This is a genomic window from Streptomyces sp. NPDC107454 (assembly GCF_055582885.1).
Genome location: NZ_JBVJPA010000036.1, coordinates 1 through 53,774, shown reverse-complemented (window position 1 = coordinate 53,774; position 53,774 = coordinate 1). Strand labels below are relative to the sequence as shown.

40 protein-coding genes, 10 pseudogenes and 1 riboswitch are annotated in these 53,774 nt (G+C 67.6%); of the genes and pseudogenes, 17 read left to right on the top strand and 33 right to left on the bottom strand.

All coding sequences use genetic code 11. From position 1 onward, the window contains the following. Positions 1-94: 94 nt before the first annotated feature. The 3 genes from ACZ69M_RS49620 to ACZ69M_RS49610 form a co-directional block, all read right to left on the bottom strand. Positions 95-325, bottom strand: a complete 231-nt coding sequence (locus tag ACZ69M_RS49620) for a hypothetical protein (RefSeq protein ID WP_470060295.1) — start codon at positions 323-325, stop codon at positions 95-97. Between the two features lie 798 nt (positions 326-1,123). Further along, positions 1,124-2,158 carry an alcohol dehydrogenase catalytic domain-containing protein gene (locus ACZ69M_RS49615; RefSeq protein ID WP_470060294.1) on the bottom strand — a complete coding sequence of 345 codons (1,035 nt, stop codon included), beginning with the start codon at positions 2,156-2,158 and terminating at the stop codon, positions 1,124-1,126. Positions 2,159-2,200: 42 nt separating this feature from the next. After that, positions 2,201-3,394, bottom strand: a complete 1,194-nt coding sequence (locus ACZ69M_RS49610; RefSeq protein WP_470060293.1) for an FAD binding domain-containing protein — start codon at positions 3,392-3,394, stop codon at positions 2,201-2,203. Positions 3,395-3,525: 131 nt separating this feature from the next. On the opposite strand from ACZ69M_RS49610, the gene ACZ69M_RS49605 reads away from it, so the two are divergent. Beyond that, entirely contained in the window at positions 3,526-5,343 is a 1,818-nt protein-coding gene (locus ACZ69M_RS49605) for a helix-turn-helix domain-containing protein (protein WP_470060292.1), read from the top strand. A 55-nt stretch (positions 5,344-5,398) separates the two neighbouring features. Here ACZ69M_RS49605 and ACZ69M_RS49600 read toward each other — a convergent pair whose 3' ends face one another. From ACZ69M_RS49600 to ACZ69M_RS49580, 5 genes and pseudogenes are all read right to left on the bottom strand, one after another. After that, positions 5,399-7,210, bottom strand: coding sequence for a phosphatidylglycerol lysyltransferase domain-containing protein (locus ACZ69M_RS49600; protein WP_470060297.1), 1,812 nt, complete (start codon positions 7,208-7,210; stop codon positions 5,399-5,401). Between the two features lie 5 nt (positions 7,211-7,215). Continuing rightward, the gene (locus ACZ69M_RS49595; RefSeq protein ID WP_470060291.1) at positions 7,216-7,938 is read right to left on the bottom strand and encodes a translation initiation factor IF-2; all 723 of its coding nucleotides are present in this window, start codon (positions 7,936-7,938) and stop codon (positions 7,216-7,218) included. Positions 7,939-8,063: 125 nt separating this feature from the next. Beyond that, complete coding sequence (locus ACZ69M_RS49590; protein WP_470060290.1) at positions 8,064-9,170, bottom strand: sensor histidine kinase; 1,107 nt, start codon at positions 9,168-9,170, stop codon at positions 8,064-8,066. Positions 9,171-9,386: 216 nt separating this feature from the next. Beyond that, positions 9,387-9,674 carry an Lrp/AsnC family transcriptional regulator gene (locus tag ACZ69M_RS49585; RefSeq protein WP_470060296.1) on the bottom strand — a complete coding sequence of 96 codons (288 nt, stop codon included), beginning with the start codon at positions 9,672-9,674 and terminating at the stop codon, positions 9,387-9,389. A 24-nt stretch (positions 9,675-9,698) separates the two neighbouring features. Continuing rightward, a pseudogene (locus tag ACZ69M_RS49580) lies at positions 9,699-9,848 on the bottom strand (Lrp/AsnC family transcriptional regulator); the annotation flags it as partial. 63 nt (positions 9,849-9,911) lie between these two features. Here ACZ69M_RS49580 and ACZ69M_RS49575 point away from each other — a divergent pair. Together ACZ69M_RS49575 and ACZ69M_RS49570 are read left to right on the top strand one after the other, a co-directional pair. Then, positions 9,912-10,643 carry an AzlC family ABC transporter permease gene (locus ACZ69M_RS49575; protein ID WP_470060289.1) on the top strand — a complete coding sequence of 244 codons (732 nt, stop codon included), beginning with the start codon at positions 9,912-9,914 and terminating at the stop codon, positions 10,641-10,643. After that, a complete protein-coding gene (locus ACZ69M_RS49570) occupies positions 10,636-10,965 on the top strand; it encodes a branched-chain amino acid transporter permease (protein WP_470060288.1) in 330 nt (109 codons plus the stop codon). The genes ACZ69M_RS49575 and ACZ69M_RS49570 overlap by 8 nt, the downstream gene beginning before the upstream one ends. Positions 10,966-11,068: 103 nt before the next feature. On the opposite strand, the gene ACZ69M_RS49565 is transcribed toward ACZ69M_RS49570, so the two are convergent. Further along, complete coding sequence (locus ACZ69M_RS49565) at positions 11,069-11,494, bottom strand: nitroreductase family deazaflavin-dependent oxidoreductase (RefSeq protein WP_470060287.1); 426 nt, start codon at positions 11,492-11,494, stop codon at positions 11,069-11,071. 375 nt (positions 11,495-11,869) lie between these two features. Between ACZ69M_RS49565 and ACZ69M_RS49560 the strand changes: the two genes are divergently transcribed. Beyond that, a complete protein-coding gene (locus tag ACZ69M_RS49560) occupies positions 11,870-12,619 on the top strand; it encodes a cyclase family protein (RefSeq protein WP_470060286.1) in 750 nt (249 codons plus the stop codon). A 27-nt stretch (positions 12,620-12,646) separates the two neighbouring features. On the opposite strand, the gene ACZ69M_RS49555 is transcribed toward ACZ69M_RS49560, so the two are convergent. Next, entirely contained in the window at positions 12,647-13,297 is a 651-nt protein-coding gene (locus tag ACZ69M_RS49555) for a response regulator (protein WP_470060285.1), read from the bottom strand. A gap of 14 nt (positions 13,298-13,311) precedes the next feature. After that, entirely contained in the window at positions 13,312-14,436 is a 1,125-nt protein-coding gene (locus ACZ69M_RS49550) for a sensor histidine kinase (protein WP_470060284.1), read from the bottom strand. Between the two features lie 131 nt (positions 14,437-14,567). Between ACZ69M_RS49550 and ACZ69M_RS49545 the strand changes: the two genes are divergently transcribed. Both ACZ69M_RS49545 and ACZ69M_RS49540 read left to right on the top strand, forming a co-directional pair. Continuing rightward, a complete protein-coding gene (locus tag ACZ69M_RS49545) occupies positions 14,568-15,293 on the top strand; it encodes a class I SAM-dependent methyltransferase (protein WP_470060283.1) in 726 nt (241 codons plus the stop codon). A gap of 53 nt (positions 15,294-15,346) precedes the next feature. After that, positions 15,347-15,973, top strand: coding sequence for a DedA family protein (locus tag ACZ69M_RS49540; protein WP_470060282.1), 627 nt, complete (start codon positions 15,347-15,349; stop codon positions 15,971-15,973). Between the two features lie 489 nt (positions 15,974-16,462). On the opposite strand, the gene ACZ69M_RS49535 is transcribed toward ACZ69M_RS49540, so the two are convergent. The 4 genes from ACZ69M_RS49535 to ACZ69M_RS49520 all read right to left on the bottom strand — a co-directional run bounded on the left by ACZ69M_RS49535 (position 16,463) and on the right by ACZ69M_RS49520 (position 18,951). Beyond that, positions 16,463-16,888 (bottom strand): ATP-binding protein, encoded by a 426-nt coding sequence (locus tag ACZ69M_RS49535; RefSeq protein WP_470060281.1) that lies wholly within the window; start codon positions 16,886-16,888, stop codon positions 16,463-16,465. A gap of 184 nt (positions 16,889-17,072) precedes the next feature. Further along, positions 17,073-17,609, bottom strand: coding sequence for a MarR family winged helix-turn-helix transcriptional regulator (locus ACZ69M_RS49530; RefSeq protein WP_470060280.1), 537 nt, complete (start codon positions 17,607-17,609; stop codon positions 17,073-17,075). A gap of 20 nt (positions 17,610-17,629) precedes the next feature. Further along, complete coding sequence (locus tag ACZ69M_RS49525) at positions 17,630-18,802, bottom strand: FAD binding domain-containing protein (protein WP_470060279.1); 1,173 nt, start codon at positions 18,800-18,802, stop codon at positions 17,630-17,632. Then, entirely contained in the window at positions 18,790-18,951 is a 162-nt protein-coding gene (locus ACZ69M_RS49520; protein WP_470060298.1) for a hypothetical protein, read from the bottom strand. Before ACZ69M_RS49520 ends, ACZ69M_RS49525 begins: the two co-directional genes overlap by 13 nt. On the opposite strand from ACZ69M_RS49520, the pseudogene ACZ69M_RS49515 reads away from it, so the two are divergent. Together ACZ69M_RS49515 and ACZ69M_RS49510 are read left to right on the top strand one after the other, a co-directional pair. Then, a pseudogene (locus tag ACZ69M_RS49515) lies at positions 18,952-19,512 on the top strand (MsnO8 family LLM class oxidoreductase); the annotation flags it as partial. Positions 19,513-19,556: 44 nt separating this feature from the next. Then, entirely contained in the window at positions 19,557-20,558 is a 1,002-nt protein-coding gene (locus ACZ69M_RS49510; RefSeq protein ID WP_470060278.1) for an oxidoreductase, read from the top strand. A gap of 267 nt (positions 20,559-20,825) precedes the next feature. On the opposite strand, the gene ACZ69M_RS49505 is transcribed toward ACZ69M_RS49510, so the two are convergent. The 3 genes from ACZ69M_RS49505 to ACZ69M_RS49495 form a co-directional block, all read right to left on the bottom strand. After that, positions 20,826-22,259, bottom strand: coding sequence for an amino acid permease (locus ACZ69M_RS49505; RefSeq protein ID WP_470060277.1), 1,434 nt, complete (start codon positions 22,257-22,259; stop codon positions 20,826-20,828). 260 nt (positions 22,260-22,519) lie between these two features. Continuing rightward, positions 22,520-23,578 (bottom strand): threonine aldolase family protein, encoded by a 1,059-nt coding sequence (locus ACZ69M_RS49500; protein WP_470060276.1) that lies wholly within the window; start codon positions 23,576-23,578, stop codon positions 22,520-22,522. Between the two features lie 301 nt (positions 23,579-23,879). Then, positions 23,880-24,992, bottom strand: coding sequence for an alkene reductase (locus tag ACZ69M_RS49495; RefSeq protein WP_470060275.1), 1,113 nt, complete (start codon positions 24,990-24,992; stop codon positions 23,880-23,882). A gap of 488 nt (positions 24,993-25,480) precedes the next feature. Between ACZ69M_RS49495 and ACZ69M_RS49490 the strand changes: the two genes are divergently transcribed. Both ACZ69M_RS49490 and ACZ69M_RS49485 read left to right on the top strand, forming a co-directional pair. Next, a complete protein-coding gene (locus tag ACZ69M_RS49490; RefSeq protein WP_470060274.1) occupies positions 25,481-26,002 on the top strand; it encodes a pyridoxamine 5'-phosphate oxidase family protein in 522 nt (173 codons plus the stop codon). A 308-nt stretch (positions 26,003-26,310) separates the two neighbouring features. Next, positions 26,311-27,441 carry a DUF3500 domain-containing protein gene (locus tag ACZ69M_RS49485; RefSeq protein ID WP_470060273.1) on the top strand — a complete coding sequence of 377 codons (1,131 nt, stop codon included), beginning with the start codon at positions 26,311-26,313 and terminating at the stop codon, positions 27,439-27,441. Between the two features lie 19 nt (positions 27,442-27,460). Here the strand turns inward: ACZ69M_RS49485 and ACZ69M_RS49480 are convergent, their stop codons facing one another. From ACZ69M_RS49480 to ACZ69M_RS49420, 13 genes and pseudogenes are all read right to left on the bottom strand, one after another. Beyond that, positions 27,461-27,784 carry a hypothetical protein gene (locus tag ACZ69M_RS49480; protein ID WP_470060272.1) on the bottom strand — a complete coding sequence of 108 codons (324 nt, stop codon included), beginning with the start codon at positions 27,782-27,784 and terminating at the stop codon, positions 27,461-27,463. A 60-nt stretch (positions 27,785-27,844) separates the two neighbouring features. After that, entirely contained in the window at positions 27,845-28,033 is a 189-nt protein-coding gene (locus ACZ69M_RS49475; RefSeq protein ID WP_470060271.1) for a serine dehydratase beta chain, read from the bottom strand. A gap of 14 nt (positions 28,034-28,047) precedes the next feature. After that, entirely contained in the window at positions 28,048-28,437 is a 390-nt protein-coding gene (locus ACZ69M_RS49470; RefSeq protein WP_470060270.1) for a hypothetical protein, read from the bottom strand. 131 nt (positions 28,438-28,568) lie between these two features. After that, a pseudogene (gene lipA / locus ACZ69M_RS49465) lies at positions 28,569-29,517 on the bottom strand (lipoyl synthase). A gap of 1 nt (position 29,518) precedes the next feature. Continuing rightward, positions 29,519-30,815 (bottom strand): annotated as a pseudogene (gene glyA / locus ACZ69M_RS49460) (serine hydroxymethyltransferase). Positions 30,816-30,817: 2 nt separating this feature from the next. Beyond that, entirely contained in the window at positions 30,818-31,192 is a 375-nt protein-coding gene (gene gcvH, locus ACZ69M_RS49455; RefSeq protein WP_470060269.1) for a glycine cleavage system protein GcvH, read from the bottom strand. Between the two features lie 25 nt (positions 31,193-31,217). Beyond that, positions 31,218-32,318, bottom strand: coding sequence for a glycine cleavage system aminomethyltransferase GcvT (gene gcvT, locus ACZ69M_RS49450; RefSeq protein WP_470060268.1), 1,101 nt, complete (start codon positions 32,316-32,318; stop codon positions 31,218-31,220). Between the two features lie 32 nt (positions 32,319-32,350). Beyond that, positions 32,351-35,208 (bottom strand): annotated as a pseudogene (gene gcvP, locus ACZ69M_RS49445) (aminomethyl-transferring glycine dehydrogenase). A gap of 150 nt (positions 35,209-35,358) precedes the next feature. Then, positions 35,359-35,451, bottom strand: a riboswitch (glycine riboswitch). Between the two features lie 819 nt (positions 35,452-36,270). Then, entirely contained in the window at positions 36,271-37,665 is a 1,395-nt protein-coding gene (locus ACZ69M_RS49440) for a substrate-binding domain-containing protein (protein WP_470060267.1), read from the bottom strand. Further along, on the bottom strand, positions 37,646-38,680 hold the full coding sequence (locus ACZ69M_RS49435; protein WP_470060266.1) for an ABC transporter permease: 1,035 nt from the start codon (positions 38,678-38,680) through the stop codon (positions 37,646-37,648). The genes ACZ69M_RS49440 and ACZ69M_RS49435 overlap by 20 nt, the downstream gene beginning before the upstream one ends. Beyond that, positions 38,677-39,705 (bottom strand): ABC transporter permease, encoded by a 1,029-nt coding sequence (locus tag ACZ69M_RS49430; protein WP_470060265.1) that lies wholly within the window; start codon positions 39,703-39,705, stop codon positions 38,677-38,679. The genes ACZ69M_RS49435 and ACZ69M_RS49430 overlap by 4 nt, the downstream gene beginning before the upstream one ends. After that, complete coding sequence (locus ACZ69M_RS49425; RefSeq protein WP_470060264.1) at positions 39,702-41,267, bottom strand: sugar ABC transporter ATP-binding protein; 1,566 nt, start codon at positions 41,265-41,267, stop codon at positions 39,702-39,704. The genes ACZ69M_RS49430 and ACZ69M_RS49425 overlap by 4 nt, the downstream gene beginning before the upstream one ends. Positions 41,268-41,278: 11 nt before the next feature. Beyond that, entirely contained in the window at positions 41,279-41,698 is a 420-nt protein-coding gene (locus ACZ69M_RS49420; RefSeq protein WP_470060263.1) for a hypothetical protein, read from the bottom strand. A 1,509-nt stretch (positions 41,699-43,207) separates the two neighbouring features. On the opposite strand from ACZ69M_RS49420, the pseudogene ACZ69M_RS49415 reads away from it, so the two are divergent. The 3 genes and pseudogenes from ACZ69M_RS49415 to ACZ69M_RS49405 form a co-directional block, all read left to right on the top strand. Beyond that, a pseudogene (locus tag ACZ69M_RS49415) lies at positions 43,208-43,567 on the top strand (transposase); the annotation flags it as partial. Positions 43,568-43,989: 422 nt separating this feature from the next. Next, the gene (locus tag ACZ69M_RS49410) at positions 43,990-45,639 is read left to right on the top strand and encodes an IS4 family transposase (protein WP_470060262.1); all 1,650 of its coding nucleotides are present in this window, start codon (positions 43,990-43,992) and stop codon (positions 45,637-45,639) included. 255 nt (positions 45,640-45,894) lie between these two features. Beyond that, a pseudogene (locus ACZ69M_RS49405) lies at positions 45,895-46,047 on the top strand (IS110 family transposase); the annotation flags it as partial. A 108-nt stretch (positions 46,048-46,155) separates the two neighbouring features. Here ACZ69M_RS49405 and ACZ69M_RS49400 read toward each other — a convergent pair. Next, complete coding sequence (locus tag ACZ69M_RS49400) at positions 46,156-48,012, bottom strand: ricin-type beta-trefoil lectin domain protein (RefSeq protein ID WP_470060261.1); 1,857 nt, start codon at positions 48,010-48,012, stop codon at positions 46,156-46,158. Positions 48,013-48,495: 483 nt separating this feature from the next. Between ACZ69M_RS49400 and ACZ69M_RS49395 the strand changes: the two are divergent. From ACZ69M_RS49395 to ACZ69M_RS49380, 4 genes and pseudogenes are all read left to right on the top strand, one after another. After that, positions 48,496-49,418, top strand: a pseudogene (locus ACZ69M_RS49395) (sugar ABC transporter substrate-binding protein); the annotation flags it as partial. Next, positions 49,418-49,914: pseudogene (locus tag ACZ69M_RS49390) on the top strand (PfkB family carbohydrate kinase); the annotation flags it as partial. The pseudogenes ACZ69M_RS49395 and ACZ69M_RS49390, both read left to right, overlap by 1 nt. After that, positions 49,897-50,944, top strand: a pseudogene (locus ACZ69M_RS49385) (aldo/keto reductase). The pseudogenes ACZ69M_RS49390 and ACZ69M_RS49385, both read left to right, overlap by 18 nt. Further along, a complete protein-coding gene (locus ACZ69M_RS49380) occupies positions 50,935-51,636 on the top strand; it encodes a FadR/GntR family transcriptional regulator (RefSeq protein ID WP_470060260.1) in 702 nt (233 codons plus the stop codon). The pseudogene ACZ69M_RS49385 and the gene ACZ69M_RS49380 overlap by 10 nt, the downstream one beginning before the upstream one ends. A gap of 132 nt (positions 51,637-51,768) precedes the next feature. Here ACZ69M_RS49380 and ACZ69M_RS49375 read toward each other — a convergent pair whose 3' ends face one another. After that, complete coding sequence (locus tag ACZ69M_RS49375; protein ID WP_470060259.1) at positions 51,769-53,304, bottom strand: hypothetical protein; 1,536 nt, start codon at positions 53,302-53,304, stop codon at positions 51,769-51,771. Between the last annotated feature and the right edge of the window lie 470 nt (positions 53,305-53,774).

Genomic DNA, 53,774 nt, shown 5'->3' with positions numbered 1-53,774 from the left:
AACATCACCCGCAGCCGCCTCGGACGCCTCACTCGCCAGGGCTTCCTCACCCAGCCGGGACGAGGCCGCTACCAGAAACGGACTTAAGGCCCTCTCAGGGCTGGCCGAAGGCGGCCACGGAATCGAAGCGCAGCTCGAACAGCACACGGCGTTCGTCGCGGCCCGACTCACACGGCGGGCAGGCGCCCCGACTGCAGCCGTACTTGGCCCGCAACCGGTCCAGCTGTGCGCTCACGCGCGCTCCCTCGACCGGGTCGTCCTCGGAGATCTCCCGGACGACCGTGGCCTTGATGCCCAGCCAGTGATGGGCGTCGTGAGGGTTCATCAGCAGAAACGACGCCGTCGGAGTGCTGCGCAGTCATGCCACCTGCTTTCGGTGCGACGCCAGGTTGAGCAGGACCCTGTCATCCTCGTAGTCGAACCACACCGGCGTGAGGCCGGGCCGCCCCCTGCCCCCGGGTGACCGTTGTCACCAGCCCGTCGAGCAGCTGTCTGTACGCGGGATCGAAATCACCGAGACCGCGCACCGCGGCGCGAGCACCGATCTCGAACGGAAACGCCTGCCTCCGATTCGCGACCTCGCGGCTGCGACACGGTGATCGACATCGCACGGCTCCCTGGCCTCGCGGACTCTGCCATCACCGACGATAAAGGGTGGAGCCCTCCGTCACGGATGGGGCGGTGACCACTCATTTCTCAGATCGCTTGCGGCTCTCCATGAGCCGCGACGGACGGTGTCAGGACGGGACCTGCCCAAGCCGCGGCACCCGCACCGGCGCCGTGCGGCCAGAGCGGGTCACGCAACACCTCGCCGCCGCGCTGACGCATGGGCGACGGCACGGTAACGGGCCTGTGAACGATTCCGCCAGTGCAGGTCAGGCAATTGTTCAGCCCATGGGAGGAGTGTCTGAACAACTCCTCCGGCGACGAATATCGGTGTCCGGCGCCGGCGCACACCTGCGGCGCACGAGCAGGAGAACGTTCATGAACTTTGTGGCGGGTGCCGCAGAAACAGATCGGGAGGTGACCGACGGCGTCATCCCGACGCCGAGCCGTGATGCGACGCCATCAAGCCGAGCCCGTAGGGGAGGCACGGACCCGGCTTGATGGCGGTAACGGGTTTTCAGTTGTTGGTGAGGACCACCTTCAGGGCCCCTGTCTCGGCGCTGCGGGTGAACACGTCATAGCCCTGCATCGTCTCATCGAGGGGGAGACGGTGGCTGATGAGCTGGGTGGCGTCGAGTGCGCCGGTGGCGATTGAGTTCATCAGCTGGGGGATGGTCAAGCCGGACGGGATGCCGGTGGTGATGGTGATCTGCTTGGCCCAGAGCTTTTCGAGGTGGAGGGTGGCCGGGCCTTCGTGGACGCCGATGTTGGCGATGCGGCCGCCGGAGCGGACCAGGTCGGCGGCGAGTTCGAAGGCGTCCGGGAAGCCGACGGCCTCGATGGTGACGTCGGCGCCGTAGCCGTCGGTCAACTTGCCGACGAGGTCGTGGACCTCGTCCTCGCCGACGGCGTGGGTGGCGCCCAGCTTGAGGGCCATCTCGCGGCGGGCGGGGGTGCGTTCGACGACGACGATGTTGCGGGGGGAGAAGAGCTTGGCGGTCGCGGTGGCGGACAGACCGACGGGTCCGGCGCCGATGATGACGACCGTATCGCCGGGGCGTACCTGGCCGTTGAGGACGCCGACCTCGTAGCCGGTGGCGAGGATGTCGGTGAGGAACAGCACCTGCTCGTCGGTGAGCGCGTCGGGGATCTTGTAGACGGAGTTGCGGGCGAAGGGGATGCGGGCGTACTCGGCCTGTACGCCGTCGATGGTGTGGCCGAGCGCCCAGCCGCCGTGCACGCACTGGCCGTACATGCCCGTCGTGCAGAAGCGGCAGTAGCCGCAGGCGCTGACACAAGCCGCAAGGATCCGGTCGCCAGGCTGGACGTTCGTCACGGAGGAACCGACCTCCTCCACCACCCCGGTGGCCTCGTGGCCGAGAACGGTACCCGGCTTCACCGTAGGCACGCCGCCCTTGATGATGTGCGAGTCGGTCCCGCAGATCGTGGAGTGCGTGACACGCATGAGGAGGTCGGTGTTCTCGATCAGCGCCGGCATCGGGTGATCCCGGTATTCGATCTTCCCCGGGCCGTCGTAGACGAGTGCCTTCATGTCCAACTCCTTTGTTGAATGCTGGTGCAGTGGTACCGGGCGTCAGATGCCGGGCCCGTAGAGGCCGAATCGCAGGTCCGGGTCGCCCGGGGTCCAGGTGTTCGCGACCTGGGAGCGGTGTCCCATCTGCGCGACGCGGTCGATCAGTTGGTTGCCCAACTGCAGCTGGGCCGGTTCCCAGCGCTTGAGGGCGGTGGGGATGTCGCCGCCGGCCGCGAGCAGGTGCTCGTGGAGGGTCCAGGCGTCGTCGGCGGCCTTGGCCGTGCCGGCGGCGGCGTGCGGGCGGGCGGCGAAGGCGGCGTCGCCGATGATCGCCACCCGGCCCTCGGCCATCGCGGGGATACGGGTGTCGAACACGACCTGCAGGTAAGGCTGTTGGGTCCGTACGACCGTCTCGGCCGCCGCCGGTGCCAGCAACTCCTCGGCAGTCGCACGCAGTTCGTCGACGAACCGCTGCTGCACCTGGCCGGGGTGGACAGACACAGGGCACTCGAAGCCCCGCAGGTCGGTGGTGAGTTCATCGAGCACGGGGCCGGCCTGGACGTTTCGGTACCAGACGTAGTTGAGCAGCCGGTGCCCCTCCTCGATGCCCCCGTCCAGGCCGGGAATCGGGTACAGGACGATGTGCGTGTCCCGGGCCACGCTGTACGTCAGTGCCCCGCCCAGCAGCCTCCGCGTCTCCTCGCTCACCTCGCCCTCCGGGACGGTGCCACGCCAGCCCACGTATCCGGAGTACTCGCGCTGCAGATCGGGGAAGAGCCGCTTGCGGGCGGTGGAGGTGATGCCGTCGGCGAAGACCACCAGGTCGGCGGTCTCGGTCCGGCCGGAGACGAACCGCAGCGTCACGCTGTCGGCGTCCTGGTCGAAGCCCGCGCAGAACTCACCCAGGTGGTAGCGGTCGGTACCGAAGTCCTGGAGCAGCGCGCGGTAGATCGTCCCCCAGGACGAGTAGCGCCACTCGACCGGGTCCTCGTGCAGCACCTCGTTGCTCGTGCCCAGGTGGCGTACCCGGCGGGTCACCGTACTGAGCTCTTCGATGCGGCGGGCACTGCGTTCACCGAACCACTTCATGGTGGTGGGCTGGAGCACGATGCCGCCGCCGCGGTTCTCCAGAAGTGCCGGTGTGCGCTCGTAGATATCGACGGTAAAGCCCAACTCGCGCAGCAGCAGTGCGCTCGTCAGCCCTCCTATGGATCCGCCGACCACTGCGGCGCGCAGTCCCTCGTAGCTGTCCACCGTGGATTCCTCTCGCCCGGGGGTGGTGGACAACATCGTGACTCCGCGCGTGCCGCTCCATACATGTGTGAGAACACAGTAAATTGCCGTTATCGTAGGCAGCAGCACAGCTCGCATGTGAGGAGCCAGCAATGTCGTCGTCTCCGATCTCCACCCCTCCGGATCTCCTGCGCTGGATGAGCGCCATCGATGAGCTGGCCATCGCGGTGAACCAGCAGCGGGACCTGCCCGCCCTGCTCCAGCAGATCGCCCAGGCCGCCTGCACACTGCTGGGCTATGAGAGCGCGGCTGTGCTGCTGGCCGACAATGACCGCACGGTCCTGCGGATCGAGGGCTCCTGGGGGTTGAGTGAGAGCTACCTGCGGTTGGTGAACGAGGAGTCACCGCTGCTGCTGGCGCCCGAGGGCACCTTCGTCGGCAGCCCGTCACGGCGGGCCTTCGTCGAGGACACGCCCGTCATCATCGAGGACATCGCCCACGACCCCTCCTACGGCCCGTGGGCCAAGGCCGCCCAGGAACACGGCCACTACTCCATGGCAGCTGTCCCGCTGCGAAACCAGGGCGAGACGGTCGGCACCATGAACGTCTACGGCGGCGATCCGCGCCGCCTCGGACCTGGTGGCCTGGAACTGCTGCAGATCCTCGCCAGCCATGCCGGCATCGCCCTGGAGACCAGCGCCCAGCTGGAGCGTGACCGCCGCCGGGTACGCGAACTCAGCTCCCTGAACGAACTGCTCAGCCAGCACGCCGCCATCCACGACCGGTTCATCGGCGTCGCCCGGCGCGGTGGCGGTATCACCGACATCGCGACCGCCCTGGCCGAGATCACGGACCGGGCCGTCGCCGTCCAGGACCTCTCCGGGCAGACCCTGGCCGCCGTGCCTCGCGCCGGGGTCTCGGTGCGCCCGCCCGATTGGCTCTCCCGGCTCCCGGAGCACGGTGCCGACTCATTGCTCGACCTCCTCGCGCATGCCGCCCCGGTGGTGTCCTCCGAGTCCTTCCCCGGCCTGCTCGCCGGGCCGGTCCGGGTCGGAGAGGAGACGCTCGGCGTGCTCTGGCTGGCCGGGGGGACCGAAAAGGAAGACCTCCACCTGCGTGCCGTCGAGCAGGCCGCCGTGGTCCTCGGCCTGGAGATGCTGCGTCGCCGGGCGGTCACCGATGCACAGTGGCAGCTCAGGGGCGACTTGGTCGCGGAACTGGCGGGCGGGACCTTTACCGACCTTGACGCGTTGATCGCGCGCGCCGACCGGCTCGGCAGCGACTTGCGGCTGCCGCAGCGCGTCCTGGCCGTGTGCCATGAGGAGTCCGAACGGGGCGGGGAACCAGCAGGCGGTACCGCCCACTTGCTGCGCCTGGTCCAGTCCCTCGACCTGGCCCGCCCCAGGCCCAGACCACTGCTCGCCCTGCGCGACGGCGCAATTGTGGTTGTCGCTCCGGCGGCCGACCCGCAGGGGGTGGAGGACTTCGCCCGGCACATCCGCAGTGTTGCAGCCCAGGCCATGGAATGCGGCGTGCGCGTCGCGGTCAGTGAGACGTGCCCGACGCCCGACCAACTGCCCGGCGCCTTCCGCCTTGCCCTCGGCCTGCTGCGGCTCGTCCCGTACGCGCCCGACGAAGACATCCTCACGGTGGCGTCGGCGGGCATGATCGGCATGCTGCTGGCGGACGTCGACCCGCAGCACATGGGTGTCCTCGCCGAACGCTGGATCGGCCCGCTGCGTGACTACGACCGACGTCGCAGCAGTGACCTTGTCGCCACTCTGCGCACATATCTGACCCATGACCTGAACACCAACGCCACCGCTGAGGCCCTGTTCATCCATCCCAACACTGTCGGCCTGCGCGTCAAGCGCATCGAGGGTCTGCTCGGCGTCTCCCTCACCAGAGTCGGCGACCTGACCACCCTGCGTGCGGCACTTGCCATCCACGACATCACCCGGCACTTCTGAGCCGTGGCCGGCCACAACCGTTCATGGCAAGACTGTTCGGTGGCACAGTTCTTCTTCAGCCGGCGCGCCCGCCGTCATCTAGGAGGTCGTGAGTGCACGCGCGTGCCGACGCGGTGCGGCGCAGGAGGGCGAAGTTGACGAAGCCCTCTGCCTGCATGGCGGCGAAGCCGATGCGCGGCAGGTCGGCCGATGCGCGGTAGACGACGAAGCGGGGTTCCCAGCGGGGCTGGAACTTCGCGTTGAACTTGTACAGGGACTCGATCTGGAACCAGCGGGAGAGGAAGACCAGCAGTCCGCGCCAGGCGCGCAGCACCGGGCCCGCGCCGAGCTTCTCGCCACGCGCGAGTGCCGAGCGGAACATCGCGAAGTTGAGCGACACGCGCGTGATGCCGAATTTCGGTGCCGCCTGGAGGGCAGCCACGATGAGGAGTTCGTTCATGCCGGGGTCGGCCGAACGGTCGCGGCGCATCAGGTCCAGGGAGGCGCCGTCCTCGCCCCAGGGGACGAAGTGCAGGATCGCCTTCAGGTCGCCGTACTTCCCGGGCTGGTCGTCCGCCTTGTGGGCGGTGGCGATGAGGCAGTCGCCGTCGGAGGGGTCGCCGATGCGGCCGAGCGCCATGGAGAACCCGCGCTCGGTGTCGGTGCCGCGCCAGTCCTCGGCGGCGTCTCGGATCCGCTCCAGCTCCGCCTCACCGAGGTCACGTACACGTCGTACCCGGGTTTCGTAACCGGCGCGCTCGATGCGCTTGACCATCTGGCGCACGTTGCGCATCGCGCGGCCGGCGAGGGAGAAATCCGCTATGTCCACCACCGCCTCGTCGCCCAGTTCCAGGGCGTCGAGGCCGGTCTCGCGGGCCCACACCTCGCCGCCCGTCTCCGAGCAGCCCATGACGGCCGGCGTCCAGGAGTGGGCCTTGGCCTCGTCCATGAACCGCTCGATGGCGCCCGGCCAGGCCTCGACGTCGCCGATGGGGTCACCGCTGGCGAGCATCACGCCGGACACGACCCGGTACGTCACCGCCGCCTTGCCGCTGGGCGAGAAGACGACCGCCTTGTCGCGGCGCAGCGCGAAGTGGCCGAGGGAGTCGCGGCGGCCGTGCTTCTCCAGCAGCGCACGCAGGCGTGCCTCGTCCTCCTCCGTCAGGCGCGCGGCCGGGTGCTCGGGCCGGAAGGCCAGGTAGATCGTCGTGACCGCCGTCAGCAGGCCGAGGGCGCCCAGGGAGAAGGCGACGGTCGAAGAGGCACGGCCGGTGTAGGCGATGGGGCCCTCGAAGCCGAACAGGCCGTAGATGACGTGTGCGATGCGGTCGGCCAGGCTCGGGTCGCCGACGATCTGTTGGCCGTGGACGCTGACGATGACCAGGCCGAGGGCGAGGGAACCGGTGCCCATGAGGACGAAGTTGGCCAGCGCGCGCCACCTGCTGCGCGGGTCGGGCAGCGCCGCGAACTCGCGTCGGTGGCGGATCAGCAGAGCCAGCAGAGCCAGCGAGAGGAGCATCCCGAACACGGAGTGCCGGTGGGCGAATTGCGACACGGTGCCGACCGCAAGCAATGCCACGGCCGCTCGCCAGGCTCTGCGCTTACGACGACGCAGGCCGTGCGCGAGGAGGAGCAACAGCAGGCCGGCGCTGAGCGAGAGCGCGGCCGCGAACGGTCCGAGCGCGCCCGGCAGCACTTCCGCAATCGCATGCATCCGGCTGAGCCGGAAACGTGGGAAGACACCGGCCAGTACGTCTGACAGCCCCACGAACACGCAGGCCCTGGCGATCAGGGCCGGCACGGCATCGGGCCGTGGGCCGCGCACCACACGCGGCAGCCCAGGGCGCGGTGCCTCGGGCGATGTCTGCGGGGTGACGGAGTCGGTCACGGTGTTCACCGCATCACTCCGCCCTGGCGGTCCTGCTGGCGGTCGGAGACGACGGGTGGGCGTTGCAGATGCCAGACATGGGCTGGGCGCAGGCCGGCCCGCACGGTCCGCCGGCCGGTGGCGTAGCTGCCCCGGTAAGCGGCCATGACCTCGTCCACAGCGGCACGTTGACGTCTTCTGGACTTCGACGCGAACAACGCACGGATCATGGGCATGCCGGGATGGGCGGAGTAGCTCAAAATGCCACCGGGGTTCAGCAGTTCCATATACCGGCTCATCGTGCGCTCGGCCTGGAGGGGAGCGAGGGCGCGTAGCGGCCGTCCGGCGACGATCACGTCGTAGCGCTGCGTGGTGTCGAGTTCACCGCCACACGTTCGGTGCGTCTTCACCTGCCGTAGTCCGACCGTTAGATCCGGGCGGGCGGCCAGGAGGGCGTGCAGCTGCTTGACGGCACTCGGGTGGGCTTCGTCGATGTCCAGACGACTGTCGCGTGGCAGCCGGGCTATCAGCATGCGGCCCACGGCGCCTGGGGCAGCGCTCGTGAACAGGACCGTCAGAGGACGGGATGACAGCACTGCCACGGGACTGGTCAGCACACGGGCGATGGTCTTGTTTTGAGAAGTGGACCAGGCGGTCCGCAGGTCGCGGGCGGTATCGATCAGAAACATCCAGCCCTCGGCCTGACGCTGCGCCAGGACACGTGCGTGTGAGGTCGTCCAGTCGTTCATAGCCGCGATGCTAGGGACCCGTCCCTTCCCGCGGATCAGTCCTTGTGCGACGGTCGCCCCCTACGAAAGTGGGAGATACGGCGGATCGCCTGGGCGGACTGCGGCGTCGCCGATCGCGACACGGATCATGTGGAGGTGCTGCCGTTCTGCCCTGCGTCGGCGCGGTGAGGGATGCGAGCCGAGACCCGCCAGGCACCGGCGCCGGCTGGTCCGGCATTGAGGTGACCGCCGAGGGTGGTGACGCGTTCCCTCAGCCCGACGAGCCCATAGCCAGAGCGGACGGAGTCGACTTCTCCGAGCGCACCGGCCGTGTTGGTGACCTCTACCAGCGTGGCAGGCGGCCGGTAATCGACACGTACGGTCACGAACGCGCCGTCGGCGTGCTTGCGGGTGTTGGTCAGGGTTTCCTGGACGATGCGGTACACCGCCAGACGGTGGGCGGTGGGAGCCTGTTCGGGGCGGCCGTGGGTCATCTTTCCGACGCGCTGGCCGGCGGCGCGGGCTTCATCCACCAGTTCCTGCACATCTCGCACGACAGGAACCAGCGCGGCAGACGCCTCTGCGGTGCCGGACGTGTGCAGAGCACCGAGTACGTCGCGCAGGTCGGTCAGTGCCTGGGTGGATGTGGTGCGCAGCAAACCGAGTCGCTCGGCGACCGGCGCGGGTACTGTGTGGCTCTTCGTGGCCAGCACACCGGTGTGCAGGGCGATGAGGCTGAGCCGGTGCGCGAGGACATCGTGCATCTCCGCGGCGATACGGGATCGCTCCGTGGCACGCGCCGCTTCTTCGCGCAACCCCGTCTCGACGCGCAGATGCTCCATCTCGGACTCCATCGCCCGCATCAGGCGACGGCGATTGCCGAGCCACAGTCCGGTGACGTAGGCAAAGGACAACACGAACAGTCCGGACACGTACCCTTGGCCTGCCCAGATCCGGGTTGCCGGATGGCCGAGCAGGTTGGCGGTCAGTGCGACGGCGGCGCAGCCCGCCGCCATCCGCATCCGGCGGCGCACAGCCAGGTCGAACAGGGCGACTGCCAGCAGCGGCAGTGTGAGCCATCCCCACCACGCGGTGCCTGCTGTCACCAGAAGTGGTGCGACACGCCCGCGCAGCCCTGGCACAAGCAGGGCCGTACCGCACACCACCGCCGAAGCGATGACCGGGGTCAGGTACTGGCCACGGCCGTTGACCGACGCACCGTTGATGACGGCGATCACCACAAAGAACGCCACGATTGCAGCGCGCCCGAGAGCCGCTGACCACCTTGAGATCGTGTTCCTGTCCACCGTCACGATCCTAGGCAGACTCCCCTCTCGTTCCGTCCGACCATGGGTGATGCTCACCCTCTACCTTCGTAGGGGGTATGCGTGGCACAACGACGGATCCAGCGCCGGACACGGCTGCTGCCTGACTCCCGGTGACGGGATGACCGGACCTCGGAAGTTGCGCTACGGCGACGTGTTCTTGATCGTCTTCATGGTGAGATGCGAGACCACGCGCAGGACTGTCGGGAGTCCGCAGAGTTTGCGGGTGAGGAAGGACTCGTATGCGGCATGGTCCTGCACGCGGACACGCAGGAAGTAGTCGGGACGGTCGAAGAACCGGCGGACCTCAGTGACCTCGTCCCAGGAGGCGACGGTCTTCTCGAACTCCTCCACCGTATTGCCGTCGGTGGCACGGACCTCGACGTCGACGAGGACCTCCAGAGCCCGACCCACGCTCGGCTGATCGATCACGGCGCGGTATCCGGTGATGACACCGGCCTCCTCAAGCCGTCTGACGCGCCTCAGACACGGTGGCGGGGTCAGGCCGACCCGTCTGGCCAGCTCTATGTTGCTGAGCCGACCGTCCTGCTCGAGTTGAAACAAAATTGCGCGATCGATCGGGTCAAGAGCATTTTTGTTACCCATGGCCTCAATGTACCGGAACATTTGGAAATCATATTCCATCGCATTTCTTCTATTGTTTCTCCCATGGAGATATCCCTGGCTCAGCCCCAGGAACCCTGTACCGATCCCGAGCGGCGCGTGGCGCTGGCCGCGCTCAAGGACTCGGCCTCCGTAGGACTGGGCTTCCTGCCGCTGGGCATTGCGTTCGGGGCATTGGTCGTGCAGTCCGGACTCGCTTGGTGGTGCGCGAGCCTCTTCGCCGCCCTGATCTTCGCCGGTTCCTTCGAGTTCCTGCTGATCGGTCTGGTGGCAGCTGTCGCTCCGCTGGCCACCATCGGGCTGACGGCACTCCTGGTGAACATCCGGCACGTCTTCTACACGCTCTCGTTTCCGCTCGACCGGATTCAGGGATTCCTGGGCAAGGCCTACGGGACCTTCAGCCTGTGCGACGAGGCGTTCGCGCTCGCCACGGCACGGCAGGCACGTTCGTGGTCGGGGCGCCGGATCCTGTGGCTGCAGGGGTATCTCCACTTCTACTGGGCGGCCAGTGCCACGCTCGGTGCCCTCCTCGGCTCGCTGATACCGGCCGGAGTGCGAGGGCTGGACTTCGCGTTGACCGCGCTCTTCACCGTGCTGGCCGTCGACGCCGTGCGCGACGCCCGGCACGACATGACCACCCCCGGCCTGGCCCTGATCAGCGCGCTGGTCGCCCGCGTCGTCTTCCCTGGCCAGATGCTGCTCGCCGGGTTCGTACTGTTCACAGGTGCCCTACTGATGCATCGGGCCGTACTGTGCCGGAAGGGCCGCCATGCCTGACGTCCGCTACGTTCTGGCCGCCGTCGCCGTCACGGTGGCCGTCACCTGGGGCCTGCGCGCACTGCCCTTCACGGTGCTGGGGCCCTTGCGATCCAGCTCGGTCGTCCACTACCTCCGTGGTCGCATGCCGGCCGGCGTCATGGTGATTCTGCTGGTCTACTGCCTGCGGGACACACACGCCACGGTCACGGCCGCCGTGCCCGCCGCGCTCGCTCTCGCCGTCACCGTCGGCATCCACCTGTGGCGTCGAAGCGCCCTGGTCAGCGTGCTCGCCGGAACTGCCGTGTACGCCACGCTGGTCAGCACGGTCTTCGTCACCTGAAGTGCCAATGCCAGGACGGCACTTCAGAGACGGCATCTGTGGGCAGGCGTCGTCCCCGGTCCCCGGAACGGCTACCGATCGGCCGTGCGGGGCCCGGGGCGCGTCATCCGGTGGAGCGAGGGTGCAGGACCACGACAGGTATCTCGCGGTCGGCCCACGACTGGTACAGCTCGAAATCGGCGTAGACATCCAGCAGCAGCGGCCACAGCCGGGCGCGCTCCTGCGGATCTGCGGTGCGGGCGTGGACCGGCCGCCGGGCGGCGCGGATCTGTATGTGGGTGTCCGGGTGGGCACACAGGTTGAGGTACCACTGAGGGTGCTTGGGGAGTCCGCCCTGGGAGGCTACGACGACGGTGTCCGCTCCATCGGTCATATAGAGCAGCGGCGTGGTGTAGAGCCTGCCGGACTTTCTGCCCCGGTGATCGAGGAGGAGGGTGGGTACGGGCTTGCGGAAGCCGGCTGCGACGCGCCACTTTCCGCCCAGTCGGCCGCGGGTGCGCCGGTAGACCCATACCTGGTTCCTGGCCATGTACTTGAAGATTTTCGGCAGCAGTGGGGAGTCGAGTTGACGAGGTCGTGGACGCTGTCGTGACACGGATCGCCTCCGATCGGGCGCCGGCCGGGTCTGCCGTGGTGGGGGCCGGGCACGCAGTTCGTACCGCCATCAGGTGTCAAAGGCAATGGGCGCGAGGCTTGAAGCGGAGACCGGTACGAAACCCCGGCACTGACCTTCGGCTGATGACCGGGGCGTGTGTCGAAACTGGATCAAGCCGCGCCGACGCGCTCGACGAGGCCGGTGACAACGGTTCCTGCACCGCTTATTGAGTATCCGTCAGATCCTCGTTCCGTGAAGCGAACTCATTCCCGCGCAGGACAGAAACAACTCCTCCGAAAGGTGTGCTGGATGACTACCTCCGGCCGTTACCGTCTTTGGGACGTGTACGACAGGCTCGTCGGCCATCGATTTGTCGACCTCACTCATTCTTTCCATCCGGGGATACCTCATTCCTCTCTGTTCCCGGACGAGATCCGGACGGCAGTTCGTGATCACGTGGAAGACGGATTCCTGGCTCATGGATACAGTCACGTCGGACAGTGGGGGACCCATGTCGACGCTCCCGTTCACTTCGTGCAGGACGGCCGGAGCGTGGACGAGATCGACGTTCGCGAAATGATCGCACCCCTGGTCGTGTTCGATGTCACGGAACAGGTGGAGTCAAGTGCCGACTTCGTGTTCACGGTTTCCGACGTGGAAGCGTGGGAGCGCCGCCACGGCCGCATTCCGGAAGGCGCATTCGTGGCCCTGCGTACAGGCTGGTCCGACCGCTGGCCTGATCCGGACGCGTTCGCCAACCGCGACGCGGACGGCGTGAGTCACACTCCGGGCTGGAGTGTGGAGGCACTGCGGTTCCTGTGCATCCAGCGGAACATCGTGGCATGCGGCCATGACACGGCGGACACCGATCCCGGAATGATCGGGGCCGAGCAGAAGTACCCGGCCGAGGCCTACATCCTGGGACAGGGCAGATACCAGATCGAGTTCCTGCGCGGCCTGGGGGAGGTGGCCGAGGCCGGCGCCATCGTCGTTGCTTCCTTTCCCAAACCGGAAGGAGGGTCCGGCTATCCGGCCCGTGTCTTCGCCATCACCCCGTGACACGCGCACTGGGGAATGTCTCAGTCGTCAGCCGGTGAGTCCTGCGTCCCGGGCCAGGAGGGCGGCCTGGACGCGGTTGGTGACTTCCAGGGCGGTCAGTATGCGGCTGACGTGGGCCTTGACGGTGCTTTCGCGCATGGAGAGGCGGGCCGCGATGTCGGCGTTGGTGTCGCCCTGGGCGAGGAGGGCGAGCACATCGCGCTCGCGAGGGGTGAGGCGGTCAAGCAGGGACTTGGCGGTGGTGGTCTGGGGCGTGGTGGTGGCGTGGTAGCGATCGATGAGGCGGCGGGCCGCGGTGGGGTGGAGCATGGCCGAACCGCCGGCGACCAGATGGACGGCGCGCAGGATCTCGGTGGGATCGGTGTCCTTGAGCAGGAATCCGTCGGCGCCGGCGGCGAGGGCGTTGTAGACGTATTCGTCGAGATCGAAAGTGGTCAGGGTGATCACCTTCGGGGGGTGGGGGAGCGCGCGGAGCCTTGTCGTTGCGGTGATGCCGTCCATATGCGGCATGCGCACGTCGACGAGAGCGACGTCGATGCGGTGAGCGGTGGCCTGCTCGACCGCCTGGAGGCCATCAGCAGCCTGGGCGACCACGCTGATGCCGTCGTCCGTCTCGAGCAGGTCGGCCAGGCCGAGGCGGACGAGGGCGTCGTCGTCGACGATCATGGCTCGGATCATGTGCGAGTGCCGTTCTATGCGGTGCTGGTGGGGTGGGGGATACGAGCGGTCAGGCGCCAGGAGCCGGCACCAGCCGGTCCGGCGGCGAGGTGACCGCCGAGAGCGGTGACGCGTTCACGCAGTCCGACGAGGCCGTAGCCGGAGCCGGTGCTGTCCGTGCGGGAAGTGCCGGGGGAGTTGGTGACCTCCACGACAGTGACCGGGGGTGGGTAGGCGACACGCACGGTGACCCGGGCTCCGTCGGCGTGTTTGCGCGCGTTGGTCAGCGCTTCCTGGACGAGGCGGTAGGCGGCCAGACGGTGAGTGGTGGGAGCCTGTTCGGGAAGCCCTTCCACGATCAGCTCGATATCCTGCCCGGCGGCGCGGGCCTCGTCCACCAGTTCCTGCACATGTCTCATGACGGGTGTGAGCCCACAGCCGGCGTCGCCTGTCTCGTGCAGGGCGCCGAGGACGTCACGCAGGTCGGCCAGGGCCTCGACGGATGTGCCGCGCAGCAGATCGAGGCGCTCGACCACCGGTGCGGGCAGCGCGTCGCTCCGGGTGGTGAGAACACCCGTGTGCAGGGCGATCAGGCTCAGCCGGTGGGCGAGCACATCGTGCATCTCCGCTGCGATCCGGGACCGCTCCGCGGCACGTGCCGCCTCCTCACGGAGGCCCGCCTCGACCTGCAGATGTACGACATCGGCGGCCAGGGCCTCCAGCAGACGTCGCCGATTGCCCAGCCACAGACCGACGACGATGGTCAGGCTGGGCAGCAGCAGGGTGGCAGCGTAGTTCTGTGCGCCCCACAGCGAGGTGGATTCGTAGCTGAGGAGGTTGATACTCAGCGCGGCCACAGCACAACCCACCGCCGCCCACGCACGGCGGTCCGCGGCCAGGCTGAACAGCGCGACCACCATCAGCGCAAGGAGCGGCATCCCCCACCACGCCGTGGCGGCGGTCACCACGAGGGGAGCGACGGGCCACCGGAACCGGGGCACCAGCAGAGACGCCCCGCTCAGAACGGCCGCGACGGTCACAGGGACGAGATAGGAGCCGTCGTCGACCGACGCCGTGTTCAGCGGCGCGGCCAGTACGCACAGAACCACCAGACCCACCCGCCCGTAGGCAGTCCATCTGCGGCCCTTGTTCCTGCTCACGCTGCTCATCCTAGGCAGACCGAGGCGGGCTTCCCCTGGACCATCAGCCATGTCCACCTTCGACTTTCGTAGGGGGTTGGCATCGCAGAATGACGGATCCGATAGCTGAGAGCGTTTTCTAGCGTCGAATCATGAGCGATCGGACCACCTCTGACAACCGCGCCCCGATGCCTCGCCAAAGCGAGGGCTGGATGTTCCTGGCCGAAGCGGCCCGCGATCTGCGGACCACCGGCGCGATAGCCCCCAGCGGCAAGGCACTCGCCCGGGCACTGACCGAGCCCGTACGGGCCCAAGGCCCCCTGCCGCTTTCGGTGCTGGAAGTGGGTGCAGGGACCGGTGCGGTCACGCGTGCTCTGATACCCCAGCTGCCGCGGGGCAGCCGCCTGGACATCGTGGAGGCCAACCCGCGGTTCGCCGACCGACTGCAGCATCTGGTCGATGCTCATCCGGACCTGGCGGGTCAGCCCACACAGGTGACGGTGCATCAGACGCTGTTGGAAGACCTCAAGACCGACGAGCGGTACGACGTGATCGTCTCGGGGCTGCCGCTGACGAACTTCACCCCGGACCAGGTCGACCAGATCATGTCTCGGCTCATGGAACTGCTGCATCCCGGTGGCACGCTGACGTACTTCGCGTACCTGGGGACGCGCAGGGCACGCGCGCTGACCGCGTCGCGGGCGGAGGCACAGCGACATGCGGCGGTGGACGAGGTGATGAAGGGCTATCAGCGCCGGTATGCCACCGGCCGGTGGACAGTCTGGGCCAACCTGCCCCCCGCCTACGCCTGGCACCTGCGAGGGCCGCTCGTTCCCGCGCAGGACCAACAGCGCTGCCAGGACGGAACGCAGCGGTGAACGCGATATCGGACATCCTCGAACACCTCCCCCCTGCCTTGGCATACACAGTCGTGGCAGCGGCTGTCCTGGCCGAGTCGATTCTGCTGGTCGGTGCCTTCATCCCGACGCTCACCCTGATGCTCACCGCCGGGGCGCTGGCCCGCACCGGTCACATCAGCCTTCTCCTCGTGGTGGTCGTCGCTGTCGTCGCCGTCGTGGCGGGTGACCTTCTCGCTCACAGCACCGGCAGAGTCCTCGGCACTCAATTGCGGACGGGCACTCTGGGCCGCCGTATCCCCGGTGCCGCCTGGCGGCGAGCAGAGACGCTGATGACGCGGCACGGCGGAAGGGCGATCTTCTTCGCCCGCTTTCTTCCCGTCGTGCGTACCCTCGCCCCTCACTTCGCGGGCGCCACGCGTCTGCCCTACCGGCGCATCGCGCCGTACAGCGTCGCTGCGGCCGTACTGTGGGCCATCGCCGAAGCCGGCGTAGGATACGCTGCCGCGACCTCGCTCCAGCGGATTCTGACCCTTGGTGGTCCTGCTGTGGCTGTGGCCGTCCTGACTGCCGTCGGGATCATGCTCCTGTGGCGTCGTTTCGCCCGCCCTGGACCGGGTGATGCCTCCTCCCGGCAGGACGGCCCCGACCACTGTGACGGAGCCCTGGCCGGTCCACAGAACCACTCCGCCAAGGTCTGACCCGATCCTCAACGCCGTCCGCCACCGCAGGCGGCCGTCCGCGGCAGGAGCCGATAGCGTCGGCCGCGGACGCAGGCGTCGCGGCGGTCAGTGGTGGACCGCAGTCACAGGGCGCCGAAGTCAATGCGCGCAGCGGTCGTCTCGTGCCCGGGCGAAGAACAGCGCCGCAGCCGGTCGAACTTCCACAAGCCGGCCTCGTATCGCAGCCGAATCTCGAAGTGTGCGCCGTGGACGCTGGCCAGCACGGTGCTGTGGCCGAGCTGCAGCGAACGTTCTCAGCTCCCGAACTTGGCGGTGCGGTGGCTGTGCCGAGCTACGCTGTCGGTCGGCATGGCCGGGTTCAGTTCAAAGGCGCCGCGGCGGACGTGGAACCGCCACCGCTGCGATCCTCGACGATGTCGCCGTGATGCGATCGCGCTCTGGGGCCGTTCACATGATCGGGCGCTCAGCCCCTGCCGAAACTCTTCAGGGTCCCCGACAGGGGCAAACTCAGAGCAGCAGGTCTGCACGGCAGATCGTCCCGCCGGGGAACTCGAGCCTGGTGTAGCGGGCCGCCAGCGCCTCGACGATCAGATTCCCGCGGCCGTGCTCATCGGCCGCCCAATCGTCGGGCTGGAGGGCGAGAGCCGGCCCCTGGTCGGTGACCTCGACGCGGATGCCGGGCCGGTCGTCGATCAGGGTCAGGGACAGCTTCAGTGTGGCCGGGGCCAAGGCGTGGACAACCGCGTTGGTGGCAAGCTCGGAAACGACGAGCAGGACATCTTCGACGACCCCTGGAGCCGTCCTCCATTCCCGCAGCAGTGCGGCTGCACGGCGGCGGGCGATGGCGACACCCTCGCGGATATGCGGCAGCGGGAAGGTATGGCCTTCTCGAATTCCTTCAGACGAGACGTGGCTACTGACGTTGGTGCTCAATGCCGCCGCCTCCTGAAGTTGGTATCCGGCATTGAGTCAAACGTTGCGGCATGAAAACACCGCTCGCCATGGCTGTGCCCACAGTGTTTGACAACGTCCCTGTTGCATGGAACATGGGACGGCTCGCGGCTGCTGTTCTTGGGCTCCTGCCAGGGGCGGACTGGCCGGCGCTGCTGGGTGCTTGTCAGCCGCGAGAACCTCCGGATCCGTCCTGTGCCACGAGGCCGCGGTGCTCCGGCGCAAGATAGGGCGCTGACGTCGTTCCCCAGGTCATGCCTTTGCTGTGCGGCTCCAGGCGCGGCGCCAGTTCTGGCTGCCTGACGGCGTCGTCGTAAGCGTGCCTCAGGGCCGCGTTGTACGTCGGAAGTGCCGCTGTCAGGAGCCTGAGGCCCCCCTTGGTGACATTTGTGTGGATGCGGCGCCGGTCGGCGGGGCATGGGTGGCGCTGCAGCAGTCCGTGGTCCTCGAGTCGCGTGACCAGGCGCGATGTGGCGCTCTGGCTGAGTGTGACCGCGTCGGCGACGTGTCGCATCGGGAGGTGGCCGCCTGCGCCGTCACGCTGGCGGCTCAGGACGTCAAGGAGCAGGTACTCGCGTGCACTCAGCCCGTGCATGTCCTGCAGTGCTCGTTCGATGCAGGATTTGATCAGCCCGTGCAGTCGGGACAGGACATGCCAGCACTGAGCCAGGGAAACAGGTGTGGGATCTGCCGTGGCCGTCATGGATACTCCTCAGCCCGCACTTATCCGGCTGGGCCGGTGACGGGTGCGGCCCCGGGGCCGTTGAGTCCCAGACGCTGTCCCAGGCCGACGCCATGCCGGTAGAGGGCGGCTCCCTCGGCCAGCCGGTCCCTCTCCCATGCCTCCAAGGCGGCATCCACCGACGGGATCTGCTGCAGGGCGGTGAACAGGGCGATGGCGTCGGCGGCCGCCTTCTCCGCGCTGGCGGCGGTGTGCGGCCGTACGACGAACGCGGCGTCCCCGGTCAGCAGCGTCCGGTCCTTGCGCATCCGGGAGACCTGGCCGTCGAGGATCGCCTGCGCGAACGGCTCGCGGGTGTGCTCGACCAGCTCGCGCAGGGGCTGAGGCAGCAACCTCCGCGCCCGGTCCAGGAGTTCAGTGTGGGCCTGCGGTGCGATCAGTCCCGGCGGCAGGGACAGTCCGTGGGCTGTGCCGTTACGGTCGGTGGTGATGCGGTCGAGGCCGCCCGCCTCGGCCCGCACGTACCACACCCAGTTCATACGGCGCTTTCCGGGCTCGGTCGCACCGAAGTCGCCAGGGATGAAGTAGCACAGGAACTGCGTGCGGTCCCCGTCGTAGAAACTGAACCGGTCACGGAAGACTGTGCTCAGCTCCTCGGGGAGTTCGGCCTCGTCGATCACCCCGCGGTATGCGACGTATCCGGCGTAGCGCGGAGTGTCGTCGGGTGAGACGAGGCCGCGATGGCGGGAGGCGGAGCCGTCCGCGATGATCGCCAGGTCGACGGGATGGGCGGTCTCACCGACATGAACGTCGACGCCGTCGGAGTGGGGCGTGAGCGCGTCTACCTGCTGCCCGTCGCGGTACCGCGCACCCTCGAGCCGGTCCCGTAGGGGTTTGTAGATGGCACCCCAGGAGATCATCCGCTGTCGCATGAGCGTTTGGTGGCTGCGTCCGTCCGGGGCGAAGAACTGCCGGTGGGTGACCGGGACGCTGACATGGTCCGGGTCGATGCCGCAGAACATGTTCAGAAACCATGCGACGCTCGGCTGGAGCACGATGCCCGCGCCGTGGTCGTCGGGGCGGCCCGAGGACCGCTCCCAGACGGTGACGGCGAGGCCGAGTTCGGCGAGGGCGACCGCCTGGAACAGGCCGCCCAGGGAACCGCCCACGACCCCCACCGACTTGATCTCCGAGAGGCTGGTCACAGGGAGCACGCCCCGTCCTCGCAGGTGGCTCCGTTGGGGACTTCGGCGGCATGCCGCTGGAGGATCTCCATGAGTGCCTCGGTGGGGACCGCGCCGTTGACCGCCTTGTCGCCGACGATCAGCAGAGGCACCCCGCGCAGACCCAGGTACGCGACCACCTCGGCCCCGCCCGGCCGACCCAGCGGGTACGGGCGATTCCCGGGCAGGGCTCCCAGGTGCCGGTCTTCATCCTCGGCTCCTCCACCTTCGGTGCCGCCCTGGCCGCCCAGGAGGGCCTGCCCTACGTCTTCGCCTCGCACTTCGCCCCGGACCAGCTGCTGCTCGCGCTCGACACCTACCGCTCGAATTGCTGCCCCTCGGCCGTACTGGACAAGCCGTACGCGATCGTCGCGGCCGGTGCGGTGGTCGCCGAGACGGACGAGAAGGCGCGCCGCGTCTTCACCTCCATGCAGCGCCGCTTCCTCACCCTGATACGCGGGAACATGCAGTTCCTGCCGCCCGTGGATGACATCGACGCGATTTGGACGCCGGCCGAGCGCGCGGCCGGCGGGTCTATGCTGCGCGAGTCCCACGTCGGCTCGCCAGCTACCGTCCGCAAGGGACTGGCCGAGCTGGCCGAGCGCACCCGGGCCGACGAGCTGATGCTCATGTCCGAAGCCTGGGACCTCGATGACCGCATCCGCAGCCACGAACTGCTCGCCGAGGCCTGGCACGCCTGATTGGCCCCCACCTGCCCCGACCCGTCCTCGCGAGGAGCAGCACTGTGAATGCCACTTTGTTCGAATCATTCGGCCTGGGCCCCCTCAGCTTTCCCAACCGCGTCGTCATGGCCCCCATGTCGCGGGCACGGGCGGGCGCCGACGGCACTCCCACCGACCTCATGGCCACCTACTACGCACAGCGGGCCGGCGCCGGCCTGATCGTCGCCGAGAGCACCCACGTCGCCGAGGACGGCCGCATCGGGCCAGGTGCCCCGGGCCTGCACACCGACGCCCACCAACGCGGCTGGGCGCGCGTCGAGGACGCCGTCCACGCCCGCAGGGGCCGGATCTTCGTCCAACTGGTCCATGCCGGACGTCTGGCCCACCCGTCCTTCCTGCCCGGCGACTCGCAGCCCGTCGCCCCATCCGCACGAACCGTCGACACCGAGGTCTACACAGCCGGCGGGCGGCGACCCGCAGTCCAGCCGCATGCGCTGGCGGAACCGCAGATCCACACAGTCATCGACGCCTTTGCCCAGGCCGCCCGGCGCGCCGTGGCCGCAGGACTGGACGGTGTCGAGATCCATGCTGCCAACGGCTACCAGCTCCACCAGTTCCTCGCCGACAACGCCAATGCCCGCACCGACGGCTGGGGCGTCACCCCGGAGGGACACGCCTGCCTCACCGCCCAGACGGTGCGGGCCGTGGCCGCGGCGATCGGGCCCGAGCGCGTGGGCCTGCGCATCTCGCCCTGCGACAGCTATGGAGGCCTGCGGGAACCGCTCGCACACCACACATACCCCACACTGATCCAGACCCTGGCACCCGACCGCATCGGCTATCTTCACCTCACCGAGACCGGTGACCACACGCTCGACGAGCAGATACGCGATCTGTGGCCCACCGCGCTGATGGTCCCCCCGGGCGGCCGACCCCAACGACACCACCAAGGAACGCGCCGCCCATGCCTGGCTGCGGCGCGGCGCCGACCTGGTTGCCTTCGGCCGAGGCTTCATCGCCAACCCGGACTTCGTTACCCGCCTGCGCACCGGAGCCCGCCTTGACACCCCGGTGGAGACCGGCCTGTACGGCGGCGATCACCGTGGCTACACCGACTACCCGGCCCTCGACGACCTCACAGGGGCCGCAGCCGTTCCCGTGTGAGGCGCCGGGATGCGTGGCTCCACCTGAGTCCTCTGCGGACGATGTCGCCCGGTCCGAGCGCCTGGAAGCTGAACTTCGGTGCCGTGCGGCCGCACGGCCCGATGAGCCTCCCCCGGCGGGGCACGCGGGCCGGCTGCTCGGACCCCGAGGTACCGGAACGGGCGTCACTACGCTCGGAGATGGCGTGAGTCGGATTGCGCGGACACGCGCTTGGAGATGCCGTAGCCGACAGTGAGGACCGCGAACCAGACGCCCCAGACGTACAGACCAAGACGGGCGTTGGCATCCGCCGCCATCAGGATGACGACGAAGCCGAGCGAAAGAAGGGCGATCCAGTTGGTTACCGGAGCGCCCGGCATACGAAAGTCCGAAGCAGGCAGCTCACCGGCACGGACCTTGGAGCGGTAGCGCATGTGACAGACGACGATCGTGATCCAGGTCCACAGACCCACGCACGTGGAGACCGAAGTGATGTAGATGAACGCCTTGCCCGGCGAGATCACGTTGACAACCACGCCGACACCCATGACCAGCGTGGACAGGACGAGCGCGGGGAGCGGCAGTTTACGGGAGCTGAGCTTGGCCATGGCCCGTGGTGCCTCACCGTTGAGGGCCAGTCCGCGCAGCATGCGGCCGGTGGAGAACATGCCGGAATTGCAGGAGGACAGAGCGGCGGTCAGTACGACGAAGTTCATGATGCTTGCCGCCGCCGGGATACCGACCTGGGCGAAGACCTGCACGAAGGGACTGACGCCGGGGGTGTACTTGGTCCAGCTGAGGACGGACATCAGGACGACCAGCGCACCGACGTAGAAGATGCCGATGCGGATGGGGAGGGTGTTGATCGCCTTGCGCAGTGTCTTCTTGGGATTCTCGGCCTCACCCGCGGTGACGCCGACCAGCTCCACGCCGAGGTAGGCGAAGATGACACCCTGCATGGCCAGCATCGCGTGCCACGCACCGTTCGGTGCGAAACCGCCGTCGGCCCACAAATGGGTGACCGAGGCCGTGTCCCCGACCGACGAGAAGCCGAAGGTGAGCACGCCGACGCCGATGACGATCATCCCGATGATCGCGACGACCTTGACGGTGCAGAACCAGTACTCCAGCTCGCCGAAGATCTTCACGGAGATGAGGTTCGCGAGGAAGAGCACGCCGAGGGCGACCGCCGCAGTCACCCAGACGGGTACGGACGGCCACCAGTAGTTGATGTAGAACCCGGACGCGGTGATCTCCGACATGACGGATGTGATCCACAGGGCCCAGTACGACCAGCCGGTGACGAACCCTGCGAACGGGCCGAGGAACTCGCGGGCGTGGTCGGCGAAACTGCCGGAAGTGGGCCGGTACGTGAGCAACTCACCCAGGGCCCGCATGATGAAGAAGATCACGACGCCGGCAGCGGCGTAGCACGCGATCAGGCTCGGCCCGACCTTGGAGATGCCGCTGGCGGACCCGTAGAAGAGACCGATCCCGATGGCGCCGCCGATGGCCATCATCTGGACCTGGCGGGGGCTGAGCGCGCGCCGATAGCCCTCGTCGGGCACGGACGACGCGGCTGGGTCTCCGCTTTGCTGGGCTTCGGTCTGTATCGACGTCATGAGGGTGCGTCTTCCTTTCGTTCCTGTTCGTCCCTGTCAGCGGACTGGGGCAGGGTGTCGTGGGCGCCTCAGGGGAGGGTGTCCCGTACGACTGAGCGCGCCTGAGCGAACTCGGCAGCGACAGCGCCGAGTTCGCAGGTCTACGCGTACTTGCCCTCCAGCAGTTCCACGGCGACCTCAGCGAAGAAGCTGCTCTCCGCGATGGCCGGTGTGACTGCCTCGCCGACGCAGGCTCGGAGTGCCGCGACGCGCATCGCGGACTACTGGTGAGCGGTGTATCGACGAATGGCACCAAGCAGATCGGCGACGTCCTGCGGTGTGGTGGCGAAGGAGGTGACGAAGCGGACGACGCCCGGCTCCCAGCGGTCGTGGTAGAAGACGTAGCCGTCCGACAGCAGCCCTTCGGTGATCTCCCGGGGCATGCGGCAGAAGAGGATGTTGGCATCGGCGGCACCGACCAGTTCGACTTCAGTGTTGGCCTTCAGGCCCTCTTGAAGGCGCGCCGCCATGGCGTTTGCATGCGTCGCGTTGCGCAGCCACAAGCCGTCGGTCAGGTAGGCGTCGAGCTGAGCGGCGTGAAAGCGCATCTTGGCGGCGAGCTGACCGGCGCGCTTGGCCCGGAAGGCCAGTTCAGCGGTGAGCGTGCGGTCGAAGACGACAATGGCGTCGGCGGTCATCGTGCCGTTCTTGGTGGCCCCGAAGGACAACAGATCAACCCCCGCTCGCCAGGTCATCTCGGCGGGAGTGCAGCCCAGGGAGGCTACGGCTCCGGCGAAACGCGCCCCATCCATGTGCAGGCGCAGGCCGGCATCCTTGGTGATGGAGCCCAGAGCGAGGATCTCGTCGACTGCGTAGACGGCTCCGGTCTCGGTGGCCTGGGTGAGGCTCACCACGGAGGGCTGGACACTGTGGATGTCCCCGGCTTTTTGCCGCACGCCCAGTCTCAGTTCGGCAGGGTCGATCTTGGCGTCTTCGCCGCCGAACGGGGCGAGTTTCGCACCCGCGGTGAAGAACTCCGGTGCCCCGCATTCGTCGGTGTTGATGTGACTCTCGCGATGGCACAGCACGCTGCCCCAGGGCGGGGCCAGGGCGGCCAGACACAGTGCGTTCGCGGCAGTACCCGAGGAGACCAGCAGTACGTCGACGTCACGCTCGAAGATGTCGCACAGGCGGCGCCTCACGCTGCTGGTGATGCTGTCGGCACCGTATGGCCGGGCCTGACCGGATGCTGCCCCGGACACGGCATCGAGAATCTCCGGAGACGTGCCTGCCGCGTTGTCGCTGTTGAACAAGCGAGACCCAGGGGAGGCGCTGCTCATATTCAAGAGTCCTTAGTCTCTGACGTCAGTGGGGCGGGCGACGGCCGCGTCGGCATACTGAACGACACGCCGAATGCCCACTGGTGTTCGGGGCATTCCGCACACCCGAACTCGTGCTACCAACTCCGGTTCGGTTCGCCGGCGTTGCACCGGCTCAGAGAAGTCGAAGAGGGCAACGAGAAGCAGTCGACCCGGCTGACACGGGCGGGCAGTTCATGCTCCGCCCACGTCAGCTCAGTTCGCCTTGGGTGACCGCTGTGCAGCCCACACGTGCGGCCAGACTTCGATCAACGTGTGCCCATCAAGCGGCGGGATCGTCGGCCAGCGACGGGTAGTCGATGTAGCCGTGGTCGCCGCGACCGTAGAAGGTCGCCGTGTCGGGTTCGTTGAGCGGGGCGTCCTGGGCGAAGCGCTGCGGCAGGTCCGGGTTGGCGATGAAAGCCCGGCCGAACGCGATCGCGTCGGCGCTGCCGGAGGCGACTGCCTCGGCCGCCGTGCCCTTGGTGTAGCCGCCGGCGGCGATCAGCGTACCGGTGTAGCGCCGGCGCACCCAGGCGCTGTCGATGGCGTCGGCCGGCCGGGCGCTGCTCTCGTAGCCGGAGATACCGGGTTCGACCAGGTGCACGAAGGCCAGGCCCAGCGGGGAGAGCGCACGCAGCACGTGGTCGAAGAGCTCCTGGGGCTGCGAGTCGGCCATGTCCTGGAAGGCGCTGCTGGGCGAGAGCCGCACGCCGACACGGTCGGCTCCGACGACGCGGATCAGTTCCTCGACGACCTCCATCAGCAGCCGTGCGCGGTTGGCCACGGGGCCGCCGTAGGCGTCGGTACGGTGGTTGGCGTTGTCCTGGAGGAACTGGTCGATGAGGTAGCCGTTCGCGGCGTGGAGTTCGACGCCGTCGAAACCGGCCCGTTGTGCGTTGCGGGCAGCCACGCCGTACTGGGCGACGATTGCGGGGATCTCCTCGATCTCCAGCGCGCGGGGCTTGACGAAGGGGACCCAGCCGTCCCTCGCGTAGCTCAGGCTGCCCTCGATGGCGATGGCGGAGGGGCCGGCCGGCGTCTTGCCGTCGGGCTGGACGGTGGGATGGGAAGCACGGCCGGTGTGCCAGAGCTGAGCGACGATGAGGCCACCCTCGGCGTGCACGGCGTCGACCACCGGCGCCCAGGCCTCGACCTGCTCGTCGCTCCACAGGCCGGGAATGCCGGGGTTGCCGACGGCCTCAGGGGAGATGCAGGTTCCTTCGGAGACGATCAGGCCGGCGCTGGCGCGCTGCGTGTAGTAGCGCTCGGCGGACGGACCAGGGCGCCCGTCGGCGTGCGCACGGGTGCGGGTGAGCGGCGCCATGACCAGACGGTTCGCCAGCTTGAGTGCACCGATCGCGACGGGATCGAACAGGGAAGGGGCGGAAGACATGAAACTCCTTGGTACGGTGGTCAGATGCTGAGGACGACTTCGAGGGCGCCGGTCTCAGCGGCCCACAGGAAGGCGCCGTGGGCGGCTCGTCGGGTGGGAGGCGGCGGCTGATGAGCTGTCTGGCGTCGAGGGCGCCGGGGAAGCCGACGGCATCGATGGTGGCGCCGTGGCCGTCGGTCGATTTGCCGACCAGCTTGTGCACCTCGCCCTCGCCGACGGCGTGGGCGGCGCCCAGCCCGGGGCCACCTGTACCTGGCCGCTGAGGACGCCGACCTCGTAGCCGGCTGCCAGGATGTCACTGATGCACGTCACTCCCCTCTTGCCGGGGCCCTTGCCGGTCGTCACAGCATGTGGGCCCACCGCCGAGGGTTCACTGTGCGGGATCACAGAAATGAACGGGCCAGCTGTGCTGCGCCCCATATCACCAGGGGCGAACCACCACCTACGGTCGGCCTCATACCCCCTTCTCATCGGTGAGGAGTTGGAAGATGTCGATCTCCGTGTCGAAGTTCCGGGATGTCGCCGACGGCACCCAGGCGGGCCAGTTCCAAATTGGCGACCGTGCCGCCGTGACGAGCCTCAGCGACCTCGACCCCATCTACAAACAGCTGCTCGACGGGCCGGTCACCGCGGTCGTGTCCGTCACCGGCAGCACCGGCCTGTCCAACCTGACCCCGGTGTGGTTCGACTATGAGGGGGACCTGGTGCTGTTGAACCTGGCGTCCCACCGCAAGAAGGTCGAGTGGCTGCGCCGCACGCCCAAGGCGTCGTTCCTGCTGATGAATCCTGAGAACCCTTACCACTGGATGAGTATCAAGGCCACGGTCAGCCGGGAGATCTCCGAGGACGATCCCGCTGAGGGCCCCCGGGTGACCGCACAGCTCGATCGCATGTGGACCAAATACATAGGCAAGCCCGGGCCGTATGCGCTGCGCGAACCGGGAGGCAACGAGCGACGCATCCTCTTCGAACTCCGCGTCGACTCGCTCGCCACCTTCGGCCGTCCCTGAGCCACGGCCCGCCGGCCGTCGGTGACTTCGGCGCAGGTGGTCTGCCGGGCCTGTCCCACACACCTCCTGGTCCGGCAGGGCGATCTTGACGTGGTGCCGGTGCTCCGGCCTGCTGCGGCGAGACCCCCACGAGCTCTCCGGACTGCTTGAGAGCAGCCTGACCACGGCGTCGTGTACGTGTGAGGGCGGCTCTCACATTCCTCCCTGGCGTTGTCCTCGGGGTATTCGCCATCCCCGGGCTCACCACGCCGCATATTTGCACCACTGTCGCCCCCTGAGGGCCGGTTAACCGCCGAGGAAGGGAAACGATGACGGAACGGAATCCGGCCGTGGGCATGGTCGAGGCCGCGAGGGCCTGGCTGGAGAGCCTCGACGGCGGGCAGCGTGCGGCGGCCGTACTGCCGTGGCCGTCCGAGGAGGAACGCCACCGCTGGTACTACACGCCGACCGACCACGGGGGACTCCCGCTGCTTCGGATGCGTCCGGCGCAGCAGAGCCTGGCGATGCAGCTCGTCGCGACCGGCCTCTCCCGGGCCGGTTACGTGACAGCCTCGACGATCATGGGCCTGGAGAACGTCCTGGACCAGGTGGAGGGCTGGCAGGTGGGCTGGGGGCGGGAACGTGGACGCGACCCCCAGATGTACTGGCTGCAGATCTTCGGCGAGCCGAGCGTGGACGGACCGTGGTCCTGGCGGTTCGGCGGCCACCACGTGTCGGTGCAGCATGCGATCGCCGACGGACGGGTGGTGGGCAGCAGCCCGAGCTTCCTCGGGGCCGATCCCGCCGAATCCCCGCTGCTCGGCCCGCACCTTCTGCGTCCACTTGGTGCCGCGGAGGACCTGGCGCGGGACCTGGTCCGCTCGCTCGACGAGGAGCAGGCGGCCCGTGCCCTCCTCTCTCCCGTCGCCCCGGTCGACATCGTCGGCGGAAACCGCCCGCGCATCGGTGACGGCGACCTGGTGATGGCGCTGCCGGAGCTCTGGCGCGGACGGTTCACCGAGCCGCACCTGGCCGAGCGGGTCCAGTCGATGCACGGCGACGCGGAAAAGCAGGCAGGAGCCCAACCGGAGGACCACGAAGCCGTCAAGCTGACCACGGCGCCGAAGGGGCTGTCGGCTGCCCGCATGTCCGCCGGACAGCAGGAACAGCTGCGGGCGCTGCTGGAGGTGTACCTCGGCCGGATCCCCGAGGAACTCGCCGAGCGCGAGGCGGCGAAATTCACCGGTGACAAGCTCCACGACATCCACTTCGCCTGGGCCGGCGGCGTCGAGCGTGGCCAGCCGCACTACTACCGCCTCCAGGGCCCTCGCTTGCTGGCGGAGTACGACAACACCCAGCGCGACGTCAACCACATTCACACGGTCTGGCGCGACCCGGAAGGCGACTTCGGCGACGACGTCCTCGCCGGCCACCTCCGAGAATTTCACGGCCTCGGCTAACTGGGCCGTCACCTCCGCATCATCCGATAGCCGGCTTGGGCCTCTCGTTGCCCGGCCACCAGTGGGTCCGCATAGAGCCGCTGGTGCCCGCCCGGGCATTGAAGAGGGCGGGCGATTGCGGGATCACCAGCAGGTGATCCCGCAATCGCATGGGTAGCCCACCGGTTCGTCGTGCATGAACCTGCCCGCACCAGGCCAGTTCGTTCCCCACCGTGATCGAACTGACGGAGAGGCCGGTGGCCCTGGTGTGCGCCGGCAGCTTCGCGTCGGTAGAGCACAGGTAACGCACCGGCGTGGCGTCGGGGACGATCCGGAGGGCGTCGGACTCGTCGTCGCGCAGCACGAAACCGCCGCCGACGGAGTAGGTCCGCAGCGACGAGGCGCTTGTCGAGCAGGCGCAGGCTCAGCGTCGTACGGACCCGGTCCATGACCGGTCCGGCCAGCGCGGGGCGACGTGTTTGGGGGGACCATTCAGACCGAGCATGACCGCTTGCACGCCGTGCCCGTGCCCGGAGGCGCCGAGCGAGCCGAACAGTTCGACATGGACCCGGCGCATGTCCTCCAGCAGCCCGTCCCCGTGGGGAACAGCCACTCGTAGGGTCCCGCTCACCGGGTCGTCGCATCGCCGGAAATCTGCGAGCGTGACGCGTACGGCAGCCACGAACCCGAACGGGAGCCGACGGCCTGCACGGTCATGTCCGTGGTCGCCCGCACGGCGATCTGAGTCGGGCACACGGAGTCGTCGAAGGCGAACGACAGCTTCTCGCTGCGGTCGGCGTGGCTGCGGTCGTCAACACGGACGGATTGCCCATGCGCCGGCCCCTTACTGCTGCGCGTTGCGTGCATGATCGGGATCCAGCGGGTGGCGGTCACTGATGTGCTGGACGGCGAGCAATCGGTGGCTGACAGTGTCGCGCAGAGCGTCGAGCCAGCCGCGGGCACCCAGGCGCTCCGCGAACGGGTCCGGTGCGGCAAATCAGGCTCGAAGAAGGCCATTGCGCAACTCCATGACTGAACTTGCCCTTTCAGGGAGAGTTGCACAGTGGCCTTCCCCTGTTCGGGGAGCCGTCACCCTTTTCGGATGGGTGCCCCGAACGGATGCCTGCGCACGTCCGAACCCTGATCGGCTACGCCCCGCGGCGTGAAGCCGTCAAGGCCTGCTGGTAGAGCCGTCCTGCTCGGTAGGAGGAGCGGACCAGAGGACCCGACATCACTCCGGCGAAGCCGATCTCCTCGGCTTCTTGCCTCAGTTCGACGAATTCCTCGGGCCTGACCCACCGGTCCACCGGGTGGTGCCGAACCGAGGGCCGTAGATACTGGGTGATGGTGATCAGATCGCACCCGGCGTCGTGCAGGTCCCGCAACGCGGTCGAGATCTCCTGCCGGGCCTCGCCCATGCCCAGGATCAGATTCGACTTGGTGACCAGCCCGAACTCCCGTGCCGCGGTGAGCACCCCGAGAGACCGCTCGTAGCGGAACGCGGGCCGGATGCGCTTGAAGAACCGCGGTACCGTCTCGACGTTGTGCGCCAACGCCTCCGGCCGGGACTCGAACACCTGGGCCAGCAGTTCGGGGACGCCGTTGAAGTCCGGGACCAGGTTCTCCACTCCGGTATCCGGGTTCAGCGCGTGGATGTGCCGGACCGTCTCGGCGTACAACCAGGCACCGCCGTCTGCCAGATCGTCGCGGGCCACCCCGGTGATGGTGGCGTACCTCAACCCCATCGTGGCCACGGACTCGGCCACCCGGCGCGGCTCGTCCCGGTCCAGAGGCGGGGGCTTGCCGGTGTCGATCTGGCAGAAGTCGCAGCGCCGGGTGCACTGGTCACCGCCGATGAGGAAAGAGGCCTCGCGATCCTCCCAGCACTCGAAGATGTTCGGGCAGCGCGCCTCCTGGCACACCGTGTGCAGATCCTCGCTCTCGACCAAGGCTGCGCAGCTGGTTGTACTCGGGTCCCATCTTCGCCCGAGCCTTGATCCACTCGGGCTTGCGCTCGACCGGGGTACGGCTGTTCCGCACCTCCAGCCGCAGCAGCCTGCGGCCGTCCGGCGCGGGGGAGGGGGTGAGGCCACTCATCTCACAGCTCCGGGTACAACGGGTGTGCGGCGGCGAGCGCGGCCACACGGCTCCGTAGTTTGGCGGCGATGCTCTCGTCGTAGGCCGGCTTGAGGGCCTCGGCGATGATGTCGGCGACCTCGGCGACCTCGGCGACCTCGGCGACCTCGGCGAATTCGGCTTCCGCGAAGCCACGGCCGGCCAGGGCCGGTGTACCGATCCGGAGCCCGGAGGTCACCATCGGCGGGCGGGGATCGAACGGTACGGCGTTGCGGTTCACCGTGATGCCGGTGCCGTGCAGGCGGTCTTCCGCCTGCTGCCCGTCGAGCTGCGCCCCCCCGCAGGTCGACCAGCACCAGGTGCACGTCGGTACCGCCCGACAGCACCGACACACCCGTGTCCGCGACATCGGGAGCGCTCAGCCGCTCGGCGAGGAGCCGGGCGCCCGCGACGGTGCGCTCCTGGCGCTCGCGGAACGCCGGCTCGGACGCCATCTTGAAGGCGACGGCCTTGGCCGCGATCACGTGCTCCAGCGGGCCGCCCTGCTGGCCGGGGAAGACCGCACTGTTGACCTTCCTTGCGACGTCCTGGCGGTTGGTCAGCACCACTCCGCCGCGCGGGCCGCCGAGCGTCTTGTGCGTGGTGGTGACCACGTCGGCGTACGGCACCGGACTCAGATGGAGCCCGGCGGCGACCAGCCCGGCGAAGTGCGCCATGTCCACCATCAGATACGCGCCGACCTGGTCCGCGATCCGCCGGAAGGCGGCGAAGTCCAGCTGCCGGGGATACGCCGACCAGTCCGCGATGATCAGCTGCGGCCGGTGCTCCTCGGCGAGCCGCTCCACTTCGGCCATGTCGACGCGGCTGGTCTCCTTGAAGACGTGGTAGGCGACGACGTTGTAGAGCTTGCCGGAGAAGTTGATTCGCATGCCGTGGGTGAGGTGACCCCCGTGCGCGAGGTCCAGGCCGAGAATGGTGCCCCCCGGCTTGAGGAGCGCCGTCATCGCGGCGGCGTTCGCCTGGGCGCCGGAGTGCGGCTGCACATTGGCGAAGGCCGCACCGAACAGCGCCTTCACCCGGTCGATGGCGAGGGACTCCGTCACATCGACGTGTTCGCAGCCACCGTAGTAGCGGCGCCCCGGGTAGCCCTCGGCGTACTTGTTGGTCAGGACGGAGCCCTGTGCCTCCATCACCGAGACCGGTGCGAAGTTCTCGCTCGCGATCATCTCCAGTGTGCTTTGCTGGCGCCGCAGCTCGGCCCGTACGGCGGCGTGCACCTCGGGGTCGAAGTCGGCGAGAGTGCGGTCCAGGACAGACATCTTCAGGCGCCTTGGGTGAGGGCCGCGTAGGCGGCCGCGTCCAGCAGATTCGGCGTACCGGTGATCCGCATTTGGAACAGCCAGCCCGCTCCGAACGGGTCGCTGTTGACCAGGCCGGGGTTGGCGACCACGGCTTCGTTGATCTCGACGACCTCGCCGTCCGCGGGGGCGAACAGGTCGCTCACGGACTTGGTCGACTCGATCTCTCCGCACGTGTCGCCGACCGTGATCGTGGCGCCGACGGCAGGCAGGTCGAGGTAGACGACGTCGCCGAGCGCGTCGGCGGCGTGGGCGGTGACACCGACGGTCGACACCTCGCCGTCGGTCGCGATCCACTCGTGGTCCTTGGTGTACTTCAGGTGGCTGGGCAGGCTCATGGTCTTGCTTCTCCCGTAAAGGTGATCAGGCTTGGCGGCGGTAGAAGGGCAGTGCGACGACCTCGGCGTGTGCCCGGCTGCCGCGGACGTCGACGAGCAGCTTGGTGCCGGGCTCGCTCCGTTCGGCGGGCACGTAGGCCATCGCCACGGGGTGGCCGAGGGTGGGCGACAGGGCACCCGAGGTGACCTCGCCGATCTGCTCGCCGGTATCCGGGTCCAGTACGGCGTAGCCGGTGCGCGGGGCGCGGCGGCCGGTCGAGGCGAGTCCGACCAGGGTGCGGCTCGGTGCCTGGTCGCGCAGGGCGGCAAGGGCCGTCTCGCCGACGAACCCGCCGGGCTTCCCGAATGCCACCACTCGGCCCAGCCCCGCGTCGAACGGTGTGGTGCGGACGGTGAGCTCCTGGCCGTACAACGGCATGCCGGCCTCCAGGCGCAGGGTGTCGCGGCAGGCCAGGCCGCAGGGGGCCAAGCCGTGTGCCGCACCTGCCGCGCTGACGGCCTGCCAGAGGGCCACCGCATCCTGGGGGCGGCAGTAGATCTCGAAGCCGTCCTCGCCGGTGTAGCCGGTGCGGGCGAGCAGCACGTCGCGGTCCGCGATCCGTGCCGGGTCGATCGCGTAGTACTTCAGCGACACCACATCCACGTCGGCCAGTTCGCTGACGATCGCCGGCGAGTTCGGTCCCTGGACCGCGATCAGCGCCCAGTCGCCGGACGCGTCCCTGATCGTGGCGCGATAGCCGTCGATCCGGTCACGCAGGCAGGACAGCACGACCAGTGCATTGCCGGCGTTGGCCACGACGAGGTACTTCTCCTCGGCCAGGCGGTAGACGACGAGGTCGTCGAGCACGCCGCCCGTCTCGTGGACCAGCATGGAGTAACGGGCGCGGCCGACGGCGATCTTCGACGGCCGCCCGACCAGTGCGTGGTCGAGCGCCCGGCCCGCTTCGGGACCGGACAGCTCGATCTCGCCCCTGTGGGTCAGGTCGAAGATTCCGGCGGCTTTCCGTACGGCGTGGTGCTCGGCCAGTTCGGAGGTGTAGCGAAGCGGCATGGACCAGCCGGCGAAGTCGGTGAACGACACACCGAGCTGCGCATGGACGTCGTGAAGGGGTGTCTTCTTGGACATGTTGGTTCTCTCTCAGACCGTGACCGGTCGGGTTACGACGCGAAGGACTCGGGCGGCGGACAGGAGCAGACCAGGTTGCGGTCGCAGTGTGCCTGGTCGATCCGGCCGACCGGCGGCCAGTACTTGTCCGGTGTGGCGCCCGCCGGGAAGACGGCACGCTCGCGCGAGTAGGCCCGGGTCCACTGACCGGCGATCGCGGCCGCGGTGTGCGGCGCATGCCGCAGCGGGCTCCCCTCGAGGGTCCACGTGCCGGTGTCCACGAAGTCGATCTCCGCACGGATCGAGATCATCGCCTCGCAGAAGCGGTCCAGCTCCTCCAGGCTCTCGCTCTCCGTCGGCTCGATCATCAGCGTGCCGGGAACCGGGAAGCTCATCGTCGGCGCGTGGAAGCCGTAGTCGATCAGCCGCTTGGCGATGTCGTCGACCGTCACGCCCGTGGCGGCGGTGGCCGGGCGTACGTCGAGGATGCACTCGTGCGCGACGAGACCGGCCTCGCCGGCGTACAGAACGGGGAAGTGCTGTGCGAGGCGGCGGGCGACGTAGTTGGCACTCAGCACGGCTGTCCGGGTCGCCTCGGTCAGGCCGTCTGCGCCCATCATCCGGATGTAGGCCCACGGGATCGGCAGGATGCCGGCACTGCCGAACGGTGCGACGCTCACCGATCCGATCCCGTCGCGGCGCTCGGTGTCAGGGTGCAGCGGATGGGTGGGCAGGTACGGTGCGAGGTGCTCGGCCACCGCCACGGGGCCGACGCCCGGTCCGCCGCCGCCGTGTGGGATGCAGAATGTCTTGTGCAGGTTGAGGTGGGACACGTCGCCACCGAACCGGCCGGGCTGGGCGATCCCGAGCAGCGCGTTGAGGTTGGCGCCGTCGACGTACACCTGCCCGCCGTGCTCGTGCACCAACTCGCACAGCCCGGTGATGCTCTCCTCGTAGACGCCGTGCGTCGAGGGGTAGGTCACCATGATCGCGGCCAGGTCGTCGGCGTGCTGGGCGCACTTGGCCTCGAGGTCGTCCAGGTCGACCGTGCCGTCGGGCCGCGACGCCACCACGACGACACGCATCCCGGCCATGACCGCGGAGGCGGCGTTGGTGCCGTGCGCACTCGCCGGGATCAGGCACACATCACGTCCGGCCTGGCCGTTGCTCTGATGGTAGCCGCGGATCGCCAGCAGGCCCGCGAGTTCGCCCTGCGATCCGGCGTTCGGCTGGATGGAGACCTTGGCGTAACCGGTGACCTCGGCCAGCCATGTCTCCAGCTGGTCGATCAGGGTCAGGTACCCGGCCGCGTCCGTGCGGGGCGCGAACGGGTGCAGGTCCGCGAATCCGGGCCAGCTGACCGGCTCTATCTCCGTGGTCGCGTTGAGTTTCATCGTGCAGGACCCGAGCGGAATCATGCCGCGGTCCAGCGCGAAGTCACGGTCGGACAGCTTGCGCAGGTAGCGCAGCATCGCGGTCTCGGAGCGGTGCTGGTGGAAGACGACGTGGGTGAGGAAGGGAGAAATACGCAGCAGCCCCGTAGGAAGCGCCGTTGCCGTCCCGTCAGCCAAGGCGTCCAGGTCACTGCCGGCGCAGCCGAAGGCGTCGAGCACCAGGTGGACATGGTCCACCGTCGTGACCTCGGAGCAGGAGACGCCGACGTGGTCGCCGTCGACCAGCCGCAGTCGCAGGCCCTTGTCATGCGCGGCTGCGACGACATCCCCAGCACGGCCGGGGACGCGAACCAGCAGGGTGTCGAAGAACTCACGGTGCACCACCGTGATGCCGTTCGCCCGCAGACCCGCGTCGATGAGCGTGGCGTACCGGTGCGTCCGTCGAGCGATCTCGGCCAGGCCATCGGGGCCGTGGTAGACGGCGTACATCGACGCAACCACGGCCAGCAGCACCTGCGCCGTGCAGATGTTCGAGGTCGCCTTGTCGCGCCGGATGTGCTGCTCGCGGGCCTGCAGAGCGAGACGGTACGCCGGCCGGCCGGTATCGTCCACGGACACGCCCACGAGTCGGCCGGGCAATTGACGTTCGAGTCCTTCACGGACCGCGATGTAGCCGGCGTGCGGCCCGCCGTAGAACAACGGGACACCGAACCCCTGGGACGAGCCCACAACGATGTCGGCGCCGTATTCGCCTGGCGGCACGAGCAGGGTGAGGGCCTTCAGGTTGGCGGTCACCGTGACCAGCGCTCCGCGCGCCTGCGCCGCTGCGGTCACCTCGCGCAGGTCGCGCACCGCGCCCGAGCAGCCGGGGTAGGCCAACACCACGCCGAAGAAGTCGTCTTCGGGCAGCGGCTCGGCGACGTCGATCTCGACGACCTCGATACCGGCCGCGTCGGCACGCGTTCGTAGGACGTCGAGGGTCTGTGGCAGGGTGTCACGGTCGACCAGGACATGGGGACAGCTCTTGCGGGCGACCCGGCGCATGGCCGTGACGGCCTCGGCAACCGCCGTACTCTCGTCGAGCAGCGAGGCGTTGGCGGTCGGCAACCCGGTGAGGTCACCCACCATGGTCTGGAAGTTGATCAGTGCCTCGAGCCGACCCTGGCTGATCTCCGGCTGGTACGGCGTGTAGGCGGTGTACCACGCAGGGTCTTCCAGAACGTTGCGCCTGATCACCGCTGGGTGACGGTCGCGTGATAGCCGAGGCCGATCATCGCAACGGCCACAGTGTTCTGGCCCGCCAACGCCAGGAGTTCGGCACGGGCCTCCGCCTCGGTCGCGGCGGCGGGCAGGTTCAAGTCGGAGGTGCTTCGGATACCACTCGGAACGGCGGCGTCGATGAGGCTGTTCAGCGTCGGGTAACCGATTTCGGCCAGCATCTTGGCCCGGTCGGCGTCGCTGATGCCGATGTGACGGGCAGCGAACTCTCCGGACGCGGAAAACCCAGGTGGGATCATGATGGGAGGCTCTCTCATGGGGGCACCGCGAACGCGGCGCACTGGAAAGGTGACCTCCCCGCTCTGTCATCGGTACCTGAGAGCTTCACCGCCGGTTCGGCGGTTTGCACCGCGGGTGCAGGACGAAACGTCCTGTCTTTCCAGAGTCGCCTGGCCGAAGCGGCAGTTGTGCCTGAGAGATTCTGTGGAGAGTTGCTCCTTCGGCGCCGCGCACAATGGCGCGGGCTCTCCCGCTTCGGTTCGAGCAGCGTAATTGAGTTGTCGCAGTTGACCGTAGTGTCAGGCGGTAGTTGCGTCAATCCCCACTGGCAGAGCTCGGTCATGCTCCGCAGTCATCTGACAATGCACGCAAGGATTTCGGCATTGTCGGGGGATGATCGATCGCCGGTGGACGAGGCGGGATCCACGACTCGCTGCGCGTGCACGCCGTCCTCAGGCGCGAGGGAACCCATGGCCACCGTCGTTCCGGACCTGGTGCTGTCCAGTCTGGAGAACGCCTCGCCTTCCGTGACGTCGAGCCCGCCAAGCTCATTCATCACGCGGAAGGTTGCTGACAGTACCCATCCACAAGGTTCGCAACTTGCCTGCTGAGAGCGGCAATTGGCGGATCGTCGGCTCCGCCGGGGACTCGTACGACAACGTCCTCGCCACCACGGGCCGAGGCGAACCTGGTGTTCTTCGAGTACATCGGCGGACCCTGAGGTGAAAACCTCCCGAAGCCTGACCTTCAAATGCGGGAGGGTTTCACCTCAGGGCCATCGACGGCTTCGGCAACCGGCGCATCCATGAACGGCTGGACTTCCTCGGCCCATCGAGTTCGAGGAGAAGCGGGACGCCGAGCAGGCATTGGCCGAACGAGCGAACCTGAAACCCCGTCAACCTGCCCTGACCCCGGAACGGGAAGCCAGACCCGGACGATCTGCCATTCTGCCTCCGCCATGTCCGAGCCGCGAGCACGAAGGAGTGTGGCAACAGGGCCTCCCGGAACAGCTCGTCGGGTTCGACGACCCCGAGCTACCGTGAGGCTCTGCCTCCATGCGCCGACTGCAAGCGGATGGCTTCTCAGCTCTTGGCACAGCCCTCCACGCCCTCGGGGAGCTTCGCCTTGGACCAGCCCTTCGGACATGCCGTGCGGGTCACGTAGCGGTGTGCTGGATCCTGCTCGTAGTCGCGCAGGTAATCGGCCGTGTAAGGATCGGCCTTCTTCCCCGCGAGCGGCTTGCCGGTCTGAGACGCACTGAGGGAAGACTCCGGCAGCATTATGTTGAAGATGTCGGCCGTCTCCTCATCGCCCACCTTGCCAGGCGGGAAGACGTTGCATCCCTCGGTGTAGGTGTCCTGCTCGCAGACCTTGACGTTCTTGCCCGTGACGATCTTGTAGGGGACCTCGATGTCCATCGGGATGCCGTGGGGACCGTTGAGGAGGACCGCGAGTGCGACCTTCATACCGATGCCGCCCTGGGCGGGGGGCGATCCGATGCTGATGCCCGGCCATCCCTTGAGGAGCTGCTCGCGGAAGTACTGCGAGGTCTCACCGCTCACGGGGATCTGCTTGCCGGCCGCCTTGAGTGCCTTGACGCAGCCCGACTCCCCGTAGCCGCACCATATGCCGCTGACATTCGGGAACGAGGCCAACGCCTTGGCGGTCTCCTTCTGCTGCTGTGCGCTGTCCCAAAGACCGGTGTACTCCGTTACGATCTTGGCATTGAGGTACTGCGTCAGCGCGGCCTTTGCGGAGTTGTAGTGGATGTTGTCGGTCGACGTCCCCACAACACCGTGCGAAACGAAGATGTTGCCTTTGCCTCCGAGGAGTTGCATCAGGCCCTCCATGGAGTTGTATCCCATGAAGGGGTGCTTTGATCCTTCGGGTTTCGAGGTGAGGTAGGAGACGTTGTGGACACAGGGCTCCGTGACGGTTGCGTCGTACGACACGACCGTGACGCCCTGGGTGCAGGCGTTGCGGTAGGCGGCGTTGATCGCCGTCGGTGACAGGGGGTAGGTGACGATGGCGTCGGCGCCGGCAGCGACCATCGACTGGAGCTGTGAGATCTGGGCTTGCGGGTTGGGGTCGGTGAGTTCCTTGCGGACCTCGACGCAGTCGCTGTAGGGCTTCATCTTCGCCACTGCCAGGCCGAGGTTCTCGGCCTCTTCCTGCCAGGCGTTGCCGATGTTGAGCGCGCTCATGTACACGATGTACTTGCCGCCGGCTCTCGGCGCCTTGCCACCGTCGGGGACACAGCGGGATGCCGCGGCGTTCGAGCCGCCACCGCCACCCGCTCCGCCCGCGCATCCCGCGAGCATGAGGACGGCCGCAGTGAGGGACGCTGCAAGCCCAAACCATCTTCTTTTCATGGTTGCCTGACCTTTCGTCATGGCGATGTGGTCGACGTATACGGCATACCGAAGCGTCGAAGGACAACAGGGAGTGAGTGAACGGTCAGGATCGTCGGCCGGCATGTCTGCGAATGGACTTCCGCAGACCTTCGTTGCTGGCCTTCATGAGGAGGAGCGCCAGCAGCACGACGGACCCGTAGAGCACGAGTCGCCAACCTTGTGAGAAGCCCGTGGCCTGGATGACGACGGTGATCGTGGTGAGCAGTACGCAGGCGGAGAAGGTCGCCTGCCAGAAGCCGTAGCCGCTTCCGATCACCGTGCCACCGACGAGAACCGCCGCGATGGCGGGCATCAGCCATTCAGTGCCGAGACTGATCTGGGCGTTCTCCGAGAACCCCAGAAGCATGATGCCGGCGATACCTGAGGAGAGGGCACCGACGACGTATACGCTGACCTCGACTCGCTGCACAGGAAGACCAGAAAGCCGGGCAGCCGCCCGTGAGCTGCCGAGCAGGTGGGCCGTCCTCCCGAACCGTGTCTTGGCCTGTACGAGGTACCCGAGCACACCGACGATCATGAATACGAAGACGGGGATCCCGATCCCGAACAGCTTGCCGCTGCCGCTGAACAGATTGCCGATCACCTGCGGTGCGGCCGGGGATCTGCGCCCGAAGGTGAGGCCGATCGTCACACCGGTCAAGACGCCCCCCATTGCAAGGGTGACGATGAACGCGGGGATATGGAACCTGGCGATCAGGTAACCATCGACCAGCCCGACGACCGCCGAGACCGCCAGTGCCAGCAGCACAGCAGAGACGACGCCGTGGCCGTAGACGCGAGTCCACAGGGCCACGATCGTGGCGGAGAGCGCGATGACTCCTGGGATCGACAGATCCAGCCCACCGATGAGCATCACCAGGCCCTGGCCGAACGCGATCACTGCCAGGAACAGGCTCTGCGTGGCGATGGCCGCTGTCGCAGCCCATGAAGGCAGACCGGCGCTGAAGAAGTGGCCGACACACAAGGTGACTACCGACAGCAGGAGCAGGATCACAGGCCGGGCGACCCCCGGGGAGCTCAACTGAGCCTTCCACGAGAGCGGGGGATCGACGTTGATGTCGGTCGTTGTCGTCGTCATGACGGCCTTCCTCCAACCAGAGGTTCAGGCTGCGGAGCAGGCTCGGGAATTTGGTCGAGATCTCGGAGCATGGCCTGCTGGTTTTCGCTGCGAGCAGCGACCGCACCCACCAGGACAGCCACGATGATGAGCACTCCTGTGAAGATGTCCTGGGCCCAGTCACTGATACCCACCACGAACAGCACCTTCGGAATGGAGACCAGCGTGAGTCCGCCGAGGATGGTGCCGATCGCCGAGCCGCTCCCACCTGCGAAGGCGGTCCCGCCGATCGCGATGGCGGCGAAGGTCTCCAGGAGGTACGCGGAGCCGATCGATGCGTCGGCGGACTGAATGGCGGCACACATGAAGACCCCGGCCAGCGCGTACAGACCACCCGCGATGGCGAAGATGCTGATCCGGACACGTGGGACCGAGACACCGGACAAGTGCACTGCTTCCTCGTCCTGGCCGACGGCGTACATGTAGATACCAAGCCGCGTGCGCTTGAACACCAGCCATGCCACGACCAGCAGGGCGAGCACGATGAAGGCTCGCGGCACGGTCGACTGCGGCGTGTTGACCGCATCGATGAGTCCCTGCGGAACATGCCCACCGGGCATGGGCAACAGGATGAGTGACACGCCGTTGAGAATGATCAGGCTCGCCAGGGTCACCGCGATCGCCGGCAACCTGCCGACCACCACGATGAGCCCGTTGACACACCCGATGAGCGTGCCGAGCAGGACCATGACCAGCGCCGCCACCCAAGGATTGCTGTCGCTGAACTTCGTGGCAACCAGGACATTTACCAGGGTCACGACACCGGCAGCGGAAAGGTCGAACTGACCCGAGATTATGACGAGCGTGACACCGAGCGACGCGACCACCAAAGGAAGCGCCAGTACGACCCAGCTGTTGATGAGGTAGGAGTTGAGCCCACCGAGTTGGTAGTAGTACCAGAGGTACATGAAGACAGCCAGAATGAGCACGGCGCGGGTCGTGCCGTTACGCAGCCCCCGGCCCAACAGGGAAAATGTTTGATTCACCGGGAAACCTCCCCCGATCTCACGGTTGCTGTTTCCTCCGCGGCCGGCTGCCAGGCCTGTGGCGATGCCGTTCGCCTGCCGACGGCGGCTGCCATTACCGCAGACTCCTGCATCGTGTCGCCTTCCAATTCGGCGACGACACGACCGCCGTAGAGAACAAGAATGCGGTCGCACATACCAATGAGTTCCGGGATCTCGGTGGAGTACAGCAATGTCGAACAGCCTGCGGCCGAGGCGTTTCGCAGCGTTCTGTACACCTCGAGTTTGGCCGCGGGATCGATCCCTCGCGTAGGATCGAACATCAGCAGAACTTCCGCTCCGGAAAGAGCGGTGCGGGCCAGGATCGTCTTCTGCTGGTTCCCGCCGGACAGTTGTCCGACATCCTTGCGCAGGAAGCCTTCTCGAAGGTAGTTCGCACGCCCGGCCTCACGCGAGGTCTTGAGCTCTGCCCTCCGCCGGATCATCCCGAATTTCGAAACCTTCGGCAGCGCCGGCACCGAAATGTTCTTCACCGAAGTCATGTCGGCGAAGATTCCCTCACGCTTGCGTTCCTCCGGCACCAGGGCAATACCAGGACCCGACCTCAAAGCCGCTTTCGGGGAGCCCAGCTTCGCAGGGACGCCGTCGACCACGACGGACCCTGAGGACATGGAGATCGCGCCGGCCAGTGCGTAGAACAGCTCGCGCTGCCCCTGGCCTTCGAGACCGGCCACACCGAGGATCTCGCCGCGCCTGAGGGTGAGACTGACACCTCGCAGTTGTGGCTCGACACATATGTCGGCAGCCTTCAGGACCGTTGGCGCGCCGGGATCGGTAGCGGACTCTTTCGGTGGGAAAGCCACCTGGATCGACCGTCCGATCATCTGCGAGATGATTTCGTCGTGCTGGAAACGGTCCCTGGTGAACCCGCCGACGATCACACCGTTGCGCATGATGCTGCCTCGGTCGCACAGCTCCTCGATCTCGGCAAGCTTGTGCGAGATGTAGAGCACCGAAGCACCACGCGCTGTAGCGGCCCTGACGTGCCGGAAAATCCAGGCTGTGTCCGGCAGCGCCGCGGTCGGCTCATCGAGGATAAGGATGCGCGGCTCTGGGTGGAGGGCCCGCACGATCTCCAGGCGCTGTTGCGCGCTGAGCGGCAGTCGGCCGGCGAGCATAGCTGGATCGATGTCGTTGACCTCCCAACGACGCAGGATCTCGGCTGCTCGCTTTTCGACGGCCCGGCTGCGGACCACGCCTGCACGGGAGGGGAGTTCCGCGATGAGCAGGTTCTCCGCGACGGTGAGGTTGGGAAGGAGTGAGAGCTCCTGGAAGGCGGTGCGAACGCCGACATTGCGCGAAATGCGCGGGCTGCCGAGCTTCATGGCCTCACCGTCGAGACGGACCTCGCCCGAGTCGGGAACCACCATGCCGGAGAGGACCTTCACCAGCGTGGACTTGCCGGCACCGTTCTCACCGACAAGCGCGTGAATCTCGCCGGGCGAGACCTTCAGCTCCGCGTTCCTCAACGCGACGGCATCACCGTATGTCTTGTTGAGCCCGATCACCTCAAGTGCTGTCACGGGCATATTCCTTACCGTAGTAGATATGGATTTGATCCAGGATCATGACAATGCCGTAGAGGCTGCCCATTGGCCTCTTGTGGGACCAGCTGGCGCGGAGGGTTGATGTCGTGACCTTCCGCGGCGGAGGCGAGTCGTTTGAAACCCAGATGCTCGTCCGCTGTGAAGATCGACTCGCTCTGGCTGAGCTCCGTCTTGAGCGTGTTCGTCACTGCGGCGTTCTTGAATGTCTCGTAACCAGCGACGGGCTCCGAGAGCGGCGTCAGGAAGCTGATCAGGATGGGGGGATCGAGCGTGCCAGCCTCGATCGCCTTCATCAGCTGCGGGATCTTCAGATACGACGTGATACCGGTGGTGATGGTGACCTGCTTCGCCCACGGCTTCTCCGTGTGCGGCGTCATTGGTTCCTCATGGGCGCTGATGCCGGCCATACGGCCGCCCGAACTACCGGCCCCTGCTGCAGTCGCTCCTTTCCTACTTGGGGTGCTTACTGTGGTCACAGCATGTGTGCACGCCGCCGTACGTTCTCTGTGTGGGCACACAGAAATTTGAGAATCAGCTGTGCGGCTCTCTATTCCCCCGCTTTCGAGTCGCCGTCTACGGCCGGTCCGGTGCCCCTGCGTGTTCGCGAGGAGCTGGACGATGCCGATCTCCGTGCCGAAGTCGCGCGATGCCGCGGACGGCACTCAGGCCAGCCGGTTCCAGGGTGGTCACTGCGCCGCCGTCGACGGGTCCGTATGCGCGGCCGCCCCTGAGCCATGGCCCGCCGGCCGTCGGTGACGTCAGCGCAGGTGGTCTGCCGGGGGCTGTCCCACACCGCCTGCTCTGGCAGGGCGATTTTGCGGTGATGCAGGTGACTCCGGCCTGCTGCGGCGAGACCGCTACGAGCTCTCCGACCTGCTTGAGCGCAGCCCGCCGCGGCGTCGTGTACCCGCGAGGGCGGCTCTCACATTCCTCCCTGGCGTTGTCCTCGGGACATTCACTGTCCCCAGGCCAGGAGGAGCTCCACCCGCTGGTACTGCACTCCGACCGACCACGACGGATCCTGACAACAGCCCACCAGAGTTCGGTCATCAATGACGTCGCCCTCGAGCTCGGGCGCGGTGAATGGTGGCCCCGCTTGGGGAGAACGCTCGGGAGGGACCACCCTGGCCCACCTTGTCGCCGGCCTCCACCTACCCCAGCTGGGCGTCGTTGGCCCCATACCTTGGGCGCGAACATGACTCTCGGCCTGACCGGCGCCGAGGAACACGTCCGGACCGCTGCCCGGGACAGCGGTGCCGACTCCCTCGCCAGCCGGTTGCCCCACGGCTACGACATGTTCCTGGAACGCAGCCTCCGGGACGGCCAAGACCTGTCCGGTGGACAGCGGCTACGTCTCGCCCAAGCTCGCGGCTTCTACCCCAACACCCCTGTGCTCATCTGCGACGAAGCCACCGCCGCTCTCGACCCCCGTGTCGAGCCCGCGCTGTTCGACCGCATCCGCTGCCTCGCCCGCGGACGTACCGTTCTGCTCATCGCCAACTGCATAGACGGCGTTCGCATGGCCGACCGCTCACCTCCTCGAACACAGCCAGATGGCGGAATCCCGCACCCACACCGAACTCATGGCATGCCGTGGCTTCTACCACGACCTCTACATCCTCGAGGCATCCACCTACACCCGCGACTGACCCCCCGCTTCAACGCAGCACCATGCCTTGAGGGTTCGGGGCGTGTGATGTGACCCAAACGGCGGAAGTCACGCTGGTGTTGCCCGGCGCGGTGCCGTACGCCGAGACTGCCCAGAATCCAGGACAGCGAACAGGCCCTTGGCTTGGCGTTTAACGTCGCAGGTCACCCGACCTGCTGATCTGTGGTTCTTTCCGGGACAGCGGAGGCGGCCGTTCTCCACGCTTCGAGATGTCGAGTCACGAAGTACAAGAGAACGGCCGCTGTGTATGAGTCTGTCTGTCGATGCGTCCGCTGGCGAGGCGTTGGACGTGTTGTCCCGCTTTCGGGTCGAGTTCTACGAATGCCTCTACGCTCGCGCGGATGCGCTCTTCGAGCTCACTGACGCGGTGCTGTGCGCGGACGGGCCGGTGAAGACCCTGGTCGAGTTATCGCTGGCGGTCGAGCACCGGCGCGGACACGGGGCCCTGTACGCGGCATTGGACCGCGGCTGGCTGGAGCCGACGCGCCTGCGCCGCACGCTGGCTGGCCTGCCGCTGCCGAGGGCGGCCGACGGCCGGATCGTGCTGGCCGTGGACGTGAGCAACTGGCTCCGTCCCGATGCCCCGACCAGCGACGAGCGGCTGTTCTAATTCCTTATTGAGCACTCCGGTGGACCCGGGTCGGGTCACCGGGGTGTTCGAGTGGTGAGGTCTGTTACGCGTTCTTCGAGCGGGTCGGTGGAGCCTCTGGTTAGAGCGTGCGGGCGGGTCTCGAGAGCGGCGGCGCGCCTTCACGACCGTCACCACCGCGAGCGGTCTGTTGCCGGCGTTCGTGGGTGCCGGGCGGACGCCTTCGGCTGTTCGGGCCTTGATGCCTCGTGGCAGACCGGCGACGCCCGGCGCCTCCGAGCGTCAGCAACCACCACGATGATCCCTCAAGGCCGCGAAGTTAAGGATCGCGGGGTCGGCGTCAAGTGGTCGACGCGGGCGGGTGATTGGGGGGAAATAGAGCGAGACCTCTGCGTGGTTCAGGGATCGACCAAGATCATCCTGAAGAGCAGAGGTCTCGCGTGCCCAAGTGTGCCACGGTCGATGCAACTCGGACTGTCACCGTCGCGTCGGACGTCTATGCACCCGGCCATCTCGGCGAGTTGACACAGGTGCTGCCGTTCGAGCTGGTGGATTCAGTGCTGGAGGAGACCGGGGCGACTCAAAGACGGTTGCGGTTATTGCCCTCCCGGACCGGGGTGTACTTCGTGCTCGCCCTAGGGCTCTTCGAGCGAGTGGGCGCTCGCCTGGTGTGGGACAAGATGGTCGCCGGGCTTGGCGGGCTGCCCGTGGTGTCCCCGTCGGAGAAGGCCCTGCGGGATCTGCGCCGCCGGATCGGGGTGGCACCGCTGCGCGCCCTGTTCGAGGTGCTGGCCGGCCCGCTGGCCCAGCCACGCACTCCCGGCGTGCGGTACCGCAAGTGGCGCACGGTCGCCTTCGACGGCTGCAGCTCACTGCGAGTACCCGACGAGGATCGCAACCGCAGTTGGCTGGGCAAGAGCCGGGCCCGCTTCGGCCTCGCCGGCTATCCGGCACTCATGCTGATGACGTTGGTCGAGACCGGCACCCGTGGCCTGCTCGGCGCCGCCTTCGGCCCCTCGAGCACAGGCGAAAACGCCTACGCGTTGCGCCTGGTCCACCTGCTCAAGCCGGACATGCTGGTGCTGACCGACCGCGGATTCGACAGCGGTGACTTCCTCGAAGCCGCTGTCGCTACGGGCGCGCAACTCCTGGCCCGCGGTAAGTCCACCCGCCGTCCCCCGGTCCTCGCCACCCTGCCCGACGGCTCCTACCTCACCCAGATCTACCGGCTGAAGCTTCGAGTGATTGAAGCCAAGGTGACGGTGACCGGCGCCGACGGCACCGTGGTGAGCGATCATTACCGGCTCGTGACCACCCTGACCGATCCTCGCACCGACCCGGCCGAGGCTCTGATCTCCCTCTATCACGAGCGGTGGGAGATCGAATCGGCGTACTTCGCCCTGCGCCACACCCTCCTGCGAGGCCGGGTGCTGCGCTCCAAGGACCCCGTCGGCATCGAGCAGGAGATGTGGGCCCTACTGGTGCTCTACCAGGCCATCCGCACGGTGATGGTCACCGCCGTGGAGACCCGGCAGGGCACCGATCCCGACCGGGCCAGTTTCACCATCGCCCTGGAAGCCGTCCGCGACAGCGTCACCACCGCGACAGGAGTCCTGCCGCCAACCACCGGGCCGGTCGACCTGGTCGGGCGCATCGGAGGAGCTGTACTCGCCGGCCTCCTGCCACACCGACGCGCCCGCTTCAGCGCGCGCACCGTCAAATCCGGGATCTCCCGCTACCACACCTGGAACGGCGAAGGCCGCTCCAGGACCTCGACTAACATCACCGCCATCGTGGCGAAGATCCATCAGCCCGGACCGCCCCGCGCGACACCAACGGGCCCGGAGGACATGGGCTTCCCGGCCCCGGCTCCGGGCCGGTCCACAGCCGTCATGGCGATCATGCACTCGGCACCAGAGCGAGCATGGCGTGCTGCCGATATCGGTCGCCCACTCGGTATCACCAATGAGAAGGCCCTCAACAGCTTCCGTGTTCAGTTGGCCAAATGGGCACGCCAGGGGCTGCTCACCAAGACCGCCCCAGCCACGTACAGGCTTGCCTCGCCAACACCCTTGACGCCGACCCCATGATCCTTAACTTCGCGGCCTTGGATGATCCCTCGTTGGTGTTGGTGGGACGAGCCCACTGCACGGTGACCTCTCGATACGTCCGAGCCGTTCGAGTTCCGGCATAGACCGAGGCCCGCGTGGTGCGCTGGTGCCACGAACACGGCTAGTGAGGCGTAGGCCCAACCCTGTTGTGGTTGAGGCCCGGAATTAGGTCGCCGCGTGGCCCGCATGCGCTCGTGACCAGCGCAAACACCTGCATCATGGGGAGGAACTACCGTGATCTACCGCGGAATCGACTGGGCGGAAAGGACGCACGACGTCGCCCTGGTCAACGACGCCGGCGAGTTACTGGCCAAGCGGCACGTCACCGATGACGTCGCTGGTTACAAGATCTTGCTGGATCTACTTCTGAGGGAGTTCGACACCACGGAAGCCTCCAGGGCAAGTGGGTGTTGCGGGGGATCGTGCCGGCGATGTACGGCACTGGAGGAGGGGCGCGGCGCGGGCGGGGGGAGGGGGTGCGCGCCGCGCCCCTGGTCAGGCACCGGAAGCGGCGGACCATTTCTGGTTGGGGTTGCCGGTGCAGCTCCACAGCTGCACCGGGGAGCCGTTCGCCGTGCCGTTGCCGGTCACGTCGAGGCAGAGACCGGACAGGTCGTTGGTGACGCTGCCGTCCGCATGGAATGTCCACTTCTGGCTGGTGCTGCCGTTGCAGTCCCAGGTGATGACCTTCGTACCGTTCACGGTGCCGTTGCTCGCGGCGCCCAGGCACTTGCCCGCGATCTGCAGCTCCCGGCTTCCGGAGTACAGGTACTGCTGGTTGGCGTTGCCGGAGCCGCAGTCCCAGATGTACTGCTGGACTCCGTTGGCCGGATTGTTCGTGTCGTCCAGGCAGCGGTTCGAGCCTTGACCCGCGATCTGCGCGGCGGCGTTGCGGGGGCTCTTGGCGAAGGTGACCGTGGCGTGCGAGGGGAGCGTGTAGGAGAAGGACCCGGTGCCGTTCCAGGTGGTGGTGAAGGTGGTGGCGGAAGAGTTGTTGTTGTATGCCACCAGTGCCTCGCCGCCATCGGGGTTCTCGTAGGCCTGGGCCCAGATGCCGCCGCCGTCGGTGTAGCCGATGCGGGTCGCCCCGGGAGCGACGAACTTCGAGAACTGGCCCAGCTGGTAGTAGTTGTCGGTGTACGTGGCTTTGCCGGTCGCCTGGTCGATGGTGACCAGCCCGGTGCAGTTGTCACAGCCGACGCCCATCTTGGGGCCGCCGTTCGTGTCCAGGGCGAGGTTCCACAGCAGTGCGCCGTTGGCCCAGTTGAAGGTGGACTCCAGAGCGAGCTGAGTGGCGTTCATCGGGGCGATGCCGGGACCGGTGGAGCACTCGCTCTCGTAGATCTGCTTGTCCGGGGCGGTGTTGTGGAGGGTGGTCATGTTGCCCAGGTCGTTGCGGTAGCAGTGCCACGCGGTGCCGTACAGCGCATCGCGTGTCGCATGGTCGTTCAGCAGCGCGTTGGCGTAGGCGACGTCCACGTGATCGGCGTCCCCGCCCAGGATCTTCGTGGCGCTCAGGCCGGCCTGCCGCAGCGCCGGAGCCAGGTTGTCGGCGATGAAGCTCGCCTCGTTGCTCGCGGGCCACAGCATGGCCGAGTACGTGGTCGGGGAGATGGTGGGCTCGTTCTGCGGGGCGACGCCCCAGACGTTGACGCCCTTGGCCTTGTACTCTTGGAGGAACTTCACGTAGTACTGCGCCAGCGGCCCGTACATGTCGGAGCGCACGGTGCCGTTGTTGGTGCCGAGCATCGTGTTGGTCGTCTTCATCCAGGCCGGCGGGCTCCAGTTGTTGGCGAAGAGCTTCATCGCCGGGTTGAGCGCCTGGGCCTGCTTGATGACCGGGATGACGTACGCGTCGTCGTGCGCGGTGGAGAAGTTGGCCAGGGTGGGGTCGGCGACGCCGCCGTTGTCGTCGTACGAGTAGGCGCCCGGGCTGGAGGACGGGGTCGCGGTGTAGTCGGAGGAGCCCATCGGCACGCGCATCAGGGACAGGCCGATGCCGGAGCCCCTGCTGAACAGGTCGCGCATCACCTGGTCGCGGGTTGGCGCGTCGAGTTTCTTCTGCAGCAGGTAGGCCGAGGTGTCGGTGAAGGCGGCGCCGAAACCGTCGATGGTCTGGAAGGTCTTGGTGTCGTCGACCGTCAGGTTCACCGGCCCTGACGACATCGGTCCGAGCGGGATGCTCGGCTGCGGGGTCAGCGCCTGACTCAGGTCCGGCGTCGTCAGCGTCACCCCGATATCGGGGCTTGCGGCGGCTGCCGGCGTTGCCAGCACTGTCAGACTGCCCGCGGCGGCCATGACCAGTGCGGTGACCTGTGCGCAGGTCCTGTGGAATCGACTTTTGAGCAGCATGGAGAGTCCCTCTTCATGCAGGGGAGGGGCGTAGACACACGTATGGCGGGTGTTCATGGGGCTGGAGCGCCGGGTGTTATGGATGAAGGTCGGGCACGTAACCCGTCGGTGTCAACGGTTGTGCAGGGATGAAAAGGTCTTCCTTGAGGGCGTGCACGCCCGTTTTGCTGGACTAAGTGACTATTCGGGGAGGTCCAGACATGCCATGTTTTCGTTTTCGATGGGCACCTCCGCGTCCGTGACGCCTGCCCCGCTGATGGGAGGAGTACTCGACTCATTGATGGGATGGATCTGAGTTGACCTCCGGATCCTGAGCCCTCCGTAGCGCCTATCGGCTGGTCATACTCAAGTGTTGCCTCGCAAAGTATGGGCACGCAGCTGAACACCGTTTAGAAACATCCCATCTCTTGGTGAGATGGCGCGCCGCTGTCGCACAGGCGAAACGTCGCCCATCGTCCACCGGCTCAGCGCGAGGAAAACCCCATGAGACTCAGATCCGCCGTTTACCCAACTGTCTCCGCCCTCTGCGCCATGGTGCTGCTCAGCGCTTGTGGCGGAAGTTCGCAGACGGCGTCCACGGCGAGTGGCGCGCCGCTGGTCGGCGTCGACTACCCCCGTTCCGACACGGACTTCTGGAACTCGTACATCAAGTACACGCCCAGGTGCGCGGGACAGCTGGACCTCTCCCTCAAGACAACCAACTCGCAGAACGGCGTCGCCAAACTCACCGCCAACGCGCAGACGTTCATCAGCCAGGGTGTCAAGGGCATCGCGATGGCCCCGCAGGACACCGCCGCCATCGCCCCCACCCTCGCGCAGCTGGAGGCGAAGAAGATCCCGGTCGTCACCGTCGACACCCGCCCCGACAGCGGCAAGGTCTTCATGGTCGTCCGCGCCGACAACCGCGCCTACGGGGAGAAGGCGTGCCAATACCTGGGCACGAAACTCGGCGGCAAGGGCAAGGTCGTGATGCTGGAGGGCGGCCTCGACTCGATCAACGGCCGTGACCGCACGGAGGGTTCAACGACTGCATGAAGAAGAGTTACCCCGGCATCAAGGTGCTCGGAGAGGCCACCAACTGGGATGGCGCCGTCGCCGCTCAGAAGCTGCAGACCGACCTGACCGCCAATCCGGACATCAAGCGCGTCTACATGGAGTCCAGCTTCGCGCTGTCCGGCACTCTCCAAGTGCTCAAGCAGAAGGGTCTGCTGGTCGGCCCGAAGGACAAGAAGCACGTGTTCGTTGTGTCCAACGACGGCATCCCCGAGGAGCTCAAGTCCATCGCGGACGGCAAGATCGACGCCACCGATTCCCAGCCGGCCGATCTCTACGCCAAGTACGCCCTTTACTACCTGAAGGCCGCGATCGACGGGAAGACGTTCAAGCCGGGCAAGACCGACCACGACAGGCGATGGCCGCCGCGCGCCGCCACGGCGTGACCGTCTCCTGCGACCCCAACTACCGCGCCAGCCTCTGGGTCGACCGGGGCGGCCCCGAACAGGCACGCGAGGTCGACCTGCGCCTCGCCCGGCACGCCGACGTCATCGTGGGGGCCCTGGGCCTGGCCGGGAAACACCCGGTGCGGTGCTCATCGGCGCGGACGAGGCGCCGGACGCGCTCGGCGAGGTGGCCGGGCGCCCGCCCGGGGCGAGAGTACTGGCCACGACCCTGCGGGAGGTGCCGTCGGCGGGCGTGAACGACTGGTCGTCGGCCGCCTGGTCCGCGAAGACCGACTTCGTCGCCGGCCCGCGGATGCCCGGCCTGCACGTCCTGGATCGCATCGGCTCCGGCGACGGCTTCGCTGCCGGACTGATCTACGGCCTGCTCACCGGCGCATGCCTGGAACGGGCCCTCGCCTACGGCACCGCGCACGGCGCACTCACCATGACCACACCCGGCGACCCCGAGGAACCGCTCTTGCGACACCGGAAGATCACCGACACGACCGTCGAACTGACCGAGCTCGGCTTCGGAGCCTCCGTCATCGGCAACCTGTACCGGATCACCCCAGCCGCCGACGCGGCCGCCGCCGTCGAGGCGGCCTGGAAGGCAGGCATCCGATACTTCGACACCGCACCCCACTACGGCCTCGGCCTCTCCGAGCACCGACTGGGTGCGGCGCTGCGGAAGCGGCCACGCGACGCGTACGTCGTCTCCTCCAAGGCCAGCCGGCTCCTGGTCCCCAACGAGCGGCCCCGAGGCGTCCGACAGTGAGGGCTGCGTCGTACGCGACGACCTGCGCAGGGAGTGGGACTTCAGCCGCGACGGCGTGCTCCGCTCCATCGAGGACACCCTTCAGCGCACGGGTCTGGCCCGCCTGGACATCGTCTACCTGCACGATCCCGACGACCAGTGGCGGCAGGCCGCCGACGAGGCCATGCCCGCGCTCGCCGACCTGCGCGACCAGGGCGTCGTCGGGGCCATCGGCGTCGGCATGAACCAGTCGGCCATACTCGCCCGCTTCCTGCGCGAAACCGCGGCCGACGTGGTGATGCTCGCCGGGCGCTACACCCTCCTCGACCAGTCGGCGCTCGACGACGTCCTGCCCGCAGCACTGGAGCTCGGCAGGAGCGTCGTCGCGGTGGGAGTGTTCAATTCGGGGCTGCTCTCCCGTGACCGCCCCGCGCGGGGCATGAAGTACGACTACGAGGACGCCCCGCCGGACCTGGTGGCCCGCGCTCTGGCGATCGCGAAGGTGTGCGAACGGCGCGGCACCACCCTGCCCGCGGAGGCGATGGCGTTTCCCTTCACCCACCCCAGTATCATCAACGTCACTCTCGGGATGCGGAGCCCGGAACAGGTCATCCGCAACGTGGAACTCCACCGGCGGCGCCTTCCCGAAGGTCTTTGGGACGATCTTCGTCTCCAGGGCTTGATCAGGTCGGACGTGCCCGGCCATGAGACGCGCGGAGGGGGTTCGCATTGTCCCTGACGGACAAGGCCATAGCGCAGCTCCGCGAGCTGATCCGGACGGGCGCGCTGCCCCCGGGCTCTAAACTTCCTCCCGAGCCGGAGCTGGCGGCCCAGCTGGGGCTGTCGCGCAACCTGGCCCGGGAGGCGGTCAAGGCACTGGCCGTGGCCCGGGTCCTGGAGGTCAGACGCGGCGACGGCACCTACGTCACCAGCCTCCAGCCGAGCCTGCTGCTGGAGGGCCTGGGCGGTGCCGTGGAACTGCTCCAGAGCGACTCGGGGGCGCTGCTGGACCTGATGGAGGTACGGCGGCTGATGGAGCCGGCCGCCACCGCGCTGGCCGCGACCCGGATCTCCGACAAGGACCTCGCCGAAGTGAAGCGGCACCTCGACGCCATGCGCGAGGCCCGCGACGACGTGGAGCAGCTGAACGCCCACGACGCGGCGTTCCACCGGGCCGTCGTCTCGGCCACGGGCAACGAGTCCCTGCTGACCCTCCTGGAAGGCATCTCGGGCCGCACCCTGCGCGCCCGTATCTGGCGCGGCCTGGTCGACGACCAAGCGGCCGGCAGGACGCTTGCGGAACACGAGGCGATCTTCACCGCCTTGGCCGTCCGGGACGCCGCCCTCAGCCATGCGGCCGCTCTGCTGCACGTCAGCAACACGGAGCAGTGGCTGCGAGAGCACCTGCGCTCCACCGACTCCCGCCCCTGAACCGGTCAGTGTGCGACTGACCCCGGCAGGCCGGAGCGGCGCGGACCCCTGGCGGTGCCCACCCCCACCCGCGCAGGACACGGGCAGAGGCGTGCCGCTCGAGTGGGCAGGCTTGTGGTGGCGAGCGACAGATCAGTCCCCGGCAGTCGCGCGGACGCGCACCGTGGTCGGAGGAGTGCAGGACTGCTTGTCGCAGGCCTGTATCCGTACGGCGAGGTCGACCGTGTCCGCGGTGCCGCGGAGTGTGAGCGGTACCGCGATCTGCCCGTAGAGGTGGGAGTCCTCCGACTCCGGGAAGGCCGGCGGCGTCACGGTGACGTGATCGGACGTCACCTCCACGGAGGTGACGATCCCGTCCGTGGCACCGGGACCGTAGATGTAGAAGCCGGGCAACAGGATCAGGTGCAGGACGAGTTGGAGATCGTCGCCGACGCGGTACGCGGTCACCCACATATAGGCCGGGCCGGCCTCCTCGGTGCCCATGCGCGGAATGGTAAGGGTGGGTAGGTCGTTCCGGGCGATCCAGCGGTACCCGGCCCAGTCGGAGAAGAACATCCGACCCCGGTGCTCGGCCAGCCAGTCCCTCTCCGCCGAGGCGTCCTTGAGGGTGCGGCGGGTGTAGCGCTCCCACAGCCGCCGCACCCGGTCGCCGATGACGCCGTTCTCGTCCAACTGCACGGCGAGCGTGTCGAGCAGCGCCGGGTCGTCGTTGGCCAGGCCGACGGCGACCAGGTCCTCATCGACCATGAACTGCCCGTCGTAATGGACTCCCTCGCGGCGGAGGAAGCCGCTGTTCTCGGCGTACCAGGCGAGTGCCGACTCAGCCGTCGTGCCGATGCCGTCGGGGATCACCTCGCCGAATGAACTGGTCAGCAGCTCCTGTGGATCTCCTGCCTGGGGGTGGCCCAGGAAGCCGAGGAAGGTGAGCAGTGTGTCGCGCGACCATTGCACGCGCAGCGCTTCGACGGGTGCGCCCGCGTAGGACTGGATGTAGTGCAGGCAGTTGACGAACAGAGCCTTGCCCAGGTCGGTCAGAGTCTCGGGGTCGTCGTGGAATCCCCACTGCAGGAACCGGGCCTGGCGTGCGACGGCGCTGTAGTCGTGAGCCTTCATGTTGATGCCGCCCAGGATGTGCTCGCAGTCGGGCGAGTCGAGGAACCCGGCGCTGGTGGAGACCAGGCCCGGGAGTTCGTCGCCCGGGGGCGCGGCGTGGATGTCGGTGACCGTGAGTTCCTGCGGCGGGGTCTTGGCCGGGTACTCAAGGAAGTTCTCGGGGGTGGGGATGACCTGGGTGGTCAGTGCTGGCACGGGCCTGGGGCCTTGGAAGATCGGGTGGGCCACGACATCGTCGTCGACGATCGCCTGGTGGTTGAGGCAGCGGCACCCCCACTCCCAGCCCAGCTTGAGACCGATCGCATCGCTGACATTGGCGCCCGCGCCGCCGATCAAGACGGTGGGGAGCGGCAGGTCGGAATCGGTGAGCTCCTCCGGAGGGTAGGGCTCCACATCCGGGTCGCCGTCCACGATCGCGATGTCGCTGCCGGTGAAGTCGAGGGAGCCGAGATCGGCGATGCTCGCGACCTTGACGGTGGCGAGGTACTCCGAGAGGAAGGCGGTCCATCTGTCCGCCCGTTCGGTTCCGGGCTGGCCGATGTAGAGCGCGCGCATTGTCGACGCCTTTCTGGGAATCAGGTTTCGAGGCATGCCGAATACCGCCGCCGCAGCCGAGTACGGAGCGCTGAGGGAAATCGGCAGAGAAGAGAAGAAGGGGGGCGAAGAAGACGGCGGACAGGGGGGTCAGATGCAGTGGCCGCCCATGCACAGGCGGTCAGGCGGGCAGTCCTGGTCGGAACCGCACAAAGAGTCGTCCGGGCTGAACCAGCGGGCCCGGAGGTCGGGCGGTGCCGCTCGGCGGCGGTTCTTGTGGAGCGGGATGATGTCTGCGGTGGACTCTCGTGTCGTCGGAAGTTCGGTCCGGGCGGCGGTCATCGCTCGGTCCCGCGCCGTGTCGTGGGGGAGTTCCGCCTGGTCAGGGGCGTCGAGCGGATGCTGTCGCTGTCGAGGATGGCCTCTGTCACCAGTACTCGGGACTGCGAGATGTGCAGTGCGGCGGCATCGGCGGCCGCCTTGTGGTCGCC

Excerpts from the sequence above, each read along its gene's own strand:
- ACZ69M_RS49530 (WP_470060280.1), bottom strand. The coding sequence starts at position 17,609 with ATGACGGCCACGGCAGATCCCACACCTGTTTCCCTGGCTCAGTGCTGG.
- ACZ69M_RS49440 (WP_470060267.1), bottom strand. The coding sequence starts at position 37,665 with ATGCCGGCCGACGATCCTGACCGTTCACTCACTCCCTGTTGTCCTTCG.
- ACZ69M_RS49435 (WP_470060266.1), bottom strand. The coding sequence starts at position 38,680 with ATGACGACGACAACGACCGACATCAACGTCGATCCCCCGCTCTCGTGG.
- ACZ69M_RS49565 (WP_470060287.1), bottom strand. The coding sequence starts at position 11,494 with ATGGCCAGGAACCAGGTATGGGTCTACCGGCGCACCCGCGGCCGACTG.
- ACZ69M_RS49560 (WP_470060286.1), top strand. The coding sequence starts at position 11,870 with ATGACTACCTCCGGCCGTTACCGTCTTTGGGACGTGTACGACAGGCTC.
- ACZ69M_RS49570 (WP_470060288.1), top strand. The coding sequence starts at position 10,636 with ATGCCTGACGTCCGCTACGTTCTGGCCGCCGTCGCCGTCACGGTGGCC.
- ACZ69M_RS49615 (WP_470060294.1), bottom strand. The coding sequence starts at position 2,158 with ATGAAGGCACTCGTCTACGACGGCCCGGGGAAGATCGAATACCGGGAT.
- ACZ69M_RS49500 (WP_470060276.1), bottom strand. The coding sequence starts at position 23,578 with ATGAGCAGCGCCTCCCCTGGGTCTCGCTTGTTCAACAGCGACAACGCG.
- gcvH (WP_470060269.1), bottom strand. The coding sequence starts at position 31,192 with ATGAGCCTGCCCAGCCACCTGAAGTACACCAAGGACCACGAGTGGATC.
- ACZ69M_RS49545 (WP_470060283.1), top strand. The coding sequence starts at position 14,568 with ATGAGCGATCGGACCACCTCTGACAACCGCGCCCCGATGCCTCGCCAA.
- ACZ69M_RS49575 (WP_470060289.1), top strand. The coding sequence starts at position 9,912 with ATGGAGATATCCCTGGCTCAGCCCCAGGAACCCTGTACCGATCCCGAG.
- ACZ69M_RS49495 (WP_470060275.1), bottom strand. The coding sequence starts at position 24,992 with ATGTCTTCCGCCCCTTCCCTGTTCGATCCCGTCGCGATCGGTGCACTC.
- ACZ69M_RS49555 (WP_470060285.1), bottom strand. The coding sequence starts at position 13,297 with ATGATCCGAGCCATGATCGTCGACGACGACGCCCTCGTCCGCCTCGGC.
- gcvT (WP_470060268.1), bottom strand. The coding sequence starts at position 32,318 with ATGTCCAAGAAGACACCCCTTCACGACGTCCATGCGCAGCTCGGTGTG.
- ACZ69M_RS49470 (WP_470060270.1), bottom strand. The coding sequence starts at position 28,437 with ATGGCCTTCTTCGAGCCTGATTTGCCGCACCGGACCCGTTCGCGGAGC.
- ACZ69M_RS49420 (WP_470060263.1), bottom strand. The coding sequence starts at position 41,698 with ATGGCCGGCATCAGCGCCCATGAGGAACCAATGACGCCGCACACGGAG.
- ACZ69M_RS49490 (WP_470060274.1), top strand. The coding sequence starts at position 25,481 with ATGTCGATCTCCGTGTCGAAGTTCCGGGATGTCGCCGACGGCACCCAG.
- ACZ69M_RS49605 (WP_470060292.1), top strand. The coding sequence starts at position 3,526 with ATGTCGTCGTCTCCGATCTCCACCCCTCCGGATCTCCTGCGCTGGATG.
- ACZ69M_RS49505 (WP_470060277.1), bottom strand. The coding sequence starts at position 22,259 with ATGACGTCGATACAGACCGAAGCCCAGCAAAGCGGAGACCCAGCCGCG.
- ACZ69M_RS49400 (WP_470060261.1), bottom strand. The coding sequence starts at position 48,012 with ATGCTGCTCAAAAGTCGATTCCACAGGACCTGCGCACAGGTCACCGCA.
- ACZ69M_RS49485 (WP_470060273.1), top strand. The coding sequence starts at position 26,311 with ATGACGGAACGGAATCCGGCCGTGGGCATGGTCGAGGCCGCGAGGGCC.
- ACZ69M_RS49620 (WP_470060295.1), bottom strand. The coding sequence starts at position 325 with ATGAACCCTCACGACGCCCATCACTGGCTGGGCATCAAGGCCACGGTC.
- ACZ69M_RS49375 (WP_470060259.1), bottom strand. The coding sequence starts at position 53,304 with ATGCGCGCGCTCTACATCGGCCAGCCCGGAACCGAACGGGCGGACAGA.
- ACZ69M_RS49595 (WP_470060291.1), bottom strand. The coding sequence starts at position 7,938 with ATGAACGACTGGACGACCTCACACGCACGTGTCCTGGCGCAGCGTCAG.